Origin of the sequence: Nostoc sp., assembly GCF_036916975.1 — a bacterium.
Lineage (GTDB): Bacteria > Cyanobacteriota > Cyanobacteriia > Cyanobacteriales > Nostocaceae > Nostoc.
In genome coordinates this window covers 1-57,671 of the sequence record NZ_JBALFF010000020.1, presented here as the reverse complement: position 1 = coordinate 57,671, position 57,671 = coordinate 1, and the positions used below count along the sequence as shown (strand labels likewise).

Annotated in this window: 45 protein-coding genes and 1 pseudogene (1 of these 46 running past the window's edge); 30 read left to right on the top strand and 16 right to left on the bottom strand. The window is 39.8% G+C overall.

Annotated elements, in window-relative coordinates; all coding sequences use genetic code 11:
• Nucleotides 1-164, bottom strand: partial view of a dipeptide epimerase gene (locus V7K73_RS04055; protein ID WP_334877368.1) — the 5' end (the start) only. It extends 889 nt beyond the left edge of the window; the window shows 164 of its 1,053 coding nt (coding positions 1-164); its start codon is at nt 162-164; its stop codon lies beyond the left edge, outside the window.
• Nucleotides 165-291: 127 nt separating this feature from the next.
• Between V7K73_RS04055 and V7K73_RS04050 the strand changes: the two genes are divergently transcribed.
• The 5 genes from V7K73_RS04050 (at nt 292) to V7K73_RS04030 (ending at nt 2,914) form a co-directional block, all read left to right on the top strand.
• Nucleotides 292-843 carry an NUDIX hydrolase gene (locus V7K73_RS04050; RefSeq protein WP_334877367.1) on the top strand — a complete coding sequence of 184 codons (552 nt, stop codon included), beginning with the start codon at nt 292-294 and terminating at the stop codon, nt 841-843.
• 371 nt (nt 844-1,214) lie between these two features.
• Nucleotides 1,215-1,628 carry a hypothetical protein gene (locus V7K73_RS04045; RefSeq protein WP_334877365.1) on the top strand — a complete coding sequence of 138 codons (414 nt, stop codon included), beginning with the start codon at nt 1,215-1,217 and terminating at the stop codon, nt 1,626-1,628.
• Nucleotides 1,629-1,636: 8 nt separating this feature from the next.
• The gene (locus tag V7K73_RS04040; protein WP_334877363.1) at nt 1,637-1,972 is read left to right on the top strand and encodes a hypothetical protein; all 336 of its coding nucleotides are present in this window, start codon (nt 1,637-1,639) and stop codon (nt 1,970-1,972) included.
• A 279-nt stretch (nt 1,973-2,251) separates the two neighbouring features.
• Nucleotides 2,252-2,524, top strand: a complete 273-nt coding sequence (locus V7K73_RS04035; protein ID WP_334877361.1) for a hypothetical protein — start codon at nt 2,252-2,254, stop codon at nt 2,522-2,524.
• A gap of 129 nt (nt 2,525-2,653) precedes the next feature.
• A complete protein-coding gene (locus V7K73_RS04030; protein WP_334877359.1) occupies nt 2,654-2,914 on the top strand; it encodes a hypothetical protein in 261 nt (86 codons plus the stop codon).
• A gap of 29 nt (nt 2,915-2,943) precedes the next feature.
• Here V7K73_RS04030 and V7K73_RS04025 read toward each other — a convergent pair whose 3' ends face one another.
• Nucleotides 2,944-3,867, bottom strand: coding sequence for a nucleoside hydrolase (locus V7K73_RS04025; protein WP_334877357.1), 924 nt, complete (start codon nt 3,865-3,867; stop codon nt 2,944-2,946).
• Nucleotides 3,868-3,882: 15 nt separating this feature from the next.
• Between V7K73_RS04025 and V7K73_RS04020 the strand changes: the two genes are divergently transcribed.
• Complete coding sequence (locus tag V7K73_RS04020) at nt 3,883-4,314, top strand: nucleoside deaminase (RefSeq protein ID WP_229470444.1); 432 nt, start codon at nt 3,883-3,885, stop codon at nt 4,312-4,314.
• Between the two features lie 300 nt (nt 4,315-4,614).
• Here V7K73_RS04020 and V7K73_RS04015 read toward each other — a convergent pair whose 3' ends face one another.
• A complete protein-coding gene (locus tag V7K73_RS04015; RefSeq protein ID WP_334877354.1) occupies nt 4,615-5,739 on the bottom strand; it encodes a metallophosphoesterase family protein in 1,125 nt (374 codons plus the stop codon).
• A gap of 345 nt (nt 5,740-6,084) precedes the next feature.
• Nucleotides 6,085-7,431, bottom strand: a complete 1,347-nt coding sequence (locus tag V7K73_RS04010; RefSeq protein WP_334877353.1) for a beta strand repeat-containing protein — start codon at nt 7,429-7,431, stop codon at nt 6,085-6,087.
• Between the two features lie 50 nt (nt 7,432-7,481).
• On the opposite strand from V7K73_RS04010, the gene V7K73_RS04005 reads away from it, so the two are divergent.
• The 3 genes from V7K73_RS04005 (at nt 7,482) to V7K73_RS03995 (ending at nt 9,691) form a co-directional block, all read left to right on the top strand.
• On the top strand, nt 7,482-7,619 hold the full coding sequence (locus V7K73_RS04005) for a hypothetical protein (protein ID WP_334877351.1): 138 nt from the start codon (nt 7,482-7,484) through the stop codon (nt 7,617-7,619).
• Nucleotides 7,620-7,751: 132 nt separating this feature from the next.
• A complete protein-coding gene (locus V7K73_RS04000) occupies nt 7,752-8,624 on the top strand; it encodes an S-methyl-5'-thioadenosine phosphorylase (RefSeq protein WP_334877349.1) in 873 nt (290 codons plus the stop codon).
• A 527-nt stretch (nt 8,625-9,151) separates the two neighbouring features.
• On the top strand, nt 9,152-9,691 hold the full coding sequence (locus tag V7K73_RS03995; protein ID WP_334877347.1) for a hypothetical protein: 540 nt from the start codon (nt 9,152-9,154) through the stop codon (nt 9,689-9,691).
• A 294-nt stretch (nt 9,692-9,985) separates the two neighbouring features.
• Here V7K73_RS03995 and V7K73_RS03990 read toward each other — a convergent pair whose 3' ends face one another.
• Nucleotides 9,986-10,507: a DUF2085 domain-containing protein gene (locus tag V7K73_RS03990; RefSeq protein ID WP_334877345.1), complete on the bottom strand. Its 522-nt coding sequence runs from the start codon at nt 10,505-10,507 to the stop codon at nt 9,986-9,988.
• Nucleotides 10,508-10,672: 165 nt separating this feature from the next.
• Nucleotides 10,673-12,784: a bifunctional arginine dihydrolase/ornithine cyclodeaminase gene (argZ, locus tag V7K73_RS03985; protein WP_334877343.1), complete on the bottom strand. Its 2,112-nt coding sequence runs from the start codon at nt 12,782-12,784 to the stop codon at nt 10,673-10,675.
• A 429-nt stretch (nt 12,785-13,213) separates the two neighbouring features.
• On the opposite strand from argZ, the pseudogene V7K73_RS03980 reads away from it, so the two are divergent.
• Both V7K73_RS03980 and V7K73_RS03975 read left to right on the top strand, forming a co-directional pair.
• Nucleotides 13,214-16,482 (top strand): annotated as a pseudogene (locus V7K73_RS03980) (DUF2157 domain-containing protein); the annotation flags it as partial.
• Between the two features lie 529 nt (nt 16,483-17,011).
• Entirely contained in the window at nt 17,012-18,046 is a 1,035-nt protein-coding gene (locus V7K73_RS03975) for a hypothetical protein (RefSeq protein ID WP_334877341.1), read from the top strand.
• Nucleotides 18,047-18,193: 147 nt separating this feature from the next.
• Here V7K73_RS03975 and V7K73_RS03970 read toward each other — a convergent pair whose 3' ends face one another.
• Nucleotides 18,194-19,141 (bottom strand): NAD-dependent epimerase/dehydratase family protein, encoded by a 948-nt coding sequence (locus tag V7K73_RS03970; protein ID WP_334877339.1) that lies wholly within the window; start codon nt 19,139-19,141, stop codon nt 18,194-18,196.
• 588 nt (nt 19,142-19,729) lie between these two features.
• Here V7K73_RS03970 and purD point away from each other — a divergent pair.
• Nucleotides 19,730-21,010: a phosphoribosylamine--glycine ligase gene (gene purD / locus V7K73_RS03965; RefSeq protein WP_334877380.1), complete on the top strand. Its 1,281-nt coding sequence runs from the start codon at nt 19,730-19,732 to the stop codon at nt 21,008-21,010.
• 224 nt (nt 21,011-21,234) lie between these two features.
• Nucleotides 21,235-23,181, top strand: a complete 1,947-nt coding sequence (gene nblS, locus V7K73_RS03960) for a two-component system sensor histidine kinase NblS (protein ID WP_334877337.1) — start codon at nt 21,235-21,237, stop codon at nt 23,179-23,181.
• A 412-nt stretch (nt 23,182-23,593) separates the two neighbouring features.
• Here nblS and V7K73_RS03955 read toward each other — a convergent pair whose 3' ends face one another.
• Entirely contained in the window at nt 23,594-23,965 is a 372-nt protein-coding gene (locus V7K73_RS03955) for a zinc ribbon domain-containing protein (RefSeq protein ID WP_334877336.1), read from the bottom strand.
• Between the two features lie 264 nt (nt 23,966-24,229).
• Between V7K73_RS03955 and V7K73_RS03950 the strand changes: the two genes are divergently transcribed.
• The 3 genes from V7K73_RS03950 (at nt 24,230) to V7K73_RS03940 (ending at nt 26,447) form a co-directional block, all read left to right on the top strand.
• On the top strand, nt 24,230-25,594 hold the full coding sequence (locus V7K73_RS03950) for an AAA family ATPase (RefSeq protein WP_334877334.1): 1,365 nt from the start codon (nt 24,230-24,232) through the stop codon (nt 25,592-25,594).
• Nucleotides 25,594-26,142 (top strand): Rho termination factor N-terminal domain-containing protein, encoded by a 549-nt coding sequence (locus tag V7K73_RS03945; RefSeq protein WP_334877332.1) that lies wholly within the window; start codon nt 25,594-25,596, stop codon nt 26,140-26,142. The genes V7K73_RS03950 and V7K73_RS03945 overlap by 1 nt, the downstream gene beginning before the upstream one ends.
• A gap of 131 nt (nt 26,143-26,273) precedes the next feature.
• A complete protein-coding gene (locus V7K73_RS03940) occupies nt 26,274-26,447 on the top strand; it encodes a hypothetical protein (protein WP_334877331.1) in 174 nt (57 codons plus the stop codon).
• Nucleotides 26,448-26,476: 29 nt separating this feature from the next.
• Here the strand turns inward: V7K73_RS03940 and V7K73_RS03935 are convergent, their stop codons facing one another.
• Nucleotides 26,477-27,424: a glycosyltransferase family 2 protein gene (locus V7K73_RS03935; protein ID WP_334877330.1), complete on the bottom strand. Its 948-nt coding sequence runs from the start codon at nt 27,422-27,424 to the stop codon at nt 26,477-26,479.
• 419 nt (nt 27,425-27,843) lie between these two features.
• Between V7K73_RS03935 and V7K73_RS03930 the strand changes: the two genes are divergently transcribed.
• The gene (locus tag V7K73_RS03930; RefSeq protein ID WP_334877328.1) at nt 27,844-28,593 is read left to right on the top strand and encodes an SDR family NAD(P)-dependent oxidoreductase; all 750 of its coding nucleotides are present in this window, start codon (nt 27,844-27,846) and stop codon (nt 28,591-28,593) included.
• Between the two features lie 1,570 nt (nt 28,594-30,163).
• On the opposite strand, the gene V7K73_RS03925 is transcribed toward V7K73_RS03930, so the two are convergent.
• On the bottom strand, nt 30,164-30,289 hold the full coding sequence (locus tag V7K73_RS03925) for a hypothetical protein (RefSeq protein WP_334877326.1): 126 nt from the start codon (nt 30,287-30,289) through the stop codon (nt 30,164-30,166).
• 28 nt (nt 30,290-30,317) lie between these two features.
• Here V7K73_RS03925 and nifH point away from each other — a divergent pair, with 28 nt between their 5' ends.
• Nucleotides 30,318-31,211: a nitrogenase iron protein gene (gene nifH, locus V7K73_RS03920; protein ID WP_334877324.1), complete on the top strand. Its 894-nt coding sequence runs from the start codon at nt 30,318-30,320 to the stop codon at nt 31,209-31,211.
• Between the two features lie 200 nt (nt 31,212-31,411).
• Here the strand turns inward: nifH and V7K73_RS03915 are convergent, their stop codons facing one another.
• Together V7K73_RS03915 and V7K73_RS03910 are read right to left on the bottom strand one after the other, a co-directional pair.
• A complete protein-coding gene (locus tag V7K73_RS03915) occupies nt 31,412-32,047 on the bottom strand; it encodes a CAP domain-containing protein (protein ID WP_334877322.1) in 636 nt (211 codons plus the stop codon).
• A gap of 125 nt (nt 32,048-32,172) precedes the next feature.
• Nucleotides 32,173-32,679 (bottom strand): 3D domain-containing protein, encoded by a 507-nt coding sequence (locus tag V7K73_RS03910; protein ID WP_334877320.1) that lies wholly within the window; start codon nt 32,677-32,679, stop codon nt 32,173-32,175.
• A gap of 20 nt (nt 32,680-32,699) precedes the next feature.
• On the opposite strand from V7K73_RS03910, the gene V7K73_RS03905 reads away from it, so the two are divergent.
• Complete coding sequence (locus tag V7K73_RS03905) at nt 32,700-32,900, top strand: hypothetical protein (RefSeq protein WP_334877318.1); 201 nt, start codon at nt 32,700-32,702, stop codon at nt 32,898-32,900.
• A 130-nt stretch (nt 32,901-33,030) separates the two neighbouring features.
• Here the strand turns inward: V7K73_RS03905 and V7K73_RS03900 are convergent, their stop codons facing one another.
• From V7K73_RS03900 to V7K73_RS03890, 3 genes are all read right to left on the bottom strand, one after another.
• Nucleotides 33,031-33,216, bottom strand: a complete 186-nt coding sequence (locus V7K73_RS03900) for a LysM peptidoglycan-binding domain-containing protein (protein ID WP_334877317.1) — start codon at nt 33,214-33,216, stop codon at nt 33,031-33,033.
• Between the two features lie 564 nt (nt 33,217-33,780).
• Complete coding sequence (locus tag V7K73_RS03895) at nt 33,781-34,317, bottom strand: helix-turn-helix domain-containing protein (RefSeq protein WP_334877315.1); 537 nt, start codon at nt 34,315-34,317, stop codon at nt 33,781-33,783.
• A 624-nt stretch (nt 34,318-34,941) separates the two neighbouring features.
• Entirely contained in the window at nt 34,942-35,112 is a 171-nt protein-coding gene (locus V7K73_RS03890) for a hypothetical protein (protein ID WP_334877313.1), read from the bottom strand.
• A 557-nt stretch (nt 35,113-35,669) separates the two neighbouring features.
• Here V7K73_RS03890 and V7K73_RS03885 point away from each other — a divergent pair.
• The 11 genes from V7K73_RS03885 (at nt 35,670) to V7K73_RS03835 (ending at nt 56,258) form a co-directional block, all read left to right on the top strand.
• The gene (locus V7K73_RS03885) at nt 35,670-37,037 is read left to right on the top strand and encodes an AAA-like domain-containing protein (RefSeq protein ID WP_334877311.1); all 1,368 of its coding nucleotides are present in this window, start codon (nt 35,670-35,672) and stop codon (nt 37,035-37,037) included.
• Nucleotides 37,038-37,654: 617 nt separating this feature from the next.
• Entirely contained in the window at nt 37,655-38,536 is an 882-nt protein-coding gene (locus V7K73_RS03880; protein WP_334877309.1) for a hypothetical protein, read from the top strand.
• Between the two features lie 334 nt (nt 38,537-38,870).
• The gene (locus V7K73_RS03875; RefSeq protein ID WP_334877307.1) at nt 38,871-41,141 is read left to right on the top strand and encodes a TOMM precursor leader peptide-binding protein; all 2,271 of its coding nucleotides are present in this window, start codon (nt 38,871-38,873) and stop codon (nt 41,139-41,141) included.
• Between the two features lie 260 nt (nt 41,142-41,401).
• Nucleotides 41,402-42,502: an amidohydrolase family protein gene (locus V7K73_RS03870; RefSeq protein WP_334877305.1), complete on the top strand. Its 1,101-nt coding sequence runs from the start codon at nt 41,402-41,404 to the stop codon at nt 42,500-42,502.
• A 109-nt stretch (nt 42,503-42,611) separates the two neighbouring features.
• Entirely contained in the window at nt 42,612-48,083 is a 5,472-nt protein-coding gene (locus V7K73_RS03865) for an AAA family ATPase (protein ID WP_334877303.1), read from the top strand.
• 180 nt (nt 48,084-48,263) lie between these two features.
• On the top strand, nt 48,264-48,662 hold the full coding sequence (locus tag V7K73_RS03860) for a response regulator (protein WP_334877301.1): 399 nt from the start codon (nt 48,264-48,266) through the stop codon (nt 48,660-48,662).
• A gap of 313 nt (nt 48,663-48,975) precedes the next feature.
• Nucleotides 48,976-51,168: an AAA-like domain-containing protein gene (locus tag V7K73_RS03855; protein ID WP_334877300.1), complete on the top strand. Its 2,193-nt coding sequence runs from the start codon at nt 48,976-48,978 to the stop codon at nt 51,166-51,168.
• A 530-nt stretch (nt 51,169-51,698) separates the two neighbouring features.
• Entirely contained in the window at nt 51,699-53,063 is a 1,365-nt protein-coding gene (locus V7K73_RS03850; RefSeq protein WP_334877298.1) for an ABC transporter substrate-binding protein, read from the top strand.
• Nucleotides 53,064-53,080: 17 nt separating this feature from the next.
• Nucleotides 53,081-53,992 carry a carbohydrate ABC transporter permease gene (locus V7K73_RS03845; RefSeq protein ID WP_334877296.1) on the top strand — a complete coding sequence of 304 codons (912 nt, stop codon included), beginning with the start codon at nt 53,081-53,083 and terminating at the stop codon, nt 53,990-53,992.
• A gap of 3 nt (nt 53,993-53,995) precedes the next feature.
• Nucleotides 53,996-54,880, top strand: a complete 885-nt coding sequence (locus tag V7K73_RS03840) for a carbohydrate ABC transporter permease (RefSeq protein WP_334877295.1) — start codon at nt 53,996-53,998, stop codon at nt 54,878-54,880.
• Between the two features lie 277 nt (nt 54,881-55,157).
• Nucleotides 55,158-56,258, top strand: a complete 1,101-nt coding sequence (locus tag V7K73_RS03835) for an ABC transporter ATP-binding protein (RefSeq protein WP_334877293.1) — start codon at nt 55,158-55,160, stop codon at nt 56,256-56,258.
• Nucleotides 56,259-56,398: 140 nt separating this feature from the next.
• Here the strand turns inward: V7K73_RS03835 and V7K73_RS03830 are convergent, their stop codons facing one another.
• Complete coding sequence (locus V7K73_RS03830; RefSeq protein ID WP_334877291.1) at nt 56,399-57,403, bottom strand: class I SAM-dependent methyltransferase; 1,005 nt, start codon at nt 57,401-57,403, stop codon at nt 56,399-56,401.
• Nucleotides 57,404-57,671 lie beyond the last annotated feature (268 nt).

Here is a 57,671-nt window from a genome sequence, read left to right as displayed (position 1 = left end):
GATTGGCGATGATTACCCACACCAAATGGTGATGCTTCTCCCCAGCCTTCGATATCATCTTGTGAAATTCTCACCCATACATTCGTTGTCTGTGCCGTTGTACCCCGACTAATAGTCAAGGGAAACCTTTTGTTTACTGTAAATAAATTTATATTTATTTGCATACTGGTTATACATATTATGTTATGCAAAAGCCAGTGTAAGTTCAAAGTTTAGATTATCGGATGCATCTGTTATACTTTTTTACATTCATTGCTTGATGACTAAAGTTTTTATACATTATTTTTATTTATGAATAAATTAAAAAAATGGAAGATTTTAAAATCAAAAATGGTTTTAGATCATCCTTGGTGTCAGGTGAGACAAGATGAAATAGAATTACCCAATGGTAAAATTATAGATGATTATTTTGTCAGTATTAAGCCTGAGGTTGCAATGGTTTTGCCTATTACTAGTAGCAAAGAGATAATTTTTGTCCGGCAATACAGACATGCAGTAGGTGAATTTTTTTTAGAACTGCCAGCAGGTAATTTTGACCCGACAAAAGAGAGTGCAGAAGTAGCAGCAATTAGAGAACTAAGAGAAGAAACTGGTTATATTCCCCAAGAATTTATAAAAATCGCAACTCTATATGATAAGCCGAGTAAAGATACCAATCAAATACATTTATTTTTAGCAGAGAATGTGAGCAAAGTTGGAGAGCAACAACTAGATATTACAGAAGAGATTGAAGTTGTATTTATTCCCGTAGAATCAGTTTTAGATAAAATTATTCAAGGTGAAATTTCAGTGGCGGGAACTGTTGCTGCTATTTTCTTAGGTTTAAATTTTATGAATTATTAATAATCGTTGTATCTATCTTCTGTTTTGTAATAAAAATACTTGAGACGAATTGTATCGTGAAACTTTTACAGCAGATTTTTTGGGCGTTTTGGCATAGAATAATATTAATAAAGTTTCCATATAATGTCCTAATACCATTTCTTTGTGACGCTGCGCCAAACCCTCTTCAATTCTCTCTCTTTCTTTCTTTCTTTCTTTCTTTCTTTCTTTCTTTCTTTCTTTCTTTGTGTGCTTTGCGTCCTTTGCGGTTCGTTTTTCTTCCTTATACTTAAATATGATTTAGCGCATCTTCATACATAATTGGTATAAGTAAGGATCATACACAGAATTTTTCTGTATATAACTGTTACTATGCTAAGGACAGAGGGCAAGTGGCTAAATTCAAATTGGCGGTTCGTAACGTGGATGTTTTAATTGAGTCAACAAGAAGCTTTGAGAAGGATATTAGCAAGCTGAGTGAAGATGAGAAAGCCGCAGCGATTCAAAAAATTAATGATTGCGCTAGCCTCTTCCCTACTCAAAAAGCTGACGTTTATCGTAAGTTGCGTCGTCTTCCCCTACCGTCAGATATTAATGGCTATGAATCTTCGCTGTACACGCTAAGGGTTTCGCAGAAACTAAGGGTGATTTTGACAGTTGACGAAGATCCAATTTTTGGGCAAGTTATTTTTACTCTTTTTCGAGTGGTCAAACACGATGACCTCGATAAGGCGTATAAAGGTGTGGCAGAGACTTTGTATCAAGGATTACTCAACCACAATCGAGAAACTGCCCGGATCTCGTAAGTTGGTTTATGGCACAAACCCTTACTCTCTGTGATGAATACGGCATTATTTATCAAGCCATGAAAATTTTGCCAGATGACGAGCTAAAGATTGCTTTTCTTGAAGCCTTGGCAGAGCTTGAAGATAACGAGTGTCACAGAACAAGAAAATTTACAAAAACGAGGCTGCACAAAGTAAAAGGTGTGAAGCAGGCAATTTATCGTGCTGATATCGATAAAGTCTCAGGTTGGCGCATCCACGTTCAATACATTAATGGGCAAATTCATCTCAAGGATATTATCGAGGGGCAAAGACACGATGATGTAATTGAGGTGATTAAATCTAAAAAAGCACGCTACGAGTAATTCTCAGTCATGGAGGTATGGAGGATGTCTTAGGCTTGGTGTGCTAACAAACATGGCTGCTGCTATATAACGCGGCTTTCCACACTATCTCAATTTGACGGATTTTTCAATTTCCTATACCCACTAAAAGCTCTTAGAACCGATGGGAGGTGCTAGAGACTATGGTTATTGGTTCGTTTGATTAAATATTTTCAGAGGTACAAAAGTGTCGGCTAATAATACGATAAACTTTTTAGAGTTGGAAATTAAAAGTTATGAAATAAACGTGGGGTAACTAAAATGACTAATGAAAACGAAATTCGTAAAGTAGAAGAGGTAGTAGATGACTTGCAATATACTGTAGAAATACATGCATATATTGTGCAAGCTTGTACACTTGTCATAGTGGGTGTTATTGGTCTTATGGCTATGATTACTACTAGTACAAATAATTTAGTCTCTATAATCGCTTTTTCTATACCAATTTTGATTGGATCTTTTTTAGGACTTTATCACATAAACACCTTTAAATATATTGCAAACCGAAGCTACTCAAGAAAAACTAGATTTTAATGGGAGCATCCCAATTTTGCCAAAAGACAGAGGACTGATACAAAAACCCTGTACAAACCTCTTTCCTTTGCGTTCTTTGCGTCCTTTGCGGTTCGTTATTTGCAGCAGTTATAGTTTGGATCACCTAGAATGATTACCCCTAGAGTTTTTGCAGATTTCCATAATGCTGATGCTGAAGGGCATTTGCGTTTGAACTGTATTGGTACAATCGAAGACTTGGCAAATCAAAGTATTGAGCTACGAGATGGGCAGTTGCTCACGATATATAGCGAGGATTTGGAAGTTGATGGAGTGGTGCAGTTCTCTGAAGAGGAGAAGTTGTGGGTTGCTGCCATTGATTGGGATCGAATCAGACAAGTTGAGGATTTTATTGTGCAGGCACAAGTTTGAGTATCCACGCCATCTAATTTTTTAGTTTTTTATCTTGCCCATTGCTGCAAAATATAAGCATAAAAAGCCTCTTTACTTACCTTATCCATTGCATAAATTTTTCGCCCACCAGGAACTACTTTAGTCCGCCCTTGACTAAGACCAGTGGTGATAATTTCTGTTTCCCATTCGCGCAATTGATAAAATTCTGGATGTCCCAGATAAGCTGTTGCTAAGACATCCCAAAAATAATAATCTTGGGGGATAACTAGTGCATAACATTGTCCGGCTAAATCTGAGATAGGATAGTGGCGTTGTCGTCCCATTTTGTATACTAACTCCGATGTGACTGGGACATTATTAGTTAAATCTAAAGGACACATAATAATTTCAATTTGCGTTTGCCATACCCGCGCTGCTGAAATTGCGTCCCAATAAACATTCCATTCCGCAGAACCATCTTGTCCCGCTTCTAAACTTTTTTCGACATTGCCATTGACATTTAATGCACCCCCCATCCAAACAATTTTGTGAATCTTGGCTTCAATATCTGGTGCTTTATCTAAAGCTACTGCTACCGTCGTCAACGGCCCAGTTACCATCAACGTTACGGGGTCTGATGCCTCCCGCAACACCTGGATCATGAAATCTTGACCTGTTTCGGCAACCAGGGGCGTAGTGATGGTTTCGCTTTGATTGAGAATGGGGAGATGGTCAACGATAAATGAATCACGGCGATAGAGAGTCGGAAATGGATTAATACCGCGTACAGTACTTTCTGCTACCGGGATATGAGAAAATCTCATCAAATCGATAATTTTACGTGTGGCGCTAACAGCCGATTGAATGTAGCAATCTGCTGGAGTGACGACAACACCAAGGAGTTGAATATTATCCATCGTCAACAGCAGCATGGTTGCTAAATAATCATCTACACCGCCATCGTGATCCATTAATACTAGTTGTTTTGTCATAAAAGGAGAATTAATATGGATGAGTTTATGGAAGCTGCTATTCAAGAAGCAAAACAAGGCAGACAAGAAGGGGGAATTCCCATTGGTTCGGTTCTGGTCAAGGATGGTAAAATTCTCGGCAGAGGACACAATAAACGTGTACAAGATGCTGATCCTGTCACTCACGCGGAAATCGATTGTCTCCGCAATGCTGGGAGAGTTGGCAGCTACAGAGGTACTACACTCTATTCAACTTTAATGCCGTGTTATCTGTGCGCTGGGGCAGTGGTACAATTTGGGATTAAAAAAGTCATCGTCGGAGAATCCAGAACTTTTCCTGGTGCTAAAGAATTTATGGTATCTCACGGTGTGGAAGTAATTGATCTTAATCTTGACGATTGCGAACAAATGATGAGTGAGTTTATTGAAACTAACTCCGAACTTTGGAATGAAGATATTGGGAATTAGTTAGGAGTTGGGAGTTAGGAGTTGGGAGTTGGGAGTTGGGAGTTGGGAGTTGGGAGTTAGGAGTTAGGAGTTAGGAGTTAGGAGTTGGGAGTTGGGAGTTGGGAGTTGGGAGTTAGGAGTTGGGAGTTGGGAGTTGGGAGGTGGGAGGTGGGAGTTGGGAGGTGGGAGTTGGGAGGTGGGAGGTGGCCGCGTTTTGGTGACTTTTGATAGGAGAATTATGGTAGGAGCGATCGCTATCTAAAAAGTCACCTTGCTTTTAACCCAGGAAAAAACTTACCTTCACACGGACACTCTTCAATCCTAACTTAGCAAAAGTGTGCTGTTATTATCAATCAGCGGAGAAGTTCCATTAGTAGCTATGCCTGGGTTAGGCTGTGCCAATGCACCATAGGACTGAATGTAACGCCGCACTTCTAGCGGAAAGTCGGGGTAATCTAATACTGCATCTCCATCGGCAATAGTTGCCCAGAAGTCGCGCAAACTAGGAGCTAATTTTTTTGCCTCTGATAATGATAAGTTTAATGGAGAGTGAGTTAGTAGCTTGATTAAAAATGGGAAAGAGCGATCGCCCATCCATTGCCGCGATGACTGTTGCAAATTGGGGAAATCAGGCACTGACTCAACCCGATGAGATATAATTTGCAACGATTCTTTACCTTGATTATCCCGATGAAACTCTAGCACCCGATAAGGGTGAGGATAGCTCACTAAAGAACCAGTGGTAATATCATATACTCCATCTGAGTAAGCAATATCCTGAACGTGCAAATGTCCCGTAAATACTAGTTTGACTCCATAGCGCCTTAGCAAGTGCAATAGTTCTGCTGAATTGGACAACATGTACCGATTTGCTAGTGGATGGTTCGATTGATTGGGCAAATGCTCCACTACATTATGATGCACCATCACCAGAACTAATTCATCGGCAGATGCCGCCAGCACCTCTTCTAACCAAAGTAGCTGTTTGGCATCCAAACACCCCACCTGCTCACCTTGGTCATTAAAAGAGTTAGAATTCAGTCCAATCAGCTTAACTCCAGGCAATAACTGACGAATATAGTACATCTGCTGGGGATCTTCATAGCCAAACTTAGTGTAATAGTAGGGAAAGTCTGCAAAAGCAATTGATTGCTGATTGGACAACAGCACAGGAACGTCATGATTGCCAGGAATAACATAGACGGGAAAAGGTAGCTGGGCTAAACATTGTTGCAACCAAGCATGATTCTCTGGTTCGCCGTGCTGGGTTAAATCTCCTGGTAACAACAAGAAATCTAAATCGAGTTGTGTTAAATGTTCTAGTACACTTTTAAATGCCGAGATACTGACTTCTACTAGGTGGAACCGATTGGGATGATCCCAAATTGTGTGGGGAAGTGCCAGGTGTAAGTCGCTGACAACCGCAAAGCGAAAATTGAGAGTCATTGATTTATGAAAATGTTAAAAGCAGAGGTTAAAACAAACCTTTTCCCAAAAGTATAACGCTTGCTTTGTTTCGCTGCTCAGGAGTGCATTTACTTAACATTTGTATACATTGAGCAGAGATTACACGCTATGCTGACAATTAATTTCCCGGCTGAATATAAACATTAATCTGGAAAAATTATCAGAAATTTGATTGCTAAAATCCATAAGTCAAACGCTCACTGATTCCGATTCTCTACTCGATATTTCTAAAACGCGCTTCAACCAATTTTCTGTTTTTTGAGTATTAGATAGCTTTTCTTGTCTATCGCTTGTTCAGTATAGCGAGCAATGCTGGGTTAGTTATTAAGAATAAGAAAAAGTACTGCCACTGAGGTTGCCAATCCGGTTATGATCGTATTTGGTGATGAATTTACCTACCAGATCATCAGGCTTGATAACCTTATTTGAATCCTTTTGGGGTGTGTCAAAGTTACAAGCGATCGTGCTGTAGTCTAATGTGACCGTGGCATCCCTAGAGTTATAGTTGTAAATGCCACCACCCTTGCCAGACTCTTCTTGACCAGAACCGAATTCCATCCCAAAAGCTTTATTGTGCCTGATAATGCTGTTGCCCACGGTTAGGGTGCCCTCATTGTAGATGCCACCGCCAAAGTGTGCTTGATTGCCACTAATGGTGCTATTGATCAGCGTAAAAATGCCTCCATAGCCGTATCCCAGGTTTATGCCGCCTCCGTTTGACGCAGTGTTACCACTAATGGTGCTGTTATTCACGGTTATAGTGTCGCCACTGCTCTTGATGCCGCCGCCGTATGACGCAGTGTTGCCGCTAATGGTGCTGTTATTCACGGTTATAGTGTCGCCACTGCTGTTGATGCCGCCGCCGTATGACGCAGTGTTGCCGCTAATGGTGCTGTTATTCACCGATACCACCGATACAACCGATCCAAATCCAACACTACTGCTGTTGATGCCGCCGCCATTTTCTGCTGTGTTGCCAGTGATGATGCTGTTATTCACGGTTATAATGTTCACTGCATAAGTGTCGCCAAAGCTATCGATGCCGCCGCCGTATAACGCAGTGTTGCCACTAATAGTGGTGTTATTCACGGTTATAGTGCCGCCGAAATAGCTGTTGATGATGCCGCCGCCATTTTTTGCTGTGTTGCCAGTGATGATGCTGTTGTTCAGTGTGAGGCTGCCGCCATAGTTGCTGATGCCCCCGCCATCCTCTGCTGTGTTGCCAGTGATGATGCTGTTGTTCAGTGTGAGGCTGCCTTCAATGGAGATAGCACCGCCTCCTGCCAGACTGCTGAATATATTCAGCCTGCTGATTGTATCGCTGATTGTATCATTTGAGAGGCCACGGAGTCTTCTGGCTTCGTTGTCATTGTAGCTATTGGTAATAGTCACCCCATTGATTGCGGATGTTACACTACTGCCTATGTCAAACACACGCGAAACACTATCATCCTTAATAGTTAGTAAGCTGGGATTTGTGCCTTCAATGGTAAGGTCATCTGTGATACTCAGACTACTACCAGTCAGACTAATAGTATGAGCCAGCCCATCAGTAAACAGTCCACCAAAATTGATGATGTCTTTTCCTGTTAGGGCATTGGCATCTAGAACTGCTTGCCGTAGTGAACCTGCACCACTGTTGTTAGTATTAGTGACGGTAAATGTAGACATTCCTGTTACTCCAATTTTTTTCCGGTTGTATAAAATTGATATCAAGACTCATGTTGATATTATTACGAATATGCAAGCATTTTTTCTACTGCTCACCCGTAGTCAGAGGTCAAATTGAAAAACTGCGATCGCCAGATTTCTCACCACAATTGCCAAAGTCTTATAATTTTGCACTTCAATTAGCGTAAACTGACAATTAATGGGTAATAATTCAATAGTGTTAGCGGCAGAAAATCTAATCCCTTTCTTTCCTGGCTTCTCTGCTACTCCCCTTTTCGGTAAAATAACTTAGCAGATCAGCAAAGAACAGGTTCAGAATCATGACTCAAGCTAGGATTGGGATTATTGGTGGCAGTGGTCTGTATAAAATGGACGCGCTCAAAGATGTAGAAGAGGTGCATGTTCAAACGCCCTTTGGTTCACCATCAGATGCTTTGATTTTGGGGACATTGGATGGTACACGAGTAGCTTTTTTGGCGCGTCATGGCCGCAATCACACGCTGTTACCCTCTGAGTTACCATTTCGCGCTAATATCTATGCGATGAAGCAATTGGGTGTGGAGTATTTAATTTCAGCTAGTGCTGTAGGTTCCTTGAAGGAAGAGGCGAAACCACTGGATATGGTGGTACCAGATCAGTTTATTGACAGAACGAAAAATCGGATTTCAACGTTTTTCGGGGAGGGAATTGTTGCTCACATTGCCTTTGGCGATCCGATTTGTAAGAATTTAGCTAGTGTTTTGGCAGATGCGATCGCATCTCTCAATTTACCAGAAGTTACTCTCCATCGCGGCGGTACTTATGTGTGCATGGAAGGCCCGGCTTTTTCTACCAAAGCGGAATCGAATCTTTACCGCAGTTGGGGTGCAACAATCATTGGGATGACGAATTTACCAGAAGCAAAGTTGGCCAGGGAAGCGGAAATTGCATACTCAACTTTAGCGCTGGTGACAGATTATGATTGTTGGCATCCAGATCATGACAGTGTGACGGTGGAATTGGTGATTGGCAATTTGCTGCGGAATGCTGTAAATGCTCAAAAGGTGATTCAAGAAACTGTGCGACGCTTAAGTGAAAATCCACCTCAGAGTGAGGCGCATTCGGCGTTGCAGTATGCGATTTTGACTCAGTTAGATAAAGCACCAGCGACGACGAAGGAAAAATTAGGGTTATTGTTGCAGAAGTATTTGTAGTATTGGTGATGAATGAGCGATCGCACTACGATCTGAAATGATATCAAGTTCGGCAAATCACTTACGAGAAGTCTATTGCCTACTCCTTTGGAGAACCCGTTGGCGTAAATCAGCCCCCAGATTGCGTAGGTTGGTTGAGGAACAAAACCCAACATTTTTGGGGTTTTGTTGGGTTGTACTTTGCTTAACCCAACCTAAAATTTTTCTTAACTCAAGCTTAGTGAGATTATAGGATCAATAACCTATACTACACTAGGTCATTGATCCCTAGTCAAAAATAGGACACTTATTACGATGCGTTAACCAAAGCGATCGCTCTACAATTCATTACCCCAATGATTTAAGCAAAATTTTCGCGATCGCCTCACCTCTGCGGACAAAGCGCACAGGTGCTTTATGTTATAGGTCAATACGGTTCAGTAAAAGTGTTGCATTGTCTAGAGATGTTGTACTGCAACATCTCTATAAATGTTTAGCTGAAAATATCTGTAAAATCATTACATCTGTGTAATCAATTTTAAAAGAACATGAATAAAATCTGGTCTCGCAATACTTTGTTATTTAGTTCTGTTTTTGCTTGTACACTGCTTGCCACTCCTAATGTTGTTCGGGGTGACGACTCCTCTGTACGAAAAACTGATGATACAGCACCTTGTAGCCAAAGTGTCAGCGGTTCTTACCTGACAAAAATCTTCAATTCAGATGGGACAATCGGATCTCGTGGAGTGATAACACTTACCGAAGAAGGTAACTTTTTTGTCATTGACTCCAATCAAGGTGGTGTTACCAAGGTATTTAATCCTTTTACCAATGGACAAGGTACTTGGAAGTGTAATAGCAAAACTGGGGTCAGTGCCAGATATATTAACTTTACTTTTCCAGGAAGTGCAGGAGCTACAGGTGGCATTGGTCGAGCCGACTATCAAGCCAGCTTTAATCCCCAAACGCAGACAGTACAAGGAACTATCACACTGCGTTTTTTCAAACTAAATGCTAATCCGTTATCAGATAATGTCTCGCCTGTAGGAACATTCAACTTCTCAGGGCAACAAATCAAAGCCAATTAATTTTGGCATGGGTTTTAGCTGTGTAAAAAATCTAACGTAAAACTCATCCTTATAGCGGTTCTCGTTTGCATGAAGTTTATTTTTAAACCTCAATGTGCGTAAAAGAGTTGAAACGTATGTGGACAACACTTGTGTTGTCCACCGTAGCCGATGCTTTGGAGAAGGGATTGTTTGCACGCCTCAAATACGGGGTGAGGTTATGACTGTGTTGTACCATGCGTGAGAATCGCTATATATCATGCAACGTCTACTTTAACGGATTTGATATTATCTGTGTAGACGCAGTTTCTAATTCTAGAATTCATGCAAGCTGGTTTTGGCACCCCGCCACCCATGCAAAATCGGCATAGTAAAGAATCCCCATGCCAAACCCGTAATTAACCCAAAAGGCGTAACCAGATAGTTATTAAAACTCCACAAACCAAAAATCTGTGCTGCTAATTCCAAAGGATAAGCCATCATCAGCACACTGGCTAGGGCTACACCACCCCACCCATACTGATTCAACCAGTAAAAACCTTTGCCACCAGTTACTCCATATAACACACGAGTAATCAGCAAACCCGTGACAGTGCCGTAGCAGCGCATACACACAGCCATAATAAACGGTGGTGCTAAATCTAACCCCATATCTGGTTGCGGACAGACATGATTACCCATGAAATAAATGATATCCGCAATCCCAGGAAGCAACCACACTTCAGACGCAGCCAAAAAGGGAGCGATAGGCGGGCCAAAAACCATACCTACCAACAAGAAATCAGCAATCCAACTTACCCAATTAACCTGCAATTCACCCAAAGCTACTCTTGTCATCTCCCTTTCTCTGCGCCCTCTGCGCCTCTGCGGTTCGTCTTCTTAACAGATGTCCGTGGGTTTCCCCCGGTTCAATAAAAAAGCAGGTAATGCGATTGGGGTTAAATCCCCATTACAAAACTGAATTACGAATTACGAATTACGAATTACGAATTACGAATTAGTTTAACCTACCTTATTAACATAAGGACTTGTCAACTTATCCAACTGCTGAATCAACAGACTCAAGAATAAACCCACATCTGTCACCACACCCACCGATTCAACAGAACCGCGATCGCTTAACTTAGTCACCACAGCTGGATTAATATCCACACACACCATTTTCACCCCAGCCGGAGTCATATTTCCCACGCCAATGGAGTGCAGCATCGATGACAGCATCAAAATCATCTCCGCACCTTCTAAGTGTTTAGCATATTCCTCCTGTGCTTGAATCAAATCCATTAGGGTATCAGGCAAAGGACCGTCATCCCGAATCGATCCCGCAAGTACAAAAGGCACATTATTGTGGACACACTCATACATCACCCCACTTTTAATTGCTCCCGCCTCCACAGCTTTGGGAATGCTGCCATAACGGCGGATACTATTAATTACCTTTAGGTGATGGCGGTGTCCACCATGCACGGCGACACCCCGTTTCATGTCTACACCCAAAGAAGTACCCATGATATTTTGCTCGATGTCGTGAACTGCGATCGCATTACCACCCAGCAAAGCTTGCACGTAACCTTCCCGAACCAGTTGCGCCAAGTGTTCACCGCCACCAGTGTGAATTACCACTGGACCTGCCGTGACAACTACCTTACCACCAGCATCACGGATTTTCCGCAATTCCCAAGCCACTTGCTCAACCACCAATTCTACGCGCCGTTCGCTAGAAACACCCGCCGACATAAAGCTGAATTCTTGGGTGCTGCGTAGTTCCCGCGATTCAGTTTTGCGGATGGTGCGGATACCTAACACGTCTACAATTACCTGTTCGCCAACTTTTAAATCTCGTAGTATTTTACACCGAGCAACGAAGCTATTGGCAGTTTGAGTAATTGCGATCGCGCCATCCATCCGTTGATTTTCCACCTTTACCCACTGACCATCAATTCGGATTTCGGTAGGATAAATTGTACTAACGTAGAAATCATCGGGCGCAACGCCATCTTGAATTACCGGCTCGAGTTTAGCGTCTCGCTCATCATGGGGTAAATCTACAGCACCCAAATCAATTAACATTGAGATGATTTCTTCCATCACCTCATGGGATGGTGCTGATACTCTCACTTCAGCTGCTGAGGTACTTTGGCGCTGTTCTCCCAAGTTAAAATTCAGGACTTTGAAACTTCCCCCAGCGTCTATAATCAAATCCAAAGCGCGGTTAATTAAGCCAGCATCGAGCAAGTGTCCTTCCATGCGAATTACACGGCTTTCTACCGAGACATTGGCATGAATTTCATCTCTAACTGGTTCTGTTACCCGCAAAGTTAAGCATTTAGCTGCACCACCAGCTTTGAGAAATTCGGTAAGCGGTGTTTCCAGCACTTGGAAACCTGCATCTGCTAGGCGGGTTTTCAAAGCATGACTCGCCTTGTTCATGATGACGATGCTATCTACATTCACCGCATTACAAGCGAAGTTGACTGCATCAGCCTCTTCAAGTGCGATTCGCTTTTCCGGTGCGACTCGCATTTCAATTAAACGGTTCGAGTAAGAATCAAAAGCGCCTGGATAGTATAGCAAATAGCCATTTGCTAGGGGACAAAAACAGGTATCTAAGTGATAAAAACGTTCGTCTATGAGTCGCAGGGATAGCACCTCAATATCCAGCCATTTAGCTAAATAAGGGTGAGAATCTAATTCCGAGCGGAAACCGTATCCCGCCCATAACCAGCGTCCTTCTCGATCTAGGAGTGCGTCCCCTGCTCCTTCAAAGGGCAAATCTTTGGGAAGTTCATTAACTGTATAACCATTTGCCTCAAACCATTGTTTGAAGAAAGGCTCCTCTCCCTGACGTTCTTTGTGCAGAAAGCGACTGAGGACGACATTATCCCCTAGTACTAAGCCAGCGTTAGCGGTAAAAACCAAATCTGGCCAACCTTTTTCCGGTGGTACTAAGTCTACAATGGCGTGTTGTTTAAGGATCTGGTGTAGTCCTTGCCACTGTTCCACGGCGCGATCGCGCGATGACTTGTGAATATTCCCTTCCATCCAAGGATTAATCACATAGTCTACATCGTAGTGGTCAGGAGGACACATCAAAAAGCGAATACGGGAAGTCATAAAAATCTTACAAGCGTTTTATATGCTACAAGCTTATTTGAGATACAGATTCTCGATTTACTGACATTCGGTAAAATCTGTTACTAGAGCTTCTATCTTTTGATAGTTGAAGACTTTACTAAGGCTTCGTTCTTAATTCTATTACTCGAAGCTGGTAATAAGTAGATCAGGTGGCAAAAGTCGTTGGGGAGTTAGGAGTTAGGAGTTAGGAGTTAGGAGTTGGGAGTTGGGAGTTGGGAGTTTGGAGTTTGGAGTTATCTATCCCCCTCATCTCCCTCATCCCCCTCATCTCCCTTATCCCCCTCATCCCCCTCATTTTTGGCGTAGGTTAAAAATTAATATCAATTAGCCTAATAAGTGGCACAATTAGAGCCAAAATATACTTTAATTAAATGCAAGGTTAAGTATATACTTATACTGTTGCCACTTATGTCATCGCCCGTTGAGCGCCCGCTAAAATTTGAAATAAGACTGCCCTCTTCACATCCTCATTTATTAGAAGGACTAGAAATATGGCTGCGCTTAGGTTTGATATCCGATACCCAAGTTAGGCAGCTATGCCGAGAATTTCTGGTGTGTACGGTAGTGTTGCAACCCCAGCCGGAAGCTGAAACAAAGGTAGCTTTTGTAACTTCCGATGCCGTGCAGGAGTTGCCCATAGCAGCTTTACAATCTAGTAGTGGTAGACAACCGCAGCAAAAACCAGCTAAACCCAACTTTATCAGCACAATGTTGCAGTCATTGGGGGCAGAACTGAGTGTGCGTTGGCTGCTTTTTCTAGGGGTATTCTTGGTAGTCGTGTCCTCTGGGGTACTGGCTGCGAGTCAGTGGGAGAGGTTTCCTGCTTCTGGACAGTATGGAGTTTTATTTGCTTATACTTTGATTTTCTGGGGATTAAGCTTTTGGGCAACTAGGCAAAGCAACCTTAGATTGACGGCTCAAACTTTGCTGATTGTCACCATGCTGTTAGTGCCAGTAAACTTTTGGGCAATGGATAGCTTTCGGTTGTGGCAAAATCCTTTGGATTGGATTGGATTGTAGTTGCGATCGCCTGTCCTACCCTAACTGCTATAACTGTTTTACTCTCCAAAAATCGCAGTATTTTTCCCAATTTACTTACCGATAAATTACCTTTAATAAATATTCTGGGGCTGAGTTATCTGCATTGGGGTTGGCAATTAAAAGGATTTCCCTTGATTGCCGTTTATCTGGCAACAATCGGCACAACTCTTATTACTGTTTATCACAATTACCATCAGCCTAATTCTATCAGTGAGGAAGATCGGCGCGATGTCTACGACGGGCTACGCCTACGCCGCCGATTAAGTATTAGTTTACCTGCCACTGTAATTATTTATGCTTTGATAGTGCTGCTAGTTCGGGCGATTTTTCTTGTTCGGGTAGATGTCACACAGTTAGGGTTAGCTATTGGTATTTGCGGCGCTCTAGTAACTTGGTTAGCACAGCAGGGGAGGCAGGGGGCAGGGGGCAGGGCGCAGGGGGCAGGGGAAGCAAAAGTAATATTCTCTTCATCTCCCTCATCCCTCTTACTCTGGGAAAGCCTTGGTGCTATTCTACTCTTCCTTGGTTGGCTGGTTTCGGTAGTAAATCATCCTTGGCAAGCAATAGCTGTAAGTGCTTTGGGTTTGTGGTTTGTGGCAAGTCGTCTGCGGCAGTACAGTTTAAAATTAGACTTTGCAGCAGTTTTCGTCATTGGGTTACAGACGATTTGGTTAGGTTGGCGATTAGTACCTGATAATTTACAGAAATTAGCGAAGTCAACTGCTACTCAACTCACCAATTCTCAAAATCAACCTTGGGCGTTGCTGGGTGTAGCTTTATTTCCATACATAATTTTGATGGTGGCGCTCACAGATAACCTCCATCGTAGCCAAAAACAAGACTTGGCTAAATTTGGGGAACTGCTCACCCTGTTATTTGGAACTTTTTTAACAACGATCGCTATAAGAAATCCGGCATTGCGATCGCTAAATCTGTTATTTTCCACAATCACCCTTGCATTCGTTACTCAACGCCGATCCCCCGCATCCCTTCCCCTGATATATCTAACCCACATCATGGGAGTGCTGACTTTTTGTTTTACCATTAATTGGTTATTACCAACCCTAAATCACCAAGTCTGGGCAAGTATTTTATTAGCTCTGATGGTTGCAGAATGGGGATTTAGCCTTAGTGAAGGTTTGTGGCGACGTAGTGCATGGTATCTCGGTTTAGCACTAGCCGCCGCTAGCTTTTTTCTATTGTGGATGAATGCAGAATCATCTGGACAAGCTCATTGGGGAGTGTTATGGCTAGTTACGCCTATAGCTCTTACGGGTGTTGCTAATGTCACAATTATAGAGCGTCGCCTGACTAGCCGTTACTTGAGTGTATTGGCTGTGGGAACTGCCCAGCTACTAACTTTACAGCTACCAGAAACCAGATTAATCGGTTTAGCCGTAGGTACAGGGTTGATGTTTGCAAATACGCGCTATTTGCGAAACCAAATATCTGCGGTAATTACAGAAGGATTTCTTTTAAGTTTCATTGTAGCGCTGCTGTGGACAGGCGTACCTGGTTTACCTCGCCTCTCGCTACCAGGTTGGTTTGTCGTCGGAGCGATCGCAATCCTAATTTTATGGTTAACGCGGACAATTTTGAATCAACGCGGTAACGAATTAGCAATTATATATGCAGCCGCCAGTGATAAATGGGCGATCGCATTGTGTGGTTTTGAGTTGTTTAGCTTAACGCTACACTCAATACTGATTTATTCAGGGTTTATTACTTCAGGATTTTTGTATTTAGCTGCCACTGCAATCATCTTCACAGCCATTGTTTATCGCAGTTGGCGACAACCAACAAATTGGGCATTTTATGGCATCGGTTGGTCTTTGGAATTGTTGATTGCCCAAGCGCTGGGATTTGGGGAACAATCAACTGTTAGGATAGCGATCGCGGAGCGTGGCTTGCCAATCGCAAATATCGCTTTAGGTTTAATCGCTCAACTTCTCGGCGAGTGGTGGCGACGACGACATCAGTTAGAAAGACTTCCTAGCAGTTTTCACATTTTACCATTAATTTATGGTGCATTCAGTGTATTACTGCGGGTGAACACCTTCACCGAGTGGACAGGTTTGTATTCCTTGGGTGTAGCTTTAATTATCATTGGCGTAGGGCGACGGCGCGAAGACTTTAAACCCCTGCTGTACTTAGGAATCATTGGCGTATCCATTTCTGCTTATGAACTTTTGTTCTATCAAATGTTACAAGCTTCAAAAGGAGCTTTAGGTGATGGATTGATTGCCATGTCTGCCCTTGGTGCAAGTATTATGTATGCTTACCGCATTCTGTCGCCAACGCTTGTAAACTACTTACGCCTGACTCCTCAAGAATTGAGAGGAATTGCCCATATTCACTGGGCTTGGAGTAGTTGTTTATTAATGGCTGCGATTCCTCTTCCCATTGGAGTTAACCGTTTAGTGGGATTGGGAACGGGGGTATTTTTGATTCGTTATGCCATCTTTCAAGGACGATCGCGCACTTCCCCCAGCATTTTTGGAGGAATTACAATAGCCGAAATGTGGGTTTATCTTGGCTTATTAGAGGTAGCCGGGATGAGGATTTATTGGCGCGAGACAGCAGTAGGGCGATTTTGGGCTGGGCCATTAGTTCCTTGGAACGGTGCGATCGCCTGTGATAAAGCAGCAATTGAATTTGCTGTGGGTTTTTACGATGCTTTAGGAGCAGGACGATCTGTTGAGTTTGCCCACAAATTAGGTTGCGCGGCAATTCGGTTAGCAGGTATTCCAGAGCAACTCACCCCGATTCTAAAGAAAAAGCCAAATATTGAAAAGACGGTTTCTATTGAAGAACAGCCTCCAGTCACGAACAAACCTGCACCTGAAGAACTAAACGACTCTGACAAAGAAATACTTACAAAACTCCTGATACGTAGTGGACGTGCAGAATATTCGGCACGAAAAGCACTTTGTATAAGAATTGGAATTGAACCAAATCAACTTGGATTTTTAACACAATCAACCGATGCTGACTTTGCCTTACAGCTAATTGACTATTTGCATAATACAGATGATAAACAAGCTCTTGGGAAAATCTGCTCCGAACTTGAAGTTGTGTTTAAAAGAGGGAAGTACGCAACTGATTTGGAAAATATTAAATCAAAACTCAAAACTTAATTGTAAGTAGTATCTAGGAGTAACAAGTATGTCAACGCAATTCCTTTTGGACGAAGATGATATAAAAGAATTAACAAAACTAATGCTCGTAATGATCGAGACCCAAGAGTCAAGAAAACAAATATGTAGAGACCTTGGCATCAACCCTCAGGAAGTCTCGTTTATCATCGGTACTTCGGATGATACATTTTGTACAGAGCTAATTGACTGTTTAAATCGATATGGCTATCAAGAAAATCTATGTAAGCTTTGTTGCGATAAATTACTTCCTATCTTCAATAAATCAGTATATAGCAATCGTATATCTATCTTAAAAAAGATTGTAGAAAAACTCAATTGTAATTGTAATCAGGAAACACAAAATCATCCAATACCAACTGTCGCTAATCCAGATAAATCAAAACCTGAATCATTGTTTACCAAAATCGGTAATTTTAATAAAAAACTACTTGCATTTGGTGCAATTCTTTTAATTGGGTTAGCAGGATATCCAACTTATAAACATTTTAAACAGCCATCTCAATTAGACCAGGATCAGGAACTAACACAGAAAGCCCAACTTGTTCAGTCTGAGATTGAGGGGAATATAGGAGAACACAGCAGAGGCGGAGTACTAGTTAAACCTATAACAAAGGTAGACCTTCGTAATTTTATTGTTGAAGCCCAATTTGATAACCCCTATGATGGTACAATAATGGATAATTGGACTTATGGTTTTGCGTTTATAGATAATACAACTCCTGGTCTTAATGATCCTAAGCGCAAAGGGTTAGATGCATGGGTTGATTCAAATAACAAAACATGGGGTTTCAATTCACCTAATATCTCTTTAAACGGAAAATTATCAAATCTTAATCTTTCAGATAAAAGCTCAAATAAATTACGTTTAACTGTAAATAATAAGAAAGCTAAATTTTTTGTAAATGATATGTACATTGAAACCATTGATGTTTCAGAGTTAACGAATAAAGGATCTGTTTTTTTTACAGCAGGGGGTGGAATAAGTGGTAAATCAGCCCAGTACCAATATAAAAACCTTAGAGTTTGGTCTCTAGATAACTAATGAGCATAATGAGCTAAGAGAAAGCTGGAGTTGTCTACGACGGGCTACGCCTAGCCAAGCGTACTGTACGCCAAAGTGTTCTTTTGACTACTAAGTAATAGCAAAATTTTTATCAGTACGCTTTGCATAACAAAATTAAAAAGATAGTTAATACAAAGATTTAACCCACTCCCATTCTTGTATCAAACCCTCTCTCAGGGAGACTTGCGGCTGATATCCGAGAATTTTCTGCGCTTTAGATACATCAGCAGCAGTGTGGCGGGCATCTCCCATCGCTTTTTCTATGTGGTTTCTTTTGATTGGTTTCCCAACAATTTCTTCAATTGTATTTAAGACTTCTGCTAAAACCACCCTGCTACCGCCACCGATATTAAAGATTTCTCCCACTGCTTCAGGTGCGATCGCTGCGGCTAAATTGGCGGCGATAATATCACTAACAAACGTAAACTCTCGCGTTTGCTGTCCATCGCCGTAAATTGGAATCGCCTCATCTTGCAAAATCGATTTAAAGAACTTATTAAATGCCATATCTGGGCGCTGTTTAGGCCCATAAACTGTAAAATAACGCAATGTCACACAAGGTACGCCAAAGTTTTTGTGATATAGTTCACATAAAAACTCTGCTGCTAGTTTCGTAATGCCGTAAGGAGAAACTGGTTGAGGGCAAATTCTCTCATGGGTCGGTAATGTTTCGGCATCACCATATATACTAGATGATGAGGCAAAGACTAACCTTTTCAGGTGTTTAGCATCCTTAGCTGCTTCTAGCAAAACTTGTGTAGCGTTAATATTTCGTTCTGTATAACCTCGAAAAGCTTTACCCCAACTTGCTCTAACACCTGCTTGTGCCGCTTGATGGTAAACTATATCAACATCTTTTAGGAGTTTTTGCCAATCTAAAAACTGCATATCTCCTTCAATTAATGTAAAGCCAGGTGATTGATGTAAGTGTGCAATATTCTTCCGCTTTAACATCGGATCGTAGTAATCATTAAATTCATCAATCCCGATCACTTCTTCTCCTTGTTGCAGCAATGTTTCTGCAAGATGAGAACCAATAAAGCCAGCACATCCAGTAACAATAATTTTAGCCATGTTGCCTATTTTTTGATATTTTCATTAATCTCCATATTCACAGGTTAATACTTGTAAGCAATAATCGTCATTACCTAAAGAGATTTTTTTTACTTAATTATTAAAAAGGCTTACAAAACTCATCATAAATACTTAAATTTATCCTTTGCTTGAAATAATTTCAGTATATTTATTTACTTACTGCAATCAATAAAATTTATAATTATACTAATTCATCAACTTGAATTTTAAAAATAAATACAGTAGACTTCTTGCATGAATCAAAAGCCCTCGCCCTAAATCCCTCTCCCAAACTTGGGAGAGGGACTTTGAAATTATCTCCCGTTCTCTCAATTTTGGGATTCGGGGTTGGGGGATGAGGGCTAGTTTTGCATTCGTGCAAGAGGTCTAGTAAAAAATTCAATAGCTATATTTCTTTCGCCTTGCAGAGAAAGCGAGATAACTTGCCAACTTATAAAATTCCTGCTCCCTCATCCCCCTGCCTTTTTAGTCATAAAGGGGCTTGCATAAGTGTGAGAATTGATGAAAAAATTGATCCGCGAGAGCGTTAAGGCATTCTCGTTTCGCAAGGAACGCACGAGGAAAGCAGTGAAAGTTTTAGTTGTAGGTAATGGAGGGCGCGAACACGCTCTAGCATGGAAACTGTTGCAATCCAAGCAAATTGAGCAAGTTGTCTGTGTACCAGGGAATGGAGGCACAGCAAGTATGGAACGTTGCCATAACTTGCCCCTAGCAGTAGATGATTTTGAAAGAATGAGCCGATATGCTCTCTCAAATGGTATCACTCTGGTGATAGTTGGGCCAGAAGTACCTTTGGCAAAGGGAATCACAGATTACCTCCAAAACAAAGGATTGATGGTATTTGGCCCAGTTAGAGCGGGAGCGCAAATTGAGGCGAGTAAAGCTTGGGCAAAAGCCCTGATGCAAGAAGCAGGGATTCCGACGGCACGGGCTGCGGTATTTACGCAGGCAGTAGCAGCCAAATCTTACGTCAAATCTCAGGGAGCGCCAATTGTCGTCAAAGCTGATGGCTTGGCGGCTGGTAAGGGCGTAACGGTGGCTGAAACAGTTGCACAGGCTGAAAGTGCCGTTGATGCGATTTTTCAAGGACAATTTGGCAGTGCTGGCGAATTTGTCGTCATTGAAGAATGTTTGATTGGGCAAGAGGTATCAGTTTTAGCGTTAACCGATGGGTTAACAATTAGACCTTTGCTGCCGGCTCAAGACCATAAGCGGATTGGTGACGGCGATATGGGAGAAAATACTGGTGGTATGGGAGCATACAGCCCAGCCCCCATTGCTACGCCAGAGTTGATGGCACGGATTCAAACCGAAGTATTAGAAAGAGCGATCGCTACATTACGAGCTAAAGGCATTGATTACCGAGGTGTACTATATGCTGGGTTAATGATTGCACCCGATGGCGATTTCAAGGTTTTAGAATTTAACTGTCGCTTTGGCGATCCAGAAACCCAGGTGATTTTACCACTGTTAGAAACACCCCTAGAAGAGTTGCTTCTAGCTTGTGTACAGCAGCGATTGAGTGAATTGCCTCCCATTGTTTGGAAAGCGGGAGCATCTGCGACTGTCGTTGCAGCTTCAGGTGGTTATCCGGGAGAATATAAGAAAGGCCAGGTTATTACTGGCATTGGTGAGGCGGAGGTAACCGGAGCAACCGTATTTCATGCAGGTACGAAATTGAACCAGCAAGAAGAAGTAGTAACAGATGGGGGTCGAGTATTAAATGTGACTGGAATCGGAGAAAATTTTGAGGAAGCGATCGCCCAAGCATACACAGGTATCAAATATATTCAGTTTGAGGGGATATATTACCGGAAAGATATTGGGTATAGAGTTAGGAGTCATTGAATTTTAGATTTTGAATTTTGGATTTTGGATTGAAGGAGAAATCTAAAATCTAAAATCCCAAATTGCCAGAGTCAGGAGTTATTCCCCATGCCCCATGCCCCTAATCCCCACTCCGTGGGGTCTCGCATTCCCCATTCCCCATCTCCTAACATGTTTGTAAAATTAACTGTTAATTTTTTAGTTGTTAGGCTTTATAACAAAGACTATTAACAACTTTATTTAAGATGCTAAGTCTGTTAAAAACAATTCGACATGCGATCGCTACTTGGTGGTCAGAGTTCACACTCCAGACCAAATTATTGGCTGTAGCCACAATGGTAGTTTCATTGGTGATGAGTGGCCTAACCTTCTGGGCTGTGAATACAATACAGCAGGATGCGCGGATCAATGACACCCGCTTCGGGCGTGACTTGGGACTGCTGCTTGCTGCCAACGTTGCGCCCTTAGTTGCTGAGAATAATCTGACTGAGGTTGCCCAATTTTCTCAACGCTTCTACAGCAGCACCTCTAGTGTGCGTTATATGCTTTACGCTGACGAAAACGGGGAAATGTTTTTTGGCATTCCTTTTTGGGAAGCGGAGGTAGAAAACTCCCTCACGATTAAACGGCGAATCCAACTCCCAGAAGATTACCCTGGTGATGGGGAAAAGCCGATGGTGCGACAACATATAACCCCAGATGGAATAGTCACCGATGTATTTATTCCCCTGATCGTCAATAAAAAATACTTAGGTGTATTAGCGATCGGTATCAACCCCAATCAGACTGCTGTCATTTCCACCAATTTTACCCGCGATGTCACCATTGCCGTTTTTATCACGATTTGGGTAATGGTGATTTTGGCAGGAGTAATTAACGCCTTGACCATCACCAAGCCCATTAAAGAATTGTTGGTGGGGGTAAAGCAAATTGCTACCGGGAATTTTAAGCAGCGCATTGATTTACCTTTAGGGGGCGAACTGGGGGAGTTAATTTTAAGCTTTAATGAAATGGGAGAGCGATTAGAGCGCTATGAAGAACAGAATATTGAAGAACTGACCGCAGAAAAAGCCAAGCTACAAACCCTAGTTTCGACGATCGCAGATGGTGCTGTGTTAATTGATAACAACATGCAGGTGATTTTAGCTAACCCCACAGCAGAGCGAATTTTTGGCTGGGAAAATGCTAATGTGGTCGGTCAGAACGTGTTACATCATTTACCCCCATCGGTACAAATGGAAATCACTCGCCCTTTGTACGAAATGGCAGCAGGCGAATGCGAAAGCGCCGAATTCCGAATTTTTATTAACCAACCCATCCCGCGAACGATCCGAATTCTTTTGACAACAGTACTCAACGTCCAAAGGGAAAGCATCAAAGGCATTGCAATTACCGTCCAAGATATAACCCGTGAGGTGGAATTAAACGATGCAAAAAGCCAATTTATCAGCAACGTTTCTCACGAACTGCGAACGCCTCTATTCAACATCAAAACTTATATTGAAACCCTGCACGACTACGGCGAAGACTTAGCTTTACAAGAACGGCAAGAGTTTCTGCAAACAGTCAACCATGAAACCGATCGCCTAACCCGCCTAGTTAACGATGTTTTGGATTTATCAAAACTCGAATCTGGTCGCAACTACAGCTTCGATGGCGTGGATTTAGCTCAAGCGATCGAGCAAACCCTGCGTACTTACCAACTCAATGCTAAAGATAAAGGTGTTGAACTTGTTCAAGAAGTTGCTCCTAATTTGCCCCTGGTAATGGGTAATTACGATCTGTTAGTACAAGTCTTTGGTAACCTAATTGGTAATGCCCTTAAATTCACCACAGCCGGTGGTAAAGTGGCAATCCGCGCCTACCAACTAGATTTTAAACCCAGTCACACCCAATCTTATCCAGTGCGGATTGAAATTTCCGATACTGGAATTGGCATCGCCACAGAAGATCAACACTCAATTTTTGAGCGCTTCTTCCGCGTAGAAAACCGAGTTCACACCCTAGAAGGCACGGGTTTAGGTTTATCGATTGTCAGAAATATCATTGATAGACATCGTAGCAAAGTCCATTTAGTGAGTGAAGTTGGTATTGGCACCACTTTTTGGTTCGACTTAGCCGCCTTTGAAGAAAAAGCGCCACCGATACAAGTTGAACCTATTGCAGAAGCATCCAAAATCACCACAGTTTGAAGATTGCGGAAACATCCAAAATCATCACAGCCTGAAGATTAGGGATTGGGCATGGTTTGTTATTTTTGACCATTCCCTATAGTGGCGATTTTGGATGAAACCTCACCCTGCCTCCGGCTTCCCTCTCCTTAATAAGGAGAGGGATTGAGGGTGAGGTTTTTTCGTATGTTTAATTACGTCTACCTACTTACATGATCAATTCCAATTTAGCTAGGGAGACAATTTAAATATAAAATCGTAACTATTTATAGCGATTCTCGTTTATGTGAGGTACATCCGTAGGGGCTTGTCTAAGACTTGCCCCTACACCTGGCGATATAATGTTGTACCGCATCTGAATGGGAAACCGCTATAGGTCTGTATTAGACTCAACACAGAAGCGTTATATTCCCCACTCCCCACTAAACATAAATCAAGACCTTAATATAACGAACAACAAACAGACCAATAATAAACCCAAAAGCAACAGCAAAGACTGATTGCGTTTTACCCAACTTTTTACAGTTATTGCAAAACTGTTAGTGTAACGCTGCTGTTGCAACTCTAACTTTGTCTCTTCAATATTTTGGTACAGGGTACACTCTTTGGCGTAGGGACGTTGAGGAAAATTGCAAGTATCATCAGCGTGATAAGTGCAGGTGTCGCACAGATACCCGCCCCCGGTGGCGCGGTGCAATGGAATACCGGGATGACCGTAAGCTTTAAGTGTTGTCCGACAATAAGGACAACTAATAGCTTGACTATCAACGAGTTGATGGCAGTGGGGACAAGATACAGTAGCCAAAACCTTTAGCGCAAATAGCTTAAGTAAACTCTTTGATTCTAGCCATTTACTGGAGTAATGGAGAAATACATACCTAGCCTGTTAATTTTGAATATGGCTAGCTCTCAGAATTGGTTATTATATCTGTAAAAGTACTAATTTAATGATGATTATTTATGTTTTTCTAAGTGATTTCTATCACTCAACATAATTAAGGCTATGCCATAATCTATCAAATATGAGGTTTTGTTCAAAGTTCAATAATTATTTTGAGGTAGAAAAATATTGCCTTTTAATCCTGAGATATGCCGTAACGAAAGCGAAGTTGAAAGCAAACTCATAGTGCAATATTTGCTACCGCAGCTAGGTTATACTCCTGACACCTGGCATCAAGAGGTTGCCGTTGGTAGCATCCGCTTAGATTTTTTAGCATTTGCTGCACAAGTGATTCCCTTTGTCTTAGATGCCAATTCGCCGTTGAGTGTCGTCATGGAGGCAAAGCATCCCAAACAAAACTTAAATCATCATGTCCCTCGACTCAGGCATTATTTAACCAGCTTGAATGTCAGGTATGGATTGCTAACTAATGGTAAAGAGATTAGAATTTATCAAAAATTACAGACTGATATTCAACTAGTATTTCAATGTTATGGGAAAGAAGTTGAGACTAAGTTAGATAAAATTAAAGGTTTAATTGGTAGAGACAGCCTGAAAGAAGGGCAGGTAATAGATAAACCAGAAGTTCAAATAAATAAACATAATTTAAATCTTGAAATAAAGAGGCCACATTCAATGAAAACGATTGCAATCTACCACAATAAAGGCGGCGTTGGTAAAACAACTGTTACCGTTAACTTGGCAGCTGCCTTAAGAAAGAAGGGAAAGAGGGTATTAATAATTGATTTAGATAGTCAAGCTAATACTACGTTGGCAACAGGATTAATTAGATTTGATGATGAAGAGCTAGATGATTTAAAAGATTCTAATATTAGTCATGTTTTGCTATCAGAAGACTCTTTTCCTATAAAAGAGGTTGCTAGAAAATCGCTATTTAGTCAACCAGAGATTGATGTTGTTCCTTCTCACATTAATTTAATGAAGTATGAATCAGAACTTAGTCAACAGCCTGACAGTAAAATGATGTTGATTGGAAAATTAAATGTGATAGAACATGATTATGATATTGTCATACTTGACACACCTCCTGCAATTGATCTGTTTTCTGAAATTGCCTTAATAACAGCTGACTATTTACTTATTCCTTCTGATTTAAAACCTTTTGCCAATCAAGGGCTATTGAATGTAAAGGAGTTTATCAAGCGAACAGATAAGTTTAGAAAATATATCAGTAAAGCACCTATTGGAATACTTGGTGTTCTTCCTTGCAAAATTTCAACTAATGCTAAATTTATCCAATCTACTTTACCAAAACGTATAGAACAGATTACAAAACGCTATGGCTTGAATGTGATGGATAGTGTCATATATGAAAGAGAGGATCTAGCAAAATGCGGCGAACAAGTTAAAATTATAGGCAATATGGAAATACCTGATCCCAGGTCTGTGCTTGATTTTAAACCAAATTCTACTTCTGCTCAAGAAATGGAATTATTAGCAATAGAAGTTTTACAAAAAATAGGAATGCCTTAATGAAACTATCTAATTCATTTATAGCTGTAAAAAAAATATCTTCTCCTGTTCTGCGCTCACAATTTTCAGAAGATAAATTGACGCAGACAGCAGAGTTAATTTTGAAAGTTGAAGGAATTATCAATCCATTAATTCTTCGTATAATTAATGCACAGTCATACGAGGTTGTTGATGGACACTTTGAATACTACGCTGCTGCTAGAGCAAAAGAAATAGATCCTCAAAAGGGTGAGTATATTGGAGCATTCGTTATTGATCCAGATAATGAAGAAGTTCTCCAAAAACAAATTGAATTAATCAGGAAAAGAGAGTTCGGTAACAACGACGTAATAGAAAACTTAGAAAGTCTTACTGCTCAGATTACTGAATTAGCTGAATCGGTAAAAAAAATTGAAATGATTTTAAACGATAAACAAGAAGAGACGAAACTTAAAAAGCTGACAGTTCCACAGCTTAGAGAGAGGGCAAAGCAACAGAAAATAGCGGGCTATTCAAAAATGAATAAGGATAAACTAATTACAGCAATAAATAATAATTTAAAATCTTAATTAGTCTCAAAAAAATTTTGACTTTGCATCACATTTCTTTTCGTCATCATTTTAGACAATATAGATTTATAGAACTAGAAAATGAGCAGATAAACCCTCTCCAATGAATTTTAGAAGAAGCTAGGCGGGAAGTGAATATAGCCAATAGGGCTTATACACAAGGAAAACTGAGCTTTTGGAAGAATAACTCTTTAGCGATCGCAGTCCTATCTATAGCCTTAACTCTTGGTACATTCTTCGTGATTAGTCAACTCAGATCCAACCCAACTTACCAACCTACCCCAACTATTCCACAAAATAAGTAGATTTACCAAACTCTTAGCAGTTTTCCTGTCTAACCCCGCATCTGTCGCAATGCATTAAACGCCTTACCTCGCAACCCAACTGGTAACAAAGATAATCCTAAACCAGTCCAAGCTTTAGCAGTCGAAAAAGACTGTCCCGCTAAAACTAGTTCTCGGCCTTTTTGTGTTTCACCCTTTTCGATTAAACGCAAACCTAATAATAATTGCGTTTCAGCTAGACGATTTTTCCTAACTATCTCTATCTTTTCAGACTCAAATTTATAACTTTCTAAATACCGGATTTTATCATATAAATAAGGAATAGCTCGATTAATACCTTGCTGCTCTGCATGGGAGCGATATTCCATCAATAACTCTGGTAAGTAATAGCCCTTTTTCCCAGCCAAAGCTAGACGCACAAATAAATCATTATCCTCACAATTTTGCAGATTTGGCTGCATATATCCTAATTCTTGCAATGTTTTACGGCGAAATAATGTCGCCCCAACTTGAAAGCTTTGTTGAATAAATACAACTTCCAGCAAATTATCCACAATACCTGTTGCTAAATTCTTTCTACCCCAGCGATGAGAATTTTCTTGAGTTTTTACCTCATCCCGCACATTATTAATATCAATTATCCAATGGTCTGTACCAACAAAATCAATGCTAGGCTCTTGAGTAAGAATAGCTGCGGTACTTGCGAGAAAATCGGGTGTTAGCCGATCATCATCATCAAATTTAATAAAATATTCACCACCGGCAGCATCAAAGCCAGAGCGCATATTATTACTTTTACCAATATTTTGCAGATGACGGATATATTTAATCCGGTGGTCTGTATACTGTGACATTAGCTCCGGTGTGCGATCGCTAGAACCGTCATCACAAACAATTAGCTCAAAGTCTTGCTCAGACTGATTGAGTACACTCTCAATCGCATAAGGAAGCAGATGAACACGATTAAAAGTAGGAATGCAAACAGTAATTTTAGGCATAATATTATATACTAATCTCTAAAATATGGATGCAGGAAAGTTTTCTTGGAATATTTAGTTATAGCCGAGAGCAAACGTTCACGGCTATGTTCTTTCATTGGATTGTTGACGGTAAAATAATTGAAACCTAGCGAAACGCTGATAAACTCGTCCAACTTCAGCTTAGGGCGCGGATTGAACCAGGAACGTCTGGGTAATAACTCTAGGGACTTCCTGAATAAATAGTTTGCTAACTAGCGTAAATACAATAACCCTATCCGGTTACCGTAATTTATTAAACATTATCGTTAATATAGTCGAAAGAGTCTGGAGTTCAAAGTATGTAAGTACTGTACCAAATATATGACAAGTAGAAAAGCCAGTCTTACCGATTTGAGAATGTCCAATGCCGAATATTCAATTATTAAGGAGTTAGATAAATGTCAGGGAAATTAGAGGAAAAAGTAGCAATTATCACTGGGGCTTCAGCCGGAATTGGAGAAGCAACTGCGATCGCCTTAGCTTCAGTTGGAGCAACAGTAGTGCTGGCTGCTAGGCGTGGCGATCGCATTCAGGCATTGACAGAACGTATCGAAGCTAGTGGTGGCAAGGCATTGCCTATTGTTACTGATGTGACTGACGAAACCCAGGTAAATAACTTGGTGGCAAAGGCAAATGCAGAATTGGGAAGGGTTGATATCCTTGTGAATAATGCAGGGATTGCCTTACTAGGAACTATTGAAGCTGGGAATAGCTCAGACTGGCGGCGATCGTTTGACCTCAACGTACTAGGACTGCTATATGCTACTCATGCTGTTTTGCCCATTTTGAAAGCGCAAAAATCGGGGCATATAGTCAATATCTCCTCAGTGGCTGGCCGGACAGCGCGGGCGGGCGTTGGTGTTTATAATGCTACCAAATGGGGTGTCAATGCCCTCTCCGAAGCATTGCGCCAAGAAGTCCACAAGGACAACATCCGCGTCACCATTATCGAACCAGGTTTGGTGGATACGGAAATTGACAGCCACATTACTGATACCGTTGCCAAACAAAAGATAGAAGAACGACGCAAGGCAATTACACCTCTGCAAAGCGAAGACATTGCTGCTGCGATCGTTTACGCCGTTACCCAACCGTCGCGCGTTAATGTCAACGAAATCCTGATTCGGCCAACAAGACAAGAACACTAAGTAATATCATGTCCGCCACATTACCCATAATAAAAGAACCCCACCCCGATCTTCGAGCTATTGATTTAAAAGATGATTATTTTTGATAATTCACCTTGCTTAACTTTACTATGATTGCGATCGCCTGGGTTGAGTGCTTGGTGCGATCGCAAGAGTTATTTAATCTACTTTTATGACAAAATTTTTGATTGCAAAAATAAGAAACTTTGTTTTTGTTGTCAAACATTAGCTTTAAATACTTTTATAAAATACCCAAAAGTATCTAATTAAACAAATTAGCTATGATAAATAATTTCTCTAACTGGCAACCTATTAACGCGTAACTTATGGCTACTAAAGATCCTAATCATAGTGTTCTGACAAATAGATAAATAATTTGAGATTCGACAAATAAATTAGTGAGATGTATGTTATGGTTTTTATAGGAATCAAAAAAGGAAAAGCACAAAAGACTTCAAGAAACTTTGAGGCAAGCTCAATAAAGTTTTTTTGCTCTGGTAAGTCCACTTCACTTCGCTACATCTTTTTGTAACTAAAATCTAAAACTAGATTGAGTAGGATAGTAGCCTTTGTAACAACTTGAAGTCAATCAAAATTTATCTGGGTATGAGCCAATAAGAGTTGGCTAACCTAGCTAGAGCATTACCCACTAAAGGCGATTACTCTTGGAGTCTGGGAAGAAAGACTCTTAGTACAGCCTGACAAATCCATAGAAATACAGAATATTTACGAACTTATTCTTGCGGGAGCAAACATTTTCGACCGGGAATTAAGTTGAAGCAGTTGCTGACTTTTGGAACAAAAACTTCAAGCAATATGGTGTTGTTCCCCAATTTTTAGGAATTTAACCATACTGTCAAAAGTCACCAAGATATTATAGCGCTTCTCGCTTGAGTCCAATACAGACCTAACAAGAATAGCTCCTTAAGAGCTAGCGTTGGGGAGCAAGATTCAAAGCCTCTCTCCTTAAACGAAGAGAGGAATGCAAGTGATATCAAAGTGTATTGCATCCATTCGAGAACCGCTATATCTAAGTCAGAGTCTTAGAGGTTGCCTGTGCAAGCATTCATTATAGTATTGCACCCAGGGCTATTTCGTTCTAGACATAAACCGCCCAGAACTAAAGTTCAGGTCTAATAGCTAAAGTCCGTTAAAACGGACTAAAACATGAGTCTTAGTCGTCTAAAGACGACTTTCGCTATACGCCTGGTGAATTCATTCTGAGGCGGACTAGATGAGAATGAAATAGCCCTGGTATTGCACCTGTAGCAGCCACCTTTAGGGCTGAAACTTATCCTACTGCATCAATCACGAAACGAGAAGCGCTATAGAAGTTCTTAGCGACTTGACATCAGCAAAATCAGAGAAGTTGCAGCGACCATTTAGAGTGGATTGCAATTTGGTTGGTTGTGTGGTTCAGGGAATAAATCTGCGTTGATTTTAATTCCTGCTGCAACCACTCTTCAGGCTTGAGCAACCATTTGGGATTCTGTTACAACAACTGACAATGTTGAAGTCAAAGTTTTAAAGACTTCGTTATTAAGAAATAGAGATTTCTCTATACCTTAAGCTATCGCTTCGTGGGTAAATATGTTCTGATTTTAACTGCTTTTGTCAGGATGCGATGTCTAGCGACAACAGGCTCTACTTCCCTACGACACCAAGGGTGAACAACTACATCAAGCTTACGACCCATCAATTAAATCATTCTAGGAAACACAACCATGACTGACCCAAAAATTAGACAAATAGCTTTCTATGGTAAAGGCGGTATTGGTAAATCTACCACCTCTCAAAATACCCTTGCAGCTATGGCTGAAATGGGTCAACGCATTTTAATTGTTGGTTGCGATCCTAAAGCTGACTCTACCCGTTTGATGCTACACAGTAAAGCTCAAACAAGCGTTCTTCAATTAGCTGCTGAACGCGGCGCTGTAGAAGATATTGAACTCGAAGAAGTAATGCTGACCGGTTACCGGGATGTCCGATGTGTGGAATCTGGCGGACCTGAGCCTGGTGTGGGTTGCGCTGGTCGTGGTATTATCACCGCTATTAACTTCTTAGAAGAAAACGGTGCTTACAAAGATGTTGATTTTGTAAGTTATGACGTTTTGGGTGACGTTGTGTGCGGTGGTTTTGCTATGCCTATCCGTGAAGGCAAAGCACAAGAAATCTACATCGTTACCTCTGGTGAAATGATGGCGATGTATGCAGCTAACAACATCGCTCGTGGTGTTCTCAAATATGCTCACACTGGCGGTGTGCGTTTGGGTGGTTTGATTTGTAACAGCCGTAACGTTGACCGGGAAATCGATTTAATCGAAACCTTGGCAAAACGTTTGAACACCCAAATGATTCACTACGTACCTCGTGACAACATTGTACAACACGCAGAATTGCGCCGGATGACTGTTAACGAGTATGCACCTGATAGCAATCAAAGTAACGAATATCGCATACTAGCTAAAAAGATCATCGACAACGACAAACTCGCCGTTCCTACCCCCATTGAAATGGAAGAGTTAGAAGAATTGTTGATTGAATTCGGTATTCTCGAAAGCGACGAAAATACTGCAATGCTAGTTGGTAAGACTGCTACTCAAGCACCCGTAAAGTAGTATCAATTAAATAAATGGTTTAGGGCGGGCAAGTAGCCCGCCCTTTTCCCAATTTTTGCATTTCTTTTAAGACTTACGCTTTCAAGGCACTGAAAGCCTTGATTTCTCGTAGGGGCAATTCATGAATTGCCCCTACATTTCGTACTTGATGCGTAAGTCCTAAAATGTTTGAATGGGTGAATGCGTAAATTGTTATCAACTTACTGGTGTGTACCAAAATCCTGAGTCCAGTAGTGTTTGAACTGAGTCCCATCGCTGAAAGCATACCCAATGCCAATTTCGTGATAATTGGGACTGAGAATATTTTGCCGATGTCCGTCATTGGGAGGCGTTTCATTCATCCAAATTGACATTGCATCTTCAGGCGTTGATTGTCCTGCTGCAACGTTTTCTCCTGCAAACGAGTAACCATAACCCGCTCGTTTTATACGATCAAAAGGCGATGATCCATCCGAACCGTTGTGCGCCATGAAGTTGTGGTCTGCCATATCTTGGCTGTGTCCCTGAGCAGCATTCGTCAACTGAGAATTGAGTCTAAGCGCGGCTAAACCCGCTTCACTCCTCTGTTGGTTGACTAGTTCCAGCATTCGGTTAGCAACATCATTATTAGGTGATGGGGGAACGCCGCTTGAGTCTTTGGGAGGGATAACCAAAACCATGCCAACTTCAATACGGCTTGGATCGGTTCCGATGACGGCTTTGTTTACCTCGTATATCTTTCGCCAAAATGCTTCGCTTCCATCTCCATAAAATTTCTGAGCGATCGCAGAGAGAAAATCACCTGGTTGAACGGTATAGCTTTGACCCGATACGAATGATGCCAATGTCGTAGACATGATAGTTTTCCTTGTGTTGAATAATTAGTTGAGAGGGAGTCGATGATTTTGCCGCTATATTAGACTGCTGTGCGCTTCAAGTATTCACACGCAAAGTGAAGGCTATTTTCATCAGCTATGTGGTATTAGGGAATGGTCAGTATCATCCCAGCTTGAAGCTGATTAGGGTCAGGGCCAATCACGGCTTTATTAGCATCGTAGATTTTTCTCCACGATTGTTCACTACCATCTCCATAAAATTTTTGGGCGATCGCAGAGAGAAAATCACCTGGTTGTACAGTATAGGTTTGACTACCAGGATGATTACCTGCTCCATTATCTAAAACTGCCGTGACGGACTTTACACCTAAATTAATAGCTTCGCTGTTGGTATCAACAAAGATATCAATCTTGTTACCTATAATTGCTGTACCCGTATCTAGCGCTGCGGCTTCAATCTGGTTTCCATCCCAAAGTATCAAAGTAAAGTTTGTTTTTAGGGCAATAACATTTGGATCTACAGCACACTGTAGAAGCCCTTTGCCACTAAGTGCTTCACTTAATGTAGATGCAAAAATGCCAGTTGCAGGTGCGTGTCCAAGTGTTTCTTCTCTGCTGTAAAATGTAGCTTCTAGATTCAATTGAGTAGACATAATTTTCTCCTAAGTGAATTTTGTACAATGGCTCAATCGGTGTTCTAGCACGAGAGATTATCGTCTGGGATAACACCCAACATCTCAGCAAACTTTTGGTATTGTATTTTATGTTGAGCCTGCGAAATCTGCTCCTACTTCCCAGATTCAATACCACCATTAATCATATTGATGGTCATTTTTCTAACCCTTTCTTAGTAGGAGTTTTAGAAATTGCATAATAGTTTATATTACGCTTGCTACTTTTTCCTCTTTAAGTAAGCAGACAGAATTAATTACAATACTGATTCCTTGCTAGGGAAATATTTCAGCCTAAAATTGGTGTATTTAATTCTGTCCACCTACTAAAACTTACACAGGAATATTAAGTGTTTGACCAAGTTGTAAGCTTGTAGGGGAAACACCAGGATTAGCATCTTGAATTTTTTTTGCCAGTCTATCGCTGCCATCACCATAATAGGCTCGTGCAAGCTCAGAAAATGTATCCCCGTCTCCTACGCGATGTGTGCAGGCAGGAGTACCTTGTTTTGTAGACATGATAGTTTTCCTTGTTTTTGATTGCTAAGTTGTCTTGAACAGAAAGTAGCAATTTACTTGCATCTTTCTGTTTTTTGGGAAAGGCAAGGTTTAGCTTGTTTAAAACTTTCGCTCTTTCTTAATATCAATAATATTCTTTCCTAATTACTTTGATAATTAAATAATTTTAGGTATTTATCAAAGCAATAATTAATTATTTTTAGATATAAAGTTTTATTTGTGTTTATATATGGTGTAGTTTTTTTAACATGATAAATAGAGGAATGTAAAAACCTTTATGAAAAAGTAGCAGTGAGTAACTGCTGAAACAATTACTCACTGCTACAATAATTTACAATTTAGTAAATCTACTTTTTTTTGCGATTGATAATTGAGGCAATTGTACGATTTTATTGGGAGCATCCCGTCAGGTGCAAAAACCTTGATAGCCCTCATCCCCTAACCCCTTCTCCCAAAGATGGCATTCGGGGAACTAGAATTATGTCTCCCCTCTCCCACATTACGGGAGAGGGGCTGGGGGTGAGGGAAAAGATTTAAGCCAAAATTGGGATGCTCCCATTTTATTTAGGTTTGTGTGGAGTTATAAGTTCCTTTACAACGCTGTGATTCTCTCCAAGCACGCGGAGTAATTTTATAGTAATCACGAAACTGACAGTAAAAATGGTTAATATTTTGATAGCCTACTTTTAAAGCAATCTCATCAACGGAGTAATTAGTTTCTAAAAGCAAGGTGCTTGCTTGGGTTATCCGACGCTGAATAATCCAATTATTGACTGTTTTACCGGTAAGTCTTCGCACTAAGTCGGTTAAGTAAGCTGAGGAATAACCAACTGCTTGAGCTACTTCTTTCAGACTAATACTTTGATGATAATTTAATTCAATGAACTCAAATATCTCACGCAACCGAGGAATAGATGGAAATATGGACTCTTGAGTATTTGATTTTTTACTTTCGGTGGTAGTAGAGAACTTTTCATTTTTTAGATGAACATTAATAAGACCATTTTCTGTGATGCTCACCTCAAAGCCTGCTGTATCTAAGCATTTCATTAAGAGGTTTTTAGTCTTATTCTCAGCATCGTTTACTAAAATATCTCTCATTTCATCTCCTAATATTTAATGAATTTATTACTTTATATAATTTCATTACTTCAATTCCATTCTATTTCAAGTTTTATGGTTAACAAGAGATTATTAAGTCATAAGTCAAATAATCCTTTTTAACTCTGAATTTATAGGTGTATTTGACAAGCAATAAATAACTGAGGAGCAGTGTTAATTTAAGATAGTCATAAGAATTTGGGAGAAATCAGCTTTTTGGATGATGGCGAGTGGTGAACCAATACCCAAGATTAATTCTCCAGAATAGCGAAAAGCAATCTGGGACAAATGCCATAACCCAATACGCTTGGGTTAAGAATAATTGTAGATTGGGTTGAACGGTTGAACATTCGTCTTACCCAACAAACCCGGAAAAATGTTGGGTTTCGTTCCTCAACCCACCTACGCAGTTTAAGGTTTTTGGCTCTAACCCAAGCGTATTGCGCTATATATTTATTCTTCCATTCCGTCTTTTTTCTTTAGAAAATCAGCGAACTAGAAGTATTAAATCTTTTGCTTACTTTTCAAAATCTGACTTATTTAGACCAGGTAGACCATCAGGAGTGTAGATTGATGCTTGAGCGTTCACACGTCCGACGATCGCAGTCCCTACGCCACATAGAATTAGTATTGCCCAGCATCGTCAACGGTGATTTTTTGAGCCTTGATATCCTTCACAGCAAGTGGAACTAAAGATGCTACTCCTGCTAAGACGGCTCCCCAAAATGTTCTACTAGCAAATATACTTTTTGCTTCTGGTTTTTCAGGGCAAATTCGTTGATTTGAAGTACTCATAATCGATTATTTCAGGTGCTAAAGGATGAGTCAATGAGTCTCTGATTGGTGTGATATAATTATTGTTTTGCCTTCATTAAAATTATCCTGTTTGAGCCAAGCAACTTGCGCTAAAATAGATAAACACTTAGTAATAACTACCGAGTATCTTATTTATCTGCAAGTCACTATTTACTTTTTCTTTCTATTTTTAATATTAAATAGATTTTATTCAAAATACAATCCATAAATCTCATATTAATTTCATTAATATAAGTTTGCAACCTCATATAAAACATATCTTAAAACTAATGATAATCATTATTACAACGGAGCGGCTAGTACCGCAACGCCAAATTAAAAATTCAAAATCACAACAGCATAAGCTTTTCAGAAATTAGAAATGTTTTTTTATTTACGCCGTGCTGTACTAGCTACGACGAGAATTGAGGTAGAATCAAATTGATATAAGGAAAAATTTTCTATATCTTTAAGATCCATATCAGGGTTATGCCAAAAAACGGTATTTTGATTATGGGCAGGTCAATTTGTAAGCACGAGATAAGCTTTGATCCGCTATGAACCTTGATTCTCTGATTGAGATAGTGAACCGCAAGTTGATAGAGAGCCAGAATCGCCCTCTTAATTCTACAGAAGTTCTGATTCTTCGGGGCATCTGGGAGTATCAGACCTATAGCAAAATTGCTGAAGAGGGTGGCTATAGTGCTGGATACTTAACTAATGTAGTTGCCCCAGAGTTGTGTAAACGACTCTCTAATTTGATCGGCCAGCGCGTGACTAAAAAAAACTGTCGTATATTGTTAGAATCTTATGCTGTTGCCCAACCAGTGTCGGTAATACAGGCTCAAAGGCATCAATTCAAAGGAGTCTCCTTAGAAACTAGTCAAGAGTATTCACAGTCTTCACTTCCCTATCCTAGTGGTGCAGTTCCCCTTGATTCTCCCATTTATGTTGAACGTTCTTCCATTGAGGAGCAGATTTATACAGAAATTAGAAAGCCAGGGGCATTGGTGCGAATTAAAGCTCCCAAAGAAATGGGTAAAACCTCACTACTGCTAAGAGTTCTCGACTATGCAAAGTATCAGGGCTACCGTACCGTTAGCTTAAATCTGGAACAAACCGACCAAGCAATATTGAGCGATCTGAATCGTTTTTTGCGCTGGTTGTGTGCCAACATTAGTAGTCAGCTTCAGTTAGAGCCGAAATTAGATGAATATTGGGATGAGGATATTGGTAGCAAAGTTAGCTGTAGTTTGTATATCAGAAATTATTTACTAGAGCAAATAGATTCTCCTTTGGTTTTGGCATTGGATGAAGTAAACCATATTTTTGAGTATCCCCAAGTCGCTAAAGATTTTTTACCCCTGCTGCGTTCTTGGTATGAAGATGCTAGAAGATTACCTATCTGCCAAAAGCTGCGCCTAATCATAGTTCACTCAACTGAAATTTATGTTCCTCTGCAACTTCAGCAGTCTCCTTTCAATGTCGGCTTACCAATTCAATTAACTAGCTTCAGTTTAGAACAGGTGCAACAGTTAGCCCAGCAATATGGAATTAATTGGGCTGATGGGGATGAAGCTAAACAACTTATGGATATAGTTGGGGGACATCCGGCATTAGTGAACATAGCACTCTACTATCTCAATCGTGGTGAGGTAACTCTCCCACAATTACTAGAAACTGCTTCTACTTGCACTGGGGTTTATTTTCACCACTTACAACGTCATTGGATAACGTTACAAGAGCAGACTGAATTAGCGATCGCTCTTGCTACTGTCATCAATTCCACTGAACCAATACCATTGGAACCTATCATTGCTTACAAGTTAAGCAGTATGGGGCTGATCAAGTTAGATAATAACCAAGCTACACCTAGTTGTCAGTTATATAGACAGTATTTTCAGTCAAAGCTTTTCACTAAATAAAAATAAATATTGGCTCAAAACTGCGATTACAGATAATTAGTGCTAAATTTTAGTATTGTTTACATAACAGATATTCTGAAAATAAAGATAGATTTTTCTCATATAAAAACTCATATGAAAACTCATATATCTCATATAAAAAACTTGTAAAACTCATAAAAATTATAATTATTAAAAAACGTGTATTTTTTGAGATTTTATGTTGCAAACAAATACTAAAAAGATATTATTAATTGTAGTTAAGCCAATTTAGATTAGCTTTGATAAGCGGCGATCGCTGTTGAGACTGTCATAAATATCGCTCCCCTCTCCCGTCATATGGGAGACGGGCTGGGGGTGAGGGAAAAGATTTAAGCACTCATTGGGATGCTCGCTATACAGGTGACTTTTTCTAGCCTATATTCAGTCACAAATGAATTGTAAATATCTCTCTAAATTCTTTCTGCGCCTCTGCATGAGCAATTTAAGAAGTGAGTCCTTACGAATCATTTATGATTGCTATATATGTTATAAAGCTAAAGCTATCAATCAAAAATCGGCAACTAATAACTACTTTTTCCACGTAGATAATTCTTGCTCAAGTGTACTCTTTCTTCGTTTTCAGGATTGTATAAACTATGAGTCTACCAAACGCCTACAACATTCTCATTCCTCAAAAAAGGCTTTCCCAACTAATTGCTCAGTCATGGTTAGATAACAAGGAAATTCCTTTAGCAGATAAAACTTTTTTGAGCGAGCAAAAAATCCTATCTAAAGACGAGGCTGAAGTTTTTCGTGTATTTTTAGTAGAAACAAATCAAGTTGAAATAGACGAAATAGATAAGAAAATTTTGATGCCAAATTCTCGGCCAGAGCCGGAAGTATTGGCAGACCCAGATATAAGAGATTGGCTTTATAATTGGGTTACGAGTAACCCAACGCACTCTCCTTGGATAGCGCCGCCACCGCCAAAGTCAGAGGTGAGTACAGAGCCAGGAAAACCAGTAATTTTCTTAGCACCTAATGAAGAGGAAAATGAAAATACCAGCGAAATCAAAACTTTACAAGTTCCCTTACTACCAACTGTAAAAGTTTTCCAGGGTGCTGATAGCAGCATAATAAAACATGAAAGAGAAGAAGTAGAGTGTAAAGAAGAAGCAGTAGAGATAGAACCCTTTAATACTCTCATTCCCAATAAAAGACTTTCACAGCTTATTGCCAAATCTTGGCTAGAAAATAAGGAAATTAATATCGATAAAGAGTTTCTCGTTAACAATGGAATTATCTCTGAATTTGAGGCTAAATTTAATATTGATATTCATGTTGAGCGAGATTTACCGCCACGTCAATATAAAGGAGGAATAACACCGCAACCAGATGGTTACAAGATAAACGTACCATATCCTCAACGACCTAGTAGTGAGAATTTACCAGAAAATGTTTTAAGAGAGTGGGTAGAAAATGACTCAACTTCTGCTCCTTGGACACCTACAAATGAATGGATTCCTTACACTTGCTAATGCTAGATATAGGAATTCGCGTTAATTTTTGAACTTACTTGCGTAGATAAGAAGTGGGGAAGAAGCTTTTTCATCTGCACTAGATTTTTTCAAAAATTAAATACGATTCCTATAGTTAATTGCAAGTGATAGTAAGTAGGTAGACGTAATTAAACATAATAAAAAACCTCACCCTCAATCCCTCTCCTTACTAACTAAGGAGAGGGAAGCCGGAGGCAGGGTGAGGTTTTATATTTAATTTGAGCGACTTATTAATAAGAATGAAGCGATAAAGCTATTTTTTAAAATTAATCATTACTATGTAAAATTCACACCTAGATTGAGAGTAGATAACATGTTAAATAGACCAAAATTAAAAGTAGGATTTGAATATTATAATTTTATCAACAACGATTCAGAAAATACATTATTACTTTCTGAAAGAAATGCTAACTTTGTCAATGGACATATATATCAAATATTAATGCCATTGCTTAACGGTAAACATACAGTTGATGAAATTATTGACTTGCTAATCCAATCAAATGTATCTGCTAGTGAAATTTATTATGCTCTCATGTTGATGGAGCAGAAGGGATATATTATTGATAGTGATGAATCTTTACCATCTAATTTATCAATATTTTGCCAACATTTAAACATCGATCCACATACTGCTTACCAACGATTACAAACAACTAAAGTAGGAATAAAATCTTTTGGCTCCCATCTTCCTATTGATGAATTTAGAAAGATATTAGAATCCTTACATATCCAAGTATCATCCACAGCAGGAGATATAGAGGTAGTTTTAACAGATGACTACTTGCAAAATGGTTTAAAAAGTTTCAACGAGGAAGCTTTAAAGTTAGCCAAACCTTGGATATTGGTAAAACCTGTAGGCACAATAGTTTGGATAGGGCCGATATTCATTCCCGGTAAAACAGGTTGTTGGCAATGCCTAGCTCAACGTTTGCGAAACAACAAACCTGTGGAAAGATTTATCGAAAGACATCAAGGAATTTCTACTTCTTTAACCCCTCCTCTCGGTTCGCTTACCGCCACCTACCAAACTGCGTTGGGAATGGCTGCCACTGAAATTTTTAAATGGATTGTCCAGGAGGAAAATAAACGCCTGGAGGGAATGCTAGTAACCCATGATACTATTTCTTTTGAAACGCAAAACCACGTTTTAGTGAAGCGTCCTCAATGCCCAAGTTGTGGTGATAGAACTGGGTTTAATGCAGAGCCATATCCAATCGTTTTAGGACATCGGCAGAAAAATTTTACATTAGATGGGGGACACCGTTGTTTTTCCCCAGAAGAAACATTCAAGAAATATCAATACCACATTAGTCCCTTAACAGGAGTAGTTAGAGGAATAGGTAAGATAGATCAAAATTCTCATACTTTAATCCATACTTATGTAGCTAGGCATCACTTCGCTACGGTATTTGATGATTTAAATGCTTTACGGCAAAATATTAGCGGTAGAAGTGCGGGAAAAGGAAAAACTGACCAGCAAGGGAAGGTTAGTGCTTTGTGCGAAGCCATTGAACGATATTCTGGTGTGTTTCAAGGAAACGAAATCAGGCAGAAAGGGAGTTATGAACAACTGATAAGCCAAGCCATTCATCCTTATGCTTGTATGAATTTTAGTAAATCACAATATAGCGATCGCCACAACTGGAATGCAAATTGTTCTGGCTGGTTTCAAAAAATACCAGAACCTTTTGATGAAGAAAAAGAAATTGAGTGGACACCAGTCTGGTCTTTAACCCATCAACAATTTAAGTATTTACCAACCGCCTACTGCTACTACGGCTATCCCAACTTCCCAATGCCTGATTGTTGGGCTGACTCCAATGGCTGTGCTGCTGGTAATACTATAGAAGAAGCAATCCTACAAGGTTTCATGGAATTGGTGGAGCGTGATTGCGTTGCCCTATGGTGGTATAATCGCCTCAAAAAACCGCAGGTAGATTTAGATAGTTTTGATGACCCTTATTTTCAAGCTATGAAGAAATATTACCAAAGAATTCATCGGGAACTGTGGGTTTTGGATATCACTAGCGATTTAAACATACCAACCTTCGTTGCCATCAGCCGCAGAACCGATCGAGCAGTAGAAGATATTATCCTTGGTTTTGGGACTCATTTTGATCCACAGATTGCCATTAGCAGAGCTTTAAGTGAGATCAACCAAATTCTTCCTAACGTTTTATCTGCCAATGCCGATGGTAGCACTAAATATCCTGCTTCTTCAGATCCCCTTGCTATTAAATGGTGGCAAACAGCAACCGTGGAAAATCAATCTTATCTACTTTCAGATCAAAATTTCACACCCAAATTATCTGCTGATTATCCCCACAATTGCAGCGAAGATTTACTAGAAGATGTAATGCTCTGTCAGCAACTAGTGGAAAAAAGCGGTATGGAAATGCTAGTTTTAGATCAAACTCGTGCTGATATTAAACTGAGGGTAGTTAAAGTGATTGTTCCCGGAATGCGCCATTGGTGGAGACGTTTGGGTTCAGGACGATTGTATGATATTCCTCTAAACATGGGTTGGTTGAAACAGCCACTCAAGGAAAATCAACTTAATCCATTTCCGATGTGGATGTAATAATAGTTAGCCAAGCTGAAATTGATGGCTACACAACGGGAGCATCCCAAATTGCCTCCCCTCTCCCATATTTGGGAGAGGGGCTGGGGGTGAGGGAAAAGATTTAAGCACTCATTAGGATGCTCCCTACACAACTTTGTAGTAAGGACTTTATTTCTGATGATTATAAGCATTTTAGTCCTGACTACAAAACCTCAAAACTAGATTGGCAACGCAGTAATTTAGACAAGTATTGTTAAGAGAAATTAATTTTTAAAATAATGGTGAAAGAATATCCAATCATTGATGCCGATTCCCATATATTTGAGCCTTTTGATATGTGGGAAAAGCATTTAGAACCTGCTTATCAGAGCTTTGCACCATCGCTGGATATGAAAATTCAAGGTGAAGCAATCTATTATAAGACCTCCGGTGAAGTTGTAGCCCAATGGAATAAGCAGATTATGCAAGCTCATCCTCTGGCTCGACTGAATGGCTTTACTAATGAGCTTCATGTGCTAGAAACAAAAAAGATGGGGGTTGATATTTCATTTATTTACCCAACACTGGGAATGTCAATAACAGCAATTGATACAATGGAGCCTACTTTAGCTGGTGCATTTACTCGCGCCTACAACAACTGGTTGTATCAAGATTTTTGTAGTTATGACCCAGAAATTCTCAAAGGTGTGGGTATGATTAATCTTCATGCTCCCGAAGAAATGGTGTCAGAGTTGTACCGCATTGCAAAATTTAACTGCAAAGCAGTCTGTTTACGTCCCAACCCAGTTAAAGGAAGACTTCTGAGTGACCCTGCCTACGAGCCTTTTTGGACAGAATGTGAAAAACTAGGAATAGCAGTGAGCATTCACGAAGGAACTCATAGCCGTTTGCCAACTGTTGGTGCAGATAGGTTTAACACTCGTTTTGCTTTGCGTGCTTGCTCTCATCCTATGGAGCAGATGATGGCATTACTGGCCTTAATTGAAGGAGGAGTATTAGAGCGTCACCCCAAATTGAGGGTAGGTTTTTTAGAGTCTGGTTGTGGTTGGCTAGTTTACTGGCTATGGCGTTTGGATGAAGAATATAAGTGCCATTACTGGGAGGTTAAGGATAATGTCAAGATGAAACCTTCAGAATACTTTCAACGCCAATGTTTTATTGGGTATGAGTTAGGAGAACCTGGTATTGAGCAAGTAATTGAGTATGTTGGTGCCGATAAGCTAATTTTTGGCTCTGACTATCCTCATGTTCATTGGGAGCAAAAAGAAGGAGAAACTGGATGTTTCCACATTCAAAAAGTTCTTCAGGAGCGGCTACCCAAAGAAATTGTCAAAATGATTCTCTGGGATAATCCGGCTCGTTTTTATGGTTTGCAATAACTTTTTTTTAAATACTTCGGCATAGTTAATTTCCTGAATTTAAAATAGGGACTGGGGACTGAGAAAAGAGATACTTAAAGCAACACTTCTATAAGAGTGGATATAAAGGATGAATGCTATTGCTGGCTGCCAAATTATAGCCAAACTTTATGAAAGTTCTAACTCCTTAGTTTATAGAGCTATACGCAGTCAAAATGGTCAGCCTGTAATTCTGAAGATTCTCAAAGAAGATTATCCTATTCCATCCGAACTCATTAGATATAAACAAGAATTTGAAATCACTAGTTCTCTAAATTTGGATGCGGCAATCAAAGCTTATGAATTACACAGATATAAAACTACTTTAGTCATGTTTTTAGAGGATTTTGGTGGTGAATCTTTACAATTATTATTGCTAAAACAACAGTTTAGCTTGAGAGAGTTATTGACTCTAGCCATCAAAATTACAGAGAGCTTGAGTGCTATTCATACTGCCAAAATTATCCATAAAGATATTAACCCATCTAATATTGTCTTTAACCCAAAAACCGGACAACTTAAAATTATCGACTTTGGCATCTCTACCGTTTTATCACGAGAAAACCCGATAGTTCGCAATCCTGACCACCTAGAAGGAACCTTAGCTTATATTTCACCAGAACAAACTGGCAGAATGAATCGGGTAATAGATTACCGGACTGACTTTTATTCTTTAGGCGTTACTTTTTATGAGTTACTTACCCATCATTTGCCTTTTTCTACAAATGATCCGATGGAGTTAGTGCATTCTCATATAGCTCAATTGCCTGTATCACCTCATATTTTAACTGGAAAAGAACTCTGTCCAAAGATGGTTGCTCATATTGTCATGAAACTCATGGCAAAAACTCCAGAAGAGAGATATCAAACTTGTCAGGGACTAATAGCAGACTTAGAAACCTGCCTTAATCATCTAGATAATTTTGGAGAAGTTTATAATTTTACTTTGAGACGCAAGGATATTTGCGACAAATTTCAAATTCCTCAAAAACTCTATGGCCGAAAAAATGAAATAGACCAACTATTAATGACTTTTGATTTAGTCAGTCAAGGCTCCACAGCAATGATTGTTGTAGCTGGTCATGCTGGTATCGGTAAATCTGCTTTGGTTAATGAAATTCATAAACCTATTGTCCGACAACGAGGGTATTTTATCTCTGGTAAATTTGACCAGTTTCAGCGAAATATTCCTTATGCTTGCTTAATACAATCATTTCAAGAGTTAATTCGGCAGTTATTGTCAGAAAATCAAATGCAACTGCAAATATGGAAACAAAAACTATTAGCAGCGTTGGGAAATAACGGTCAAGTCATCATTGATGTGATTCCAGAGCTAGAACTAATTATTGGGAAACAACCTTCAATCCCACAGTTAAGCTCCGCTCAATCTCGAAATCGGTTCAACTTAGTTTTACAAAAATTCCTGGGCGTTTTTACCAAAAAAGAACACCCGATAGTTATTTTTTTGGATGATTTACAGTGGGCAGATTCTGCTTCTTTAAAGTTAATTGAAATTTTCATGACTAATGCCGATAGTAAATACTTTTTAATGATTGGGGCATATCGAGATAATGAAGTAAGTTCAACTAATATTTTAATGCAAAGTTTGGACAAAATTCAAAGTAATGGTATCAGTTTCAGCAAAATTATCGTCCAGTCTTTGGTTTTAGATGATGTCCAGCAATTAATTACTGACACACTTGGCTGCTCAATAGAAGAATCAAAATCTCTCGCGGAATTAGTATTTAATAAAACTAATGGTAATCCCTTTTTCTTGACTCAGTTACTTCAAACTTTATATACGCAAAATTTTTTATTATTTAATCATATTACTGGTCGTTGGCAATGGAGTATTGAAGAAATTCAACAAGTAGGGATAACTGATAATGTAGTTGATTTAATGGTAACTAAAATTGAAAAATTAGATAGGAGTACCCAAGAATCTTTAAAATTGGCTGCTTGTATCGGAAACCAATTTGATTTAAATATACTTTCTGTAGTAAATCAAAAATCTGTTGTAGATACAGCTATTGAACTTTTACCAGCTATTGAAGAAGGTCTAATTATACCTCTGAGTGAGGCTTACAAAATCCCTATTCTATGGCATGAACAGGATAGCGATCGCTCAGATACATCTTCTGCCATTATACCTGTTTTTCCATCTTCTATATCTTACAAATTTTTGCATGACCGAGTTCAGCAAGCTGCCTATACTTTAATTCCCAATGAGCAAAAACAAGCAGTTCATTTGCAAGTAGGTCAACTTTTATTACAAAATACTACACAAAAAAAATTATCAGAAAATATATTTAATATTGTTAATCATCTAAATATCAGTTTATCTTTAATTACCACGCAAATAGAAAAAGATCGTTTAGCTGATTTAAATTTAATGGCTGGAAGAAAAGCTAAGAATGCAGCAGCTTACGAAACGGCTATTAGATATATAGAAATTGGCTTAAAATTGTTGTTATCAAATAGTTGGCAAGTTCAGTATGACTTAACATTAGCTCTTTCTGTAGAAGCTGTAGAATTACAATACATCAATACTCAGTTTATAGAAGCTGAAAATATATCTAATATTGTTTTACAAAAAGCTAAATCACTTCTTGAAAAAGTGAGAATTTATGAGTTAAAGATTCAGTCTTATATTGCTGAAATTCAAATGCAATCAGCTATAAATACTGCCCGCCAAGTTTTAGCACAATTAGGAATTAATCTACCTCAAATACTAGATGTAAATCATATTAATCAAGAACAAGAAACGATAAAATTACTATTGCAAGATAGGCAAATCGAAGATTTATCTGATTTGCCAACAATGACAGACCCATATAAACTTGCATCTGTCAAAATCTTAATGATTATGACCACAGCCGCAATTATTAGTAATCCTTTATTATTTGCTTTGGTGACATTAACTGCGGTTAATCTTTGTATTAAGTATGGTAATCCACCTCAAGCCACTAGTGTTTATACTTTTTATGGCAAGCTTTTGTGTGGGATGTTGCAAGATATTGATACTGGATACCGTTTTGGTCAATTGGCTTTACATTTATTAGAAAAATCTAATATCAAAAAATTTCACCCTCTTGTACTACATTATACTAGTGGTTTTATTCGCCACTGGAAAGAACCAATTCGTGACGGTGAGATAATTGCAACTTTGCAAGAAGCTGTAAATATTGGTTTAGATACTGGACATATAGAATATACTTCTTACGCAGCTTCAGCATATTGTTTATTTTTAATGTTTAGTGGGTATAATCTTGAAGAATTAAATCATAAGTATCAAGAATATATTGATTTGAATTGTAAGTTGAAACAACAATATACAGTATTCTACATGAAAAATTGTAGAATTATTGTTGACAATTTGGTGAGTAAATCTCAAGAAGAAAATTTTGCAATTATTGGAAATTCTCTAGCAGAAGAAGAAAATTTACTAAAGCAGTGGACTAAAAATAAAGCTGTATGGCTACTGTTTAGTGCTTATTTAGCAAAAACAATTTTATATTATCTATTTAATCAGTATCACCAAGCTGTTAGTTATGCTGTTCAAGCAGAAAATAACTCAGAAAGTTCTGCCTCTTATATAGTTGCAGTCCAACATAACTTTTACTATTCTTTGGCTTTGCTTGCTTGTTGCTTTAATGGAAAAAATAAGTTTCCAGAGGAGGTTTTAAAAAAAGTATCGTTAAACCAGGAAAAAATGAAGATATGGGCTGGTCATTGTCCAGAAAATTGCCGCCATAAATATGAATTGATAGAAGCAGAGAAAGCGCGAGTATTAGGACAGAAGTGGGAAGCGCAAGAATTCTATGAGCAGGCTATTCGAGGAGCTAAGAAATACGGATTTCTTCATGAGGAAGCTCTAGCTTATGAACGTGCAGCAGAATTCTACCTCTATCTTGCCAAAGAGGAGATAGGTCAGTTATACATGAAAAATGCCCACCATTGTTATGCTTACTGGGGAGCAACGGCTAAAGTTAAAGACTTAGAATCCAAATATCCACATTTTTTTGTGGGGGTAACAAAACAAACGGGTGCTGACAATATCAATCCTATTTCCTCTCTCACTAACAGTAATACAGAAGTGTTAGACCTAACAACAGTTATTAAAGCATCCCAAACTCTGGCTGATGAAATTATTCTCAGCAAGCTGCTAAAAAAACTGATGAAGATCATCATTGAAAATGCAGGCGCTCAAAAAGGTTTATTGATTCTCGACAAAGAGAGTAATTTAGTCATCGAAGCGGAAGGCTCGGTTGATTCTGAAGAAGTTACTACACTACAATCAATTCCAGTAGATTCTGTTGATACTTATACCGGAACACATCTTTTATCAACTACTATTATCAACTATGTATTTAACACACATAAAAATGTAGTTTTAAATGATGCTGTTTTTGAGGGAGAATTTACTCACGATCCATATATTATTGCAAGTCAACCTAAATCAATTCTTTGTACTCCCTTGCTCTATCAAGGCAAATTAAGCAGCATTTTATATTTAGAAAATAATTTAACAACTTGTGCATTTACTCCAGAGCGTGTCGAAGTTTTAAAAATTCTCTCTGCTCAAGCTGCAATTTCTATAGAAAACTCCCGTCTTTACGAACAGCTAGAAGATCATAGTCGCACTTTAGAACAAAAAGTAAAGCTAAGAACTCAGGAATTACAAGATAAAAATAAAGAATTGGCAAGTATCCTGCAAACATTAAAAGCTACACAAGCTCAGATTATTGCCCAAGAAAAATTAGCTTCTTTGGGGGCTTTAGCAGCTGGGATTGCTCATGAAATTAAAAATCCCCTAAATTTTGTGAATAACTTTGCTGAACTCTCTGTAGAATTGACTCAGGAACTAGAGACAGAAATTAATAATCAACAAGACCGTTTAGATGTTGATAGCAAAGAATATATAGATGAAATATTAAACGATCTCAAACAAAATGCTCAAAAAATATATGAGCATGGCAAAAGGTCTGACAATATTGTTAGTGGAATGCTCATGCACTCACGGGGGCAAACTGGTGAGCGTCAACCCACAGAAATTAACACTTTACTGGCGGAAACTATTGACCTGGCTTATCACGGAATGCGTGCTAAAGATGCGGCTTTCAAGATAATTATAAAAACAGACTATGATCGTCGCCTTGGTCAGATAAATATTATCCCACAGAATATTAATCGCGCTTTAATAAATATAATTAATAATGCTTGCTATGCGGTACATCAAAAGAAAATGCGTTTGCAGAAAGAGTCAGAGTTTCTAGCTGAGGAATTTTCACCTACGCTCTCGGTTAGTACAAAAGATTTAGATGAGCAAGTACAAATCCGCATCCATGATAACGGTGAAGGTATTCCCCCACAGGTAATAGATAAAATTTTTAATCCCTTCTTTACTACAAAGCCTACTGGTGAAGGAACAGGCTTAGGGCTATCTATTACTCATGATATTATTGTCCAGCAGCATCAAGGGGAAATCAAAGTCAACACTGAAGTAAATATTTATACTGAATTTATTATCACTTTGCCTAAGATGATTGGTGAGAGGAAATAGCTCTAAAACTGACAGGGTGCGTAATGACTGTGTGTAATTAATTATGTTTAACTATTTATCAACATGATTTTTGCATAATCTGCTCTAGCTTTAACGATAATATTTGTATAGGTATTGTAGTTGAGGCTTTGACAAATTACATATTTTATGTAATTTGTCAAGATAAGTGATATGAAAATAATGGTTGTAGATGACGAACAAGATATCCAATTATTGTTTAAACAAAAATTTAGGAGAGAACTCAAAGAAAATCAAATTATGTTGTATTTCGCTTTTTCAGCAGAGGAAGCACTAGATTGTTTACAAAATAAGCTAACTAATTGCCTAACCCTAATTGTCACGGATATTAATATGCCTGGGATGAATGGGCTAGAAATGCTCAAACTGATTAAAGAAAAATATCCCGATTTAAAAGTATTTATCATTACTGCTTATGATGATGAAGATTATCATTTAACTGCGAAAGAGTATGGTGCTGATGGCTATATTACCAAGCCAATTGAATTTAATCAACTAAAGACAAAAATACTTAATATAGGTTCTTCAGTACCTATTATGCAGGGCAAAATTATTAGTTAGATATCAAAGCTAAATTTAAAAATAAAGCTCAAAAGCCAAAAGCAGTAAGTAAGTGGGCGCAAATAATCATCACTGGCTCGTAGTTGTGCTAAAGCGCAAGACAGCGCAACTACGAGCCAAATACAGAGATTTTACTTTTAGTTACATAGTTTGGTTTTATCTTGCTTACCTACTTACCCAATTGCTAAAAGATTAGTAAATTATGTTCATTTTTATTGTTTAATAAGGGTTTCATGGGTTTTTTGAAGGTAATGTACTATAAAATGTAATGAATAGCCTTAATTTATAAATACTCTTAATCATTTAAAAAACTATGCCAGCTAAAATCCTGGTTGTGGATGATGAGCCTGATTTAGAAATCTTGCTCCGCCAAAAATTTAGAAAAAAAATTAGAGAAAAGCAATTTAATTTATTTTTTGCGCGTAACGGTGTTGAAGCATTAGACAAATTACAAGTAGAGCCAGATATAGATATAGTATTAACTGATATCTATATGCCTCACATGGATGGGTTAAGTTTAATAACTAAACTTAATGAATTATATCCCATGATTAAAGCAGTAATTATTTCTGCTTATAGTGATATTGATAATATCAGATATGCGATGAATCGCGGTGCTTTTGACTTTTTAACTAAACCAATTAATTTTCAGGATTTAGAAATTACTACTCATAAAACTCTGCAACATGTGCAGAAAATGAAAGCCATTAAGGAACAGGAACTTTTAGCACAACAAGCTCAAGGTGAGTTATTAATTCGTCTACAAAAAGAAGTCAGAGTCCGCCAACAAGCAGAAGAAGCATTGCGTGCCAGCGAAGCCAAGCTAGCTCAATTTCTGGAAGCTGTCCCAGTAGGCATTTTTGTAGTTAATGGCAATGGCCAACCCTTCTACGCCAATCAAACCGCCAAGCAAATACTTGGTAAAGGAATTGTGCCAGAAACTACAGCCTCTAAATTGAGTGAAATTTATCAAGCCTATATATCAGAGAAAGAAGAGTTATATCCCACAGAACAGCACCCGATTGTGCAAGCATTGAACGGTGAGAGTACCACTGTCGATGATATGGAAATTCACCAAGCTGACAATATTATTCCGCTTGAGGTGTCGGCTACGCCAATTTTTGATGAAAAGGGAAAAATTATCTATGCTATAGCTGCTTTTCAAGATATCACACAACGGAAACGTTCAGAAGCAGAGCGGACACGGTTAATTGCAGAGTTAGGAATCAAAAATCTGGCTTTGCAAGATGCAAAAGAAGAATTAGCAAAATCAAACCAAAATTTAGAACAAAAAGTTAAAGAACGCACTCAAGAATTATCACAAACGCTTGAAATTCTGAAAGCTACCCAAGCAGAACTGATATTTGAAAACGCGTTGCTAAGAAGTGCGGAAGAATCTTCAAATTTTGATTATCAAGTTGGGGGAAGCTTACCTATGGATGCACCGACTTATGTGGTGCGTTCCGCAGACCGTTACCTTTATAAAGCATTAAAATCTGGAGAGTTTTGTTATACCCTAAATGCCCGACAAATGGGCAAATCAAGCTTGATGGTACGTATGATACACCATCTTCAGCAAGAAGGATTGAGTTGTGCAGCAGTTGATATTACTCGTTTGGGTAGCGAAAATATTACTCCTGCTCAATGGTATAAGGGATTAGTAGTGGAATTGTGGCAGAGTTTTAATTTATTAGACAAAATTAATTTTAAAGATTGGTGGTCTGAGCAAAAAGATTTATCACCTGTGCAATGTTTAAGTCGATTTGTTGAAGATATATTACTTAAGCAAGTGACAACTGAGCAAATTTTTATTTTCATTGATGAAATTGATAGTATTTTAGCCTTAAAATTCCCTGTTAATGATTTCTTTGCCTTGATTCGTTTTTGTTATAATCAGCGCAGTCTTAACCCAGAATATCGGCGTTTAACCTTTGCTTTGTTTGGTGTGGCTACACCCTCAAATTTAATTACTGATTATCAAATAACACCATTTAATATTGGTAAGATAATTCAATTAGATGGCTTTCAATTACACGAAGCTCAACCTTTACTACAAGGATTAACACCAAAAGTTAGCAATCCGCAAGTAGTGCTAAAAGAAGTATTAGCTTGGACTAATGGGCAACCTTTTTTAACTCAAAAGCTTTGTAAAATTATCCGTAGTTGTACATCGGTGATACCGACAAACTCTGAAGCAGTTTGGTTGGATAATTTGGTGCGATCGCATATCATCGACAATTGGGAATCTCAAGATGAGCCTGAGCATGTGCGAACTATCCGCGATCGCATCCTCAAGAATACTCTCTACCCTGTTGCCTTACTAGAACTATATCAGCAAATTCTCCATCATGGGCAGATGGGTGTTATCGATAGCCCAGAAGAGAGGGAGTTGCTGTTGTCGGGGTTAGTAGTTAAGCAACAGGGGGTGTTGAAAGTTCATAATCGGATTTATGAATTGATATTTGATAGTACTTGGGTTGAGGGTTGTATGGGGAAAGTTGTTTGAATTTTGGGACGTATAACCTAGTAAGTAATTGTGCAAATTAAATTAAACATAATAATTGGCTTAATGCTATATAAGTCCAGGGCTATTTCATTCTATTTTTACGGCAGTTTTTAGGAATCTTTTTCAGAAAAATAAGAATTTAAACGCGATTTCAGTTGAGAACCGTAGTTTTTGCCCTCACCCTAAATCCCTCTCCCACATCTTTGAGAGGGACTTTGAAAACGTCACATTTTAGAATGAAATAGCCCTGATATAAGTCAATAGGCTTGGGTTAAGGATTTTTGGTATTTATTTTACGTATGTAGAGACGTTGCAATTGCTTCTACAATGGGGTTATACCATTTTCAGCCCATTTCGTCGCCCCGTCAGCAACATTTGACGCTGATTTTTGAGCCAGCTTGATGTTAAGTTTATTGACTTGCTTGTTTATTACTCAGCATTTTGATAACAAATAATACAAAATCATCTTTTTTGAGATATTTTATGCTTTTATTTCCTAATAATTCCCATTAGCGATCGCTACATTGAGAATGTTGTACCGAAAGCCAATAAACAAGTTACAAAAATTCATCCAAAAACCAAGTTATTTACATATAGGGGTTTTTCTGGCGACTCTATTGAGCATCATATTGTTCAGTTGGGTAGCACTCTCGCAGCAACCAGTTACCCTGAATATATTAATGACTGCCCCTGATGCCCAACCTTGGAGGCAGGGTTTGATTAAAGACTTCGAGGCTGATAACCCAGGTATTCGTATTAATCTGGTTGAAGGGCCCAATGCCACAAATTTGCTCGAAGACCTGTATACCTCATCTTTTATCTTGGGTGAATCCCCTTATGACCTGATAAATATGGATGTGATCTGGACATCCAAGTTTGCTGCTGCTGGATGGTTGCTACCTTTAGGCGATCGCATTTCTAAAAAGGAGTTGGCAGCATTTTCACTCCAGGATGTAGAAGGGGGACGTTATCAAGACAAGCTGTACCGCATTCCAGTGCGTTCGGACGTAGGAATGCTCTACTACCGGAAAGATTTAATCAAACAAGCAGGATTAAAACCGCCAGAAACCTTTGATGATTTGATCCGAATTTCTCATGTCTTGCAAAAGAAAAAGGAGGTAAATTGGGGCTATGTTTGGCAAGGTCGCCAATATGAAGGACTTGTGGCAATGTTTGCAGAAGTCCTTAATGGCTTTGGTGGCTTCTGGGTTAATCCCGACACCCTCGAAGTTGGATTAGATCGACCAGAAACATTACGAGCCATTGAGTTTCTGCGTAGTACCGTTAAAGAAGGTATTTCGCCTCCTGGAGTCACAACCTACCAAGAAGAAGATACCCGACGCTTGTTTCAAAGTGGTGAAGTAGCATTTTTACGCAGTTGGCCTTATGCATGGCCTTTAGCCCAGGCAGAAAATTCGCCAATCCGGGGCAAAATTGCGATTAAACCGATGGTTCATGCTCCTGGGAAGAGGGGAGCAGCAAGTCTTGGAGGCTGGGGTTTAGGGATTGCAAAATCTTCTCAACATCCTGAAGAAGCTTGGAAAGCAATTCAGTATTTTACCAGTCGAGAAGCACAGCGCCGATTCATTTTAAGTGCAGGCTATGTGCCAAGCCGCCGGGAATTATTTACAGACCCAGAGATTGTTGCTAAATACCCCCACTATCCGCAGTTATTGGAGGTCGTAGACAATGCAGTTTTACGTCCCCCGATCGCCCAATATGCTCAAACATCAGATATTTTACAGCGTTATCTCAGCGCCGCCTTATCTGGTCGAATGAATTCTGAACAAGCAATGCAAGCTGCTGCTGCTGAAACGCGCCGATTGCTGGGGCAGGGGGCAGGGGGCAGGGGGAAAAGAATTAATAGCCAGTTCCCAATGACAAATGACAAATAACAAATGACAAATGACAAATGACAAATTTACATACACTTAGAAGTCGAGAACAACACACAGCCTGGATATTACTAACACCCGCATTGTTGCTGCTGTTGTTTGTATTTGCCTACCCGATTTTACGAGCATTTTGGTTAAGCGTATTTACTAAAAATTTGGGAACAGAATTACAACCTGTATTTTCTGGTTTAGACAATTATGTGCGGATGGCGGGAGATGGTCGTTTCTGGCAGAGTTTGTGGGCGACAACCGTGTTCACAACAGCATCAGTAATCTCAGAACTACTGCTAGGACTGGGGATTGCCCTAATTCTCAATCAGGCGTTTTTTGGGCGGGGCATAGTGCGTACAATTGCCATCATCCCTTGGGCTTTGCCTACCTCTCTGATTGGTCTGGCGTGGGCTTGGATTTTTAACGACCAATTTGGGGTTGTAAACGATATTCTGGGGCGGTTGGGGCTGATCGAGACGGGGATTAACTGGTTAGGAGATCCAACGCTGGCGATGATCGCAGTGGTTTTTGCTGATGTTTGGAAAACTACGCCGTTTATCAGTATCCTGTTGCTAGCTGGGTTGCAATCGATATCACAAGACCTTTATGAAGCTTACTCAGTCGATGGGGCAAATGCTTGGCAAAGCTTCCGCAATATTACGCTGCCACTGCTGCTGCCGCAAATCTTAATTGCAATGCTATTTCGGTTTGCTCAAGCTTTCGGAATTTTCGACTTGATTGCTGTAATGACCGGGGGTGGCCCTGGCGGCTCTACGGAAGTGGTGTCATTGTATATTTATTCTACAGTGATGCGCTACTTAGATTTTGGTTATGGAGCAGCCCTTGTAGTAGTGACATTTTTAATATTGATTGCTGCGGTAGCGATCGCTAGTTTCTTCCTAAACAAATACCGTGCCAAAACATCAGCAGCCATTTAACCCATGAGTGTAACTCCACAAGCAGTTCCAACTACTCCAAAACCAACGCGGGAAACCAAGTTTTCTCTTAAAAAAATCTTGCTACTCATAATAGTTATATTAATAGTAGTCTTCAGCCTTGCGCCAGCCTTATGGCAATTACTCACCTCATTTAAAGTGAATGAGGATATTGCCGCCGTTCCTACTGTCTATTTTCCCACACGATTCACTTTCAATCACTACATTGAGTTATTCAGTCGTCGTCCATTTTGGCGCTACATCTTCAACAGCGCCTTTGTCTCAATTACTTCTACAACTGTCGCAATAGCCATCGGCGCACCTGCGGCTTATGCCCTTGCACGGTTACGCCCTTGGGGTGAACGAGTTATCCTCGCCAGCGTTCTAATTGTTACCTTATTTCCTGGAATTCTCTTGTTCTTAGGACTGTTAGAAATTATCCAAGCGCTTAGATTGGGTAACAATTATCTGGCGCTGATTATACCCTATACTGCCATCAATTTGCCGCTAACAATTTTGGTGCTGAGAAGCTTTTTTCAACAATTGCCAAAAGATTTAGAAGATTCCGCTAGAGTCGATGGCTATAACACCTTTCAACTACTATGGCAAATCGTGTTGCCTATGACCCTTCCCGCCTTAGTGACTACTGGAATCCTCACCTTTATTTTTGCTTGGAACGAGTTTATTTTCGCCCTGACATTTATGACTCGTGAAGAGTTGAAGACAATTCCCGTTGCTGCTGCTCAGTTGGGTGGTGCGACAATATATGAAATTCCTTACGGCCCGATCGCTGCTGCAACTGTTGTAGGAACCTTACCCCTGATTTTACTAGTTTTGTTTTTCCAGCGCCGGATTGTCCAAGGTCTTACCGCTGGTGCTGTGAAAGGATAAGGGGAAGCAGGGGGGGAGAATAATAATTTCTGACAAATGACCAATGACAAATGACCAATGATATCATGTCCGCATAATTAGTTATGATTCCCACAGTCATTGCACCCCACCCCTTAATCCCCTCCCCGCTTGCGGGGAGGGGAGACAAAGCGTAGCTTTGGCGGGGTGGGGTTCTTCGGATTTAGTAAGTAATCAAGCGGACATGATATGACCAATGACCAATGACCAATGACAAATGACCAATGACAAATGACAAATGACAAATGACAAATGACAAATGGCTAAACTCGAACTCAAAAACTTAAACAAAACCTATAATCCTAAAGTTGTCCCTGTTAAAGACGTTAGCTTAACTGTAGATAACGATGAGTTTCTCACTTTACTTGGCCCTTCTGGCTGTGGCAAATCCACCGTCCTACGCATGATTGCGGGTCTTGAAGAACCTACTCGCGGTCAGATCAAGATTGGGGAAGTGGATGTCACCTATAAACCAGCAGCCGATCGCAATATTGCAATGGTATTTCAAAGCTATGCCCTCTATCCTCACATGAGTGTATACGAAAATCTCGCTTCTGGACTCAAGCTGAAAAAAGTACCAGCTACAGAAATTAAACAGCGAGTCGCAGAAGTGGCAGAAGTTTTAGGATTAACAGAGTTAATGAACCGCAAGCCTGGTAAAATGTCTGGAGGTCAACGGCAACGGGTTGCTGTCGGTCGTGCTTTGGTGCGTAATGCCGATGTATACCTGCTGGATGAACCTTTAAGCAACCTGGATGCACTACTGCGAGAAAGAGTCCGAGCCGATATCAAGCAAATTTTTGCAGCACAAAAAGTGCCAGTTGTCTACGTCACTCACGACCAAACCGAAGCGATGACGCTCTCCACGAAAGTTGCATTGCTCAACGATGGCTATGTCCAGCAACTAGACCCGCCTGAGAGGATTTATAACCATCCCGCTAATCTATTTGTGGCTGGATTTGTTGGTAGTCCGCAAATGAATTTACTGACTTTACCTTGTCGGGGACAATATGCGATCGTGGGTAACTTCCAAGTACTTCTCCCAGATATACCAACAATACCACCGCAGATTGTTCTAGGAATCCGCCCAGAAGATGTCCGCATTGCTCAACCAGGTGATACCCAGACTATCCAAGGGCGAGTATTTTTAGTGGAAAACTTGGGTATGCACTATTTAGTCAGTGTCAGGATTGAGGGTTCACAAACCGGAGCGATTACGGTACGTGCTTTGTTGCCAACAGACCAAAATTGGAGTGCGGAAGATATTACATTAGCATTGCCTCTTGAAGATATTCACTGGTTTGATGTTCAATCTGGCCATGCTCTTGTTAAAAGACAAATGTTAGGTGTTAGCAGCTAGTAAGCTAAAACACGGCGTTGCAGGGGAGGAGAAAAAACAAAACTATGTAACGAAAAGTAAAATCTCTGTATTTGCTCGTAGTTGCGCTTTAGCGCTTTAGCGCTTTAGCGCAACTACGAACGATGATTATTTGCACTGGCTTACTTATATGCAAGTATTACTTGCTGTTCAGTAGGCGAGAGGGAATGAAGTTGGCAATGGGAAAAACCAGCATTGTTAAACATACTTTCGTACTCTGCAAATGTATAGGCATCGCCACTAGGGGTTGTTGCTAACATGACTAAGCTAAAAGCAGCAATATCAGGTGGCGTAATGCGGTCAGAGTTAGGAATAAAATCAAAAACGATAACTTTTCCATCAACAACCAGCGAAGTCTTAATCTTTCTTAGTAGCTGTTCACAGGTTGCTACATCAAAATGATGTAAGAAGTTAGGCAGTAAAACCAGATCGTAGTCATTGCCGTAATCTACTTCAAAAGCGCTACCGACAATTGTATGATACCGCGAACCTACTCCTTTTATCCTGGCGTTTTCTTTAGCAACCTCTAAAACAGATGCCCAATCAAGACCAAAAATTTCGGCATTAGGGTTATGTTGGGCAATCGCAATACCAAATAAGCCATGACTTGCTGAAATATCTAACACTTTCAGAGGCTCTATTTTATTCTCATTCACCAACTGAGCGATTAATTGTGCGGGGTTTGCCATCATTGCTGACATAGCTTTTGCAAATTGCACCCATACTGGATGTTCTGGCGATATAATTCCTTCAGACGATACGGCAGTTCCTCCCTTAAGGACAGCAGCAGTCAAGTTATTGAAGCCGTTAGTTATCATCGGAGATAGTAAAAATTCAACTACATCTCCCATGTAAAATTTGCTTTGCCGATCTAAAAACATCGCTGAATCTGAAGTGAGCCTATAGCCTTCTGCTTCCTTTGTCATAAAGCCGATAATCACCAAGTTATCGCACAACATTCGCATACCTCGTTCGGAGGTTTGACACTTTTGTGCCAGTGATTGACTCGACTCTATTCCTTGACTGATGGCAGTAAAAACATTCAATTCAACTCCGGCTTTAATTGCCGCGCTGCGTTGGTAAGCGTTAACTGTATTGAAGAATAGTGCAGGTGAGGGTGTTGACATATAATAAAGCTTTTTCAATGACGAAATATAATCAGCGATCGCCTCTCAAACAACTGGGTATTGTTAGGCGATCGCCATTATGATATGATACCTTTGAGTTTTATAGATTTAAAAGATAAGATTTATAGTGCTTAAATCTTTTGCCTCACCCCCAGCCCCTCTCCCAAAAATGCGAGAGGGGAGACATAATTTTAGTTCCCTGAATCCCAAAAATGGGAGAGGGGAGAAATAATTTTAGTTCCCCGAATCCCAAAAATGGGAGAGGGGA

Excerpts from the sequence above, each read along its gene's own strand:
- V7K73_RS04020 (WP_229470444.1), top strand. The coding sequence starts at position 3,883 with ATGGATGAGTTTATGGAAGCTGCTATTCAAGAAGCAAAACAAGGCAGA.
- V7K73_RS03835 (WP_334877293.1), top strand. The coding sequence starts at position 55,158 with ATGGCTAAACTCGAACTCAAAAACTTAAACAAAACCTATAATCCTAAA.
- V7K73_RS03875 (WP_334877307.1), top strand. The coding sequence starts at position 38,871 with ATGTTAAATAGACCAAAATTAAAAGTAGGATTTGAATATTATAATTTT.
- V7K73_RS03885 (WP_334877311.1), top strand. The coding sequence starts at position 35,670 with ATGAACCTTGATTCTCTGATTGAGATAGTGAACCGCAAGTTGATAGAG.
- V7K73_RS03945 (WP_334877332.1), top strand. The coding sequence starts at position 25,594 with ATGAAACTATCTAATTCATTTATAGCTGTAAAAAAAATATCTTCTCCT.
- V7K73_RS03870 (WP_334877305.1), top strand. The coding sequence starts at position 41,402 with ATGGTGAAAGAATATCCAATCATTGATGCCGATTCCCATATATTTGAG.
- V7K73_RS04050 (WP_334877367.1), top strand. The coding sequence starts at position 292 with ATGAATAAATTAAAAAAATGGAAGATTTTAAAATCAAAAATGGTTTTA.
- V7K73_RS04040 (WP_334877363.1), top strand. The coding sequence starts at position 1,637 with ATGGCACAAACCCTTACTCTCTGTGATGAATACGGCATTATTTATCAA.
- V7K73_RS04030 (WP_334877359.1), top strand. The coding sequence starts at position 2,654 with ATGATTACCCCTAGAGTTTTTGCAGATTTCCATAATGCTGATGCTGAA.
- V7K73_RS03970 (WP_334877339.1), bottom strand. The coding sequence starts at position 19,141 with ATGGCTAAAATTATTGTTACTGGATGTGCTGGCTTTATTGGTTCTCAT.
- V7K73_RS03860 (WP_334877301.1), top strand. The coding sequence starts at position 48,264 with ATGGTTGTAGATGACGAACAAGATATCCAATTATTGTTTAAACAAAAA.
- V7K73_RS03830 (WP_334877291.1), bottom strand. The coding sequence starts at position 57,403 with ATGTCAACACCCTCACCTGCACTATTCTTCAATACAGTTAACGCTTAC.
- V7K73_RS04035 (WP_334877361.1), top strand. The coding sequence starts at position 2,252 with ATGACTAATGAAAACGAAATTCGTAAAGTAGAAGAGGTAGTAGATGAC.
- V7K73_RS03895 (WP_334877315.1), bottom strand. The coding sequence starts at position 34,317 with ATGAGAGATATTTTAGTAAACGATGCTGAGAATAAGACTAAAAACCTC.
- V7K73_RS03930 (WP_334877328.1), top strand. The coding sequence starts at position 27,844 with ATGTCAGGGAAATTAGAGGAAAAAGTAGCAATTATCACTGGGGCTTCA.
- V7K73_RS03865 (WP_334877303.1), top strand. The coding sequence starts at position 42,612 with ATGAATGCTATTGCTGGCTGCCAAATTATAGCCAAACTTTATGAAAGT.
- V7K73_RS03990 (WP_334877345.1), bottom strand. The coding sequence starts at position 10,507 with ATGACAAGAGTAGCTTTGGGTGAATTGCAGGTTAATTGGGTAAGTTGG.
- V7K73_RS03900 (WP_334877317.1), bottom strand. The coding sequence starts at position 33,216 with ATGTCTACAAAACAAGGTACTCCTGCCTGCACACATCGCGTAGGAGAC.
- V7K73_RS03845 (WP_334877296.1), top strand. The coding sequence starts at position 53,081 with ATGACAAATTTACATACACTTAGAAGTCGAGAACAACACACAGCCTGG.
- V7K73_RS03935 (WP_334877330.1), bottom strand. The coding sequence starts at position 27,424 with ATGCCTAAAATTACTGTTTGCATTCCTACTTTTAATCGTGTTCATCTG.
- nblS (WP_334877337.1), top strand. The coding sequence starts at position 21,235 with ATGCTAAGTCTGTTAAAAACAATTCGACATGCGATCGCTACTTGGTGG.
- V7K73_RS03890 (WP_334877313.1), bottom strand. The coding sequence starts at position 35,112 with ATGAGTACTTCAAATCAACGAATTTGCCCTGAAAAACCAGAAGCAAAA.
- V7K73_RS03975 (WP_334877341.1), top strand. The coding sequence starts at position 17,012 with ATGTCAACGCAATTCCTTTTGGACGAAGATGATATAAAAGAATTAACA.
- V7K73_RS03910 (WP_334877320.1), bottom strand. The coding sequence starts at position 32,679 with ATGTCTACTCAATTGAATCTAGAAGCTACATTTTACAGCAGAGAAGAA.
- V7K73_RS03995 (WP_334877347.1), top strand. The coding sequence starts at position 9,152 with ATGAATAAAATCTGGTCTCGCAATACTTTGTTATTTAGTTCTGTTTTT.
- V7K73_RS04015 (WP_334877354.1), bottom strand. The coding sequence starts at position 5,739 with ATGACTCTCAATTTTCGCTTTGCGGTTGTCAGCGACTTACACCTGGCA.
- V7K73_RS03850 (WP_334877298.1), top strand. The coding sequence starts at position 51,699 with ATGTTGTACCGAAAGCCAATAAACAAGTTACAAAAATTCATCCAAAAA.
- V7K73_RS04025 (WP_334877357.1), bottom strand. The coding sequence starts at position 3,867 with ATGACAAAACAACTAGTATTAATGGATCACGATGGCGGTGTAGATGAT.
- V7K73_RS03925 (WP_334877326.1), bottom strand. The coding sequence starts at position 30,289 with ATGGGTCGTAAGCTTGATGTAGTTGTTCACCCTTGGTGTCGTAGGGAA.
- V7K73_RS04005 (WP_334877351.1), top strand. The coding sequence starts at position 7,482 with ATGTTGATATTATTACGAATATGCAAGCATTTTTTCTACTGCTCACCC.
- V7K73_RS03840 (WP_334877295.1), top strand. The coding sequence starts at position 53,996 with ATGAGTGTAACTCCACAAGCAGTTCCAACTACTCCAAAACCAACGCGG.
- argZ (WP_334877343.1), bottom strand. The coding sequence starts at position 12,784 with ATGACTTCCCGTATTCGCTTTTTGATGTGTCCTCCTGACCACTACGAT.
- V7K73_RS03855 (WP_334877300.1), top strand. The coding sequence starts at position 48,976 with ATGCCAGCTAAAATCCTGGTTGTGGATGATGAGCCTGATTTAGAAATC.
- V7K73_RS03880 (WP_334877309.1), top strand. The coding sequence starts at position 37,655 with ATGAGTCTACCAAACGCCTACAACATTCTCATTCCTCAAAAAAGGCTT.
- V7K73_RS04000 (WP_334877349.1), top strand. The coding sequence starts at position 7,752 with ATGACTCAAGCTAGGATTGGGATTATTGGTGGCAGTGGTCTGTATAAA.
- nifH (WP_334877324.1), top strand. The coding sequence starts at position 30,318 with ATGACTGACCCAAAAATTAGACAAATAGCTTTCTATGGTAAAGGCGGT.
- V7K73_RS04010 (WP_334877353.1), bottom strand. The coding sequence starts at position 7,431 with ATGTCTACATTTACCGTCACTAATACTAACAACAGTGGTGCAGGTTCA.
- V7K73_RS03915 (WP_334877322.1), bottom strand. The coding sequence starts at position 32,047 with ATGTCTACGACATTGGCATCATTCGTATCGGGTCAAAGCTATACCGTT.